This is a genomic window from Pseudoduganella buxea (assembly GCF_009720835.1).
Lineage (GTDB): Bacteria > Pseudomonadota > Gammaproteobacteria > Burkholderiales > Burkholderiaceae_D > Rugamonas > Rugamonas buxea.
In genome coordinates this window covers 1-47,272 of record NZ_WNKZ01000045.1, presented here as the reverse complement: position 1 = coordinate 47,272, position 47,272 = coordinate 1, and the positions used below count along the sequence as shown (strand labels likewise).

General features: G+C 65.3%; 26 protein-coding genes. 10 read left to right on the top strand and 16 right to left on the bottom strand.

Going from position 1 to position 47,272, the window contains the following annotated elements; translation table 11 throughout:
- The first annotated feature begins 314 nt into the window (after positions 1-314).
- A complete protein-coding gene (locus tag GM672_RS15860) occupies positions 315-1,211 on the top strand; it encodes a polysaccharide deacetylase family protein (RefSeq protein ID WP_155471508.1) in 897 nt (298 codons plus the stop codon).
- Positions 1,212-1,215: 4 nt separating this feature from the next.
- Here GM672_RS15860 and GM672_RS15855 read toward each other — a convergent pair whose 3' ends face one another.
- Positions 1,216-2,505: an aspartyl/asparaginyl beta-hydroxylase domain-containing protein gene (locus GM672_RS15855; protein ID WP_229417764.1), complete on the bottom strand. Its 1,290-nt coding sequence runs from the start codon at positions 2,503-2,505 to the stop codon at positions 1,216-1,218.
- A gap of 76 nt (positions 2,506-2,581) precedes the next feature.
- The gene (gene aroG, locus GM672_RS15850; protein WP_155471506.1) at positions 2,582-3,640 is read right to left on the bottom strand and encodes a 3-deoxy-7-phosphoheptulonate synthase AroG; all 1,059 of its coding nucleotides are present in this window, start codon (positions 3,638-3,640) and stop codon (positions 2,582-2,584) included.
- A gap of 366 nt (positions 3,641-4,006) precedes the next feature.
- Here aroG and GM672_RS15845 point away from each other — a divergent pair, with 366 nt between their 5' ends.
- Both GM672_RS15845 and GM672_RS15840 read left to right on the top strand, forming a co-directional pair.
- Entirely contained in the window at positions 4,007-6,892 is a 2,886-nt protein-coding gene (locus GM672_RS15845; protein WP_229417763.1) for a TonB-dependent receptor, read from the top strand.
- A gap of 170 nt (positions 6,893-7,062) precedes the next feature.
- Complete coding sequence (locus GM672_RS15840) at positions 7,063-9,744, top strand: TonB-dependent receptor plug domain-containing protein (RefSeq protein ID WP_229417762.1); 2,682 nt, start codon at positions 7,063-7,065, stop codon at positions 9,742-9,744.
- A 128-nt stretch (positions 9,745-9,872) separates the two neighbouring features.
- On the opposite strand, the gene tldD is transcribed toward GM672_RS15840, so the two are convergent.
- The 3 genes from tldD to GM672_RS15825 form a co-directional block, all read right to left on the bottom strand.
- The gene (gene tldD, locus GM672_RS15835) at positions 9,873-11,333 is read right to left on the bottom strand and encodes a metalloprotease TldD (protein WP_155471504.1); all 1,461 of its coding nucleotides are present in this window, start codon (positions 11,331-11,333) and stop codon (positions 9,873-9,875) included.
- 72 nt (positions 11,334-11,405) lie between these two features.
- A complete protein-coding gene (locus GM672_RS15830) occupies positions 11,406-12,203 on the bottom strand; it encodes a carbon-nitrogen hydrolase family protein (protein WP_229417761.1) in 798 nt (265 codons plus the stop codon).
- A 10-nt stretch (positions 12,204-12,213) separates the two neighbouring features.
- Positions 12,214-16,434 carry a YhdP family protein gene (locus GM672_RS15825; RefSeq protein ID WP_229427786.1) on the bottom strand — a complete coding sequence of 1,407 codons (4,221 nt, stop codon included), beginning with the start codon at positions 16,432-16,434 and terminating at the stop codon, positions 12,214-12,216.
- Between the two features lie 206 nt (positions 16,435-16,640).
- On the opposite strand from GM672_RS15825, the gene glnE reads away from it, so the two are divergent.
- From glnE to GM672_RS15810, 3 genes are all read left to right on the top strand, one after another.
- The gene (gene glnE / locus GM672_RS15820) at positions 16,641-19,409 is read left to right on the top strand and encodes a bifunctional [glutamate--ammonia ligase]-adenylyl-L-tyrosine phosphorylase/[glutamate--ammonia-ligase] adenylyltransferase (protein WP_155471503.1); all 2,769 of its coding nucleotides are present in this window, start codon (positions 16,641-16,643) and stop codon (positions 19,407-19,409) included.
- Between the two features lie 210 nt (positions 19,410-19,619).
- A complete protein-coding gene (locus GM672_RS15815; RefSeq protein ID WP_155471502.1) occupies positions 19,620-22,541 on the top strand; it encodes a TonB-dependent receptor domain-containing protein in 2,922 nt (973 codons plus the stop codon).
- A 263-nt stretch (positions 22,542-22,804) separates the two neighbouring features.
- On the top strand, positions 22,805-25,489 hold the full coding sequence (locus GM672_RS15810; protein WP_155471501.1) for a TonB-dependent receptor: 2,685 nt from the start codon (positions 22,805-22,807) through the stop codon (positions 25,487-25,489).
- Positions 25,490-25,646: 157 nt separating this feature from the next.
- Here GM672_RS15810 and GM672_RS15805 read toward each other — a convergent pair whose 3' ends face one another.
- From GM672_RS15805 to tkt, 3 genes are all read right to left on the bottom strand, one after another.
- Positions 25,647-26,432 (bottom strand): hypothetical protein, encoded by a 786-nt coding sequence (locus tag GM672_RS15805; protein ID WP_155471500.1) that lies wholly within the window; start codon positions 26,430-26,432, stop codon positions 25,647-25,649.
- Between the two features lie 100 nt (positions 26,433-26,532).
- Positions 26,533-27,543, bottom strand: a complete 1,011-nt coding sequence (gap, locus tag GM672_RS15800; protein WP_155471499.1) for a type I glyceraldehyde-3-phosphate dehydrogenase — start codon at positions 27,541-27,543, stop codon at positions 26,533-26,535.
- A 76-nt stretch (positions 27,544-27,619) separates the two neighbouring features.
- Positions 27,620-29,617, bottom strand: coding sequence for a transketolase (gene tkt / locus GM672_RS15795; RefSeq protein WP_155471498.1), 1,998 nt, complete (start codon positions 29,615-29,617; stop codon positions 27,620-27,622).
- A gap of 204 nt (positions 29,618-29,821) precedes the next feature.
- Between tkt and GM672_RS15790 the strand changes: the two genes are divergently transcribed.
- Positions 29,822-30,547 (top strand): 16S rRNA (uracil(1498)-N(3))-methyltransferase, encoded by a 726-nt coding sequence (locus GM672_RS15790; RefSeq protein WP_155471497.1) that lies wholly within the window; start codon positions 29,822-29,824, stop codon positions 30,545-30,547.
- Between the two features lie 93 nt (positions 30,548-30,640).
- Here the strand turns inward: GM672_RS15790 and GM672_RS15785 are convergent, their stop codons facing one another.
- Positions 30,641-33,481 carry a TonB-dependent receptor gene (locus tag GM672_RS15785; RefSeq protein WP_155471496.1) on the bottom strand — a complete coding sequence of 947 codons (2,841 nt, stop codon included), beginning with the start codon at positions 33,479-33,481 and terminating at the stop codon, positions 30,641-30,643.
- Between the two features lie 120 nt (positions 33,482-33,601).
- On the opposite strand from GM672_RS15785, the gene GM672_RS15780 reads away from it, so the two are divergent.
- Both GM672_RS15780 and GM672_RS15775 read left to right on the top strand, forming a co-directional pair.
- A complete protein-coding gene (locus GM672_RS15780; RefSeq protein WP_155471495.1) occupies positions 33,602-33,778 on the top strand; it encodes a hypothetical protein in 177 nt (58 codons plus the stop codon).
- 544 nt (positions 33,779-34,322) lie between these two features.
- Positions 34,323-35,945, top strand: a complete 1,623-nt coding sequence (locus tag GM672_RS15775) for an NAD(P)/FAD-dependent oxidoreductase (protein ID WP_155471494.1) — start codon at positions 34,323-34,325, stop codon at positions 35,943-35,945.
- An 18-nt stretch (positions 35,946-35,963) separates the two neighbouring features.
- Here GM672_RS15775 and corA read toward each other — a convergent pair whose 3' ends face one another.
- The 5 genes from corA to glnA form a co-directional block, all read right to left on the bottom strand.
- Complete coding sequence (corA, locus tag GM672_RS15770; RefSeq protein ID WP_155471493.1) at positions 35,964-36,929, bottom strand: magnesium/cobalt transporter CorA; 966 nt, start codon at positions 36,927-36,929, stop codon at positions 35,964-35,966.
- A gap of 265 nt (positions 36,930-37,194) precedes the next feature.
- Positions 37,195-38,673: a nitrogen regulation protein NR(I) gene (ntrC, locus tag GM672_RS15765; protein WP_155471492.1), complete on the bottom strand. Its 1,479-nt coding sequence runs from the start codon at positions 38,671-38,673 to the stop codon at positions 37,195-37,197.
- Positions 38,674-38,752: 79 nt separating this feature from the next.
- Entirely contained in the window at positions 38,753-39,874 is a 1,122-nt protein-coding gene (gene glnL / locus GM672_RS15760) for a nitrogen regulation protein NR(II) (protein WP_155471491.1), read from the bottom strand.
- Positions 39,871-40,380: a DUF4124 domain-containing protein gene (locus GM672_RS15755; RefSeq protein ID WP_155471490.1), complete on the bottom strand. Its 510-nt coding sequence runs from the start codon at positions 40,378-40,380 to the stop codon at positions 39,871-39,873. The genes glnL and GM672_RS15755 overlap by 4 nt, the downstream gene beginning before the upstream one ends.
- Before the next feature lie 94 nt (positions 40,381-40,474).
- Positions 40,475-41,890 (bottom strand): type I glutamate--ammonia ligase, encoded by a 1,416-nt coding sequence (gene glnA, locus GM672_RS15750; protein ID WP_155471489.1) that lies wholly within the window; start codon positions 41,888-41,890, stop codon positions 40,475-40,477.
- A gap of 360 nt (positions 41,891-42,250) precedes the next feature.
- Here glnA and GM672_RS15745 point away from each other — a divergent pair, with 360 nt between their 5' ends.
- Entirely contained in the window at positions 42,251-42,709 is a 459-nt protein-coding gene (locus GM672_RS15745) for a rhodanese-like domain-containing protein (protein WP_155471488.1), read from the top strand.
- A gap of 100 nt (positions 42,710-42,809) precedes the next feature.
- Here GM672_RS15745 and GM672_RS15740 read toward each other — a convergent pair whose 3' ends face one another.
- Together GM672_RS15740 and GM672_RS15735 are read right to left on the bottom strand one after the other, a co-directional pair.
- Positions 42,810-45,311: a TonB-dependent receptor plug domain-containing protein gene (locus tag GM672_RS15740; protein WP_155471487.1), complete on the bottom strand. Its 2,502-nt coding sequence runs from the start codon at positions 45,309-45,311 to the stop codon at positions 42,810-42,812.
- Between the two features lie 153 nt (positions 45,312-45,464).
- Positions 45,465-46,838, bottom strand: coding sequence for a TAXI family TRAP transporter solute-binding subunit (locus GM672_RS15735; protein ID WP_155471510.1), 1,374 nt, complete (start codon positions 46,836-46,838; stop codon positions 45,465-45,467).
- Between the last annotated feature and the right edge of the window lie 434 nt (positions 46,839-47,272).

Genomic DNA, 47,272 nt, shown 5'->3' with positions numbered 1-47,272 from the left:
TGCGCGCGCCCCGTTCCTCGATGATGGCCAGGCAGTCTGCCAGCGAGGCACATCCTTCGAACAGCCGTCGCAGGCCATCCCCTTGTTCGCCGGTCAGCCGGGTCAGCCACGCCAGGCACTGCGTCCGCACCGCCGCGTACTCGTCGATTTCCATGCCCACCTCCGTCTTGGTTCATGCCAACTTACGGTATGACAATGGTCGAGCCAACAAGTTCCTTGCGACCGGGGCACAGCGCCTTTTTTATTGTCCGCTTGTTTTCTTTCTGGCAGGATCGACTGCCCGCAGCCGTCGTGCTGCCCCACCAGGAGAATCCATGCAGCCTTACCGGATCGCCGCGGCAGCGTTGCTGTGCAGTGCCGCCGCCCACGCCGCCGAACCGTTCGATATCGCCATCACTGTCGACGACCTGCCCGCCCATGGCGCGCTGCCGCCCGGCGTCACGCGCACGGGCATCGTGGCCGCGCACGTGGCGGCGTTCAAGGCGCATGGGGTGCCGGAGGCCTTCGGCTTCGTCAATGCCGGCAAGCTGGCACGCGAAGCCGGCGCCGCCGCCGCGCTCGATGCGTGGCGCGCCGCCGGCCATCCGCTGGGCAATCACGGTTTCGAGCACGTGGGCTTGAGCAAGGCCGCGTCGCTGGCCGCATGGCAGGCCGACGTGACGACAGGCGAACCGGCCATCGCGGCGCGCATGGCGGGCCAGGACTGGCACTGGTTCCGCTACCCCTTCCTCGATGGCGGCAATACCCCGGCACTGCGCGGCGATGCGACGGCGTGGCTGGCGCAACGGGGCTATCGCATCGCCGCCGTCAGCGTGTCTTTCGATGACTGGGCCTACACGGAAGCGTATGCGCGTTGCGCCCGCCAGGGCAACGATGCCGCCATCGGCGCCATGCAGGCGCACTACCTGCGCTATGTGGACGAGGAGATCGCGCGCATGAAAAGCACGTCGCGCCAGGTCTACGGCCGCGTGATCCCGCAAGTGCTGCTGACGCACGCGGGCGCCTGGAGCGCCGCCACCCTGCCGGCCGTGCTGGCGCGGCTCGACGCGGCCGGCGCGCGCTACGTGACGTTGGCGCAGGCCCAGGCCGATCCGGCCTATGCCGGCGCGGCCGGGGGCATGGTGACGGAACGGGCCGCGGCGGCGCAAGGGATCGCGCTGCCGGCGGCCGTCGCGGACAGGTCGATCGACCTGGACGGGATTTGCCGCTGAAGGGCTACAGCTCGAAGCCGCCCGCCCCCGCCCCGAAAGCGTGAATGCCGTCGGCCAGCGCGCTGACCATGGCACGTTCGGCCTCGGACAGGTGCGGGTGCCACACGTCGAAGATCAGCACGACGCGCAGCCTGTCGCTGTCGTTCCACGCCTCGTGCTCGATGGTGTCGTCGAAGACCCAGGCCTTGCCCATCTCCCACGCGCGTACGTCATTGCCCACGCGCAGGTGGCAGTCGCCAGGCAGGATCAGCGGCAGGTGCCCCACCAGCCGCACATTGCTCACGCCCGTGTGGGCCGGAATGCGGGTGTGCGGCTTCAGCAGCGAAAACATGGCGCTGGGCGTGCGGTTCAGCTGGCGCGGCTGCGGCAGCCGGGCCAGCGCCGCCATCGTGGCCGGACAACGCGCCGCGTGTTCCGGCACCACCCGTCCCTGCTCGATCAGGTGATACGCGCTCCAGTCGGGCGAGTTGTTCAGCTGGGCGAACTGGAAGTGGGGCTGGTCCGGCGGATAGCTCAGGTAAGGCACGAAGCCCTGCTCGGCGTCGAGCGCGGCAAGGAATTCGGCGCGGATGGCATCCGTCTGCGCTTCCAGTTCGTCGATCCACGGGAACAGCGCGCGCTCGTCGAAGAAGGTAACGGGGGCCAGGCCGGGGTAGTAGAACAGGGCCGGCTGCGGGTCGTAGCGGCGCTTGCGGCCGAACATGATGTCGACGGCATCGCGGAAGCGCCCCAGCGGCTCGCTTTTCAGTTCGCCCAGCAGCGGCGCCAGGTGGGCGTCCAGGTAGGCGCCGTACTCGCGCTGGTAGCCGTCCTGGAACGCCAGCGCGCGTTCCAGCAGGGGCCGCAGCGACGGGTCCACCTGGTCGAGCGGCGGCGCCGCCATGGCAGCGGCGCCGAAAGCCCGTGCCGCCTCATGGCGCCGGCCCTGGCGTTCGAACAGGTCGCCGCGCAACAGCTGGGCCAGCATGTCGGTGGGGTCGACCGTCAACGCGCCCGTCAGGGCCGCCGCTTCGCCCTCGTCGTCGCGCAGGCCGCGGCAGACCACGGCCAGGTTGATCCACTGCTGCTGGTCGCGCCCGTCGGCGGTGACGAGGCGTTCCAGAAGGGCCCTGGCCCGCTGCAGGTCGCCGGCCCGGAAGGCGCGCTGGCTCAGCGCGAACAGCGCCTTCGGATTGCCAGGATCGATATCGAGCAGGCGCTGCCACAATTGGCCGGCCTCGTTGTCGCGGCCCGCCTGGATCGCGGCGCCGATCTGCCGCTGCAGCGCGGCGATGTCTGGTGATGGTGGTGCCAAGGTTCCGCCGTCTTCGTGTTCGTTACTCGTTGATTCGGCGGCAGGCGGCATGCGCCGCATGCCGTGTGAATGCCTGTCAGTCTTCGCGCAGGCGGCGCTGGCGCACGGCGGCGGCCAGGTTGTCCAGCACCTGCACGGTGGCGTCCCAGTCGATGCAGCCGTCGGTGACGGACTGGCCGTAGGTCAGCTCCTTGCCCGGCACCAGGTCCTGGCGACCGGCCACCAGGTGCGATTCCACCATGACGCCGACGATGCGGCTGTCGCCACCGGCCACCTGGGTGGCGATGTCGGCGCACACGGGCACCTGGTTTTCCGGCTTCTTCGAGCTGTTCGCGTGCGAGGCGTCGATCATCAGGCGCGCCGCCAGGCCGTGACCGGCGATGGCCTTGCAGGCCTCTTCGACGCTGGCCGCGTCGTAGTTCGGCGCCTTGCCGCCGCGCAGGATGATGTGGCAGTCCTCGTTGCCATTGGTCGACACGATGGCCGAGTGGCCGCCTTTCGTCACCGACAGGAAGTGGTGCGGCTGCGAGGCGGCCTTGATGGCTTCGACGGCGATCTTGATATTGCCGTCCGTGCCGTTCTTGAAGCCCACCGGGCAGGACAGGCCGGACGCCAGTTCGCGGTGCACCTGCGATTCCGTGGTGCGCGCACCGATGGCGCCCCAGGCGATCAGGTCGGCGATGTACTGGGGGCTGATGACGTCGAGGAACTCGGTGCCGGCCGGCAGGCCCAGCTCGTTGATGTCGCGCAGCAGCTCGCGCGCCATGCGCAGGCCGTCGTTGATGCGGAAGCTGTTGTCCATGTACGGGTCGTTGATCATGCCCTTCCAGCCCACCGTCGTGCGCGGCTTCTCGAAGTAGACGCGCATGACGATTTCCAGGTCGCCCTGCAGGCGCTCGCGCACCCCGATCAGGCGGCGGGCGTATTCCATCGCCGCCTTCGGGTCGTGGATCGAGCACGGGCCCACCACCACCATCAGGCGGTCGTCCTGGCCGTGCAGGATGCGGTGCAGCGCGATGCGCGCGGCCGATGCCGTCTGCGACGCCGCCTCGGTGCAGGGGAATTCCCGGATCAGGTGCGACGGGGGCGTCAGTTCCTTCATTTCGCGGATGCGCAGGTCGTCGGTGCGTTGCATGGAGCTCTCCTAAAATTGTTCGGATAAAAAAAAGACCGCCATCGGTGGCGGTCTTTTGGGTATTGGGTGGGAATCTCGCTGTGCTGCTTACGTGAACCGGCCTCTACTCAACCGCCTTGTGGGCAGGGAGCCAAAAATAAAAGAAGCCGGTAAAGAATACAAAGCGGTGCATGGAATGTCCTGTTGATTGCGAATCACTATAACAAGAGGTCCGGCCAGTTGGCAAGCAAATTGTCTCCTGGAATTGTGTGGCGCACAAAATACATCCGAGAGGCCATTCCATGCCAATTTGTTCACAAAGCCAGTTGTCGGGCGTATAAGAAAAGCTCTCGCGAAAAAAATCACAACTTATTTCAGGAGAACTGCATGAACACAGTCAAGATGCGCCCGCTCGCGGGCGTGGTACGCCGCCTGTTCCCCGTCACCACCGCCCCGCTGCTGCTGGGCCTGTTCACCGCGCCGGCCCTGGCGCAAACGCCTCCCCCCCCGTCCGGCGCCGCCGCCCAACCGATCGCCCGGGTCGAAATCACCGGTTCGAATATCCGCCGGGCCCAGGCGGAAACGGCCTCGGCGGTGCAAACCGTCAGCAAGGCCGACATCGAAAAATCCGGCAAGACGACGGTGGCTGAATTGCTGCAGACCCTGGCCGTCGATAACCAGGGCTCGGTGCCGACCACCTTCGGCACCGGCTTCGCCTCGGGCGCGTCGGGCATTTCGCTGCGGGGCCTGGGCGCCGCGTCCACCCTGGTGCTGGTGAACGGCCGGCGCGTCGCGCCCTATGGCCTGGCGGACGACGGCCAGAAGGTCTTTGCCGACCTGAACATCATTCCCGCCGAAGCGGTGGAACGGGTCGAGATCCTGAAGGACGGCGCGTCCGCCATCTACGGCTCCGACGCCATCGCCGGCGTCGTCAACGTCATCCTGCGCCGCGACTTCGTCGGCACCACCGTGCGCGCCAGCCAGGGCCTGTCGAACGAGAGCGACGGCGCCGACACGCGTCTGGCCGTGTCGCACGGCGTGGGCCGGCTCGACACGGACCGCTACAACTTCCTGTTCAGTGCCGAATACGGCAAGAAGAAACCCGTGTACAACCTGGACCGGGCCGGCCGCGGCCCCGTCGGCCGGGTCGACCTGCGCGACTTCGGTTTTTCCGCCGCCGAAGGCCTGGGCGGCACGGGCGCCATCGTCAGCAACAGCAATGCCGGCAACTCCATCATCGGCAACGTGCGCAATCCCATCACGAATATCTTCTACAGCCGCGACAGCCGCCTGGCCGCGGCCGGTTTCACGCGCCCGATGCCGGCCAACGCCTGTACCAGCCTGACCAACCACCCCCAGGGCGATCCCCGCGGCGGCTGCCTGATCGACGCGACCCAGCAGTACGGCCAGATCCAGCCGCGCCAGGAATCGCTGAACCTGTTCGGCCGTTTGACGGTGCAGCTCAATCCGGCGTGGCAGGCCTATGCCGAACTGCACGGCTACCACAGCGACAGCGAAGCGCAGACGACACCGTCGAACGTCTCAGGCAGCGTCGGCTATCCGGGCGGCCCCGTCAGCAATGCCGGCGTGTCGCTGGGCGCGGCCCACCCGGACAATCCCTACTTCGGCACGGCCGCGCGGGTGCGCTACCTGGCCTGGGACGTCGGTCCGCGGGTGAACAACGTGACGTCCAACTTCCTGCGCGCCGTGGCCGGCGTCAAGGGCACCGTGGGCGCCTGGGACATCGACAGCGCACTGCTGTTCTCGCAGAACAAGGTGGCCAACACGCGCGAAGGGGCGATCCAGCGCGACGTCGCCTTTGCCCTGCTCAATCCCACGCCCGAGAACGTGGCGGCCGCCCTGCGCAACCCCGCCTACGCCGCGCTGCCGGCCGGCACCTTGTGGCGCATCGGCGAAAACGCGGGCCTCAATTCCCAGGCCATGTACGACGCGCTGTCGCCGCTGATCGCCAACGACGCCACCACGCGCCTGGCGCAAGTGGACGTGAAGGCCTCGCGCGAGTTCGGCCAGCTGCCCGGCGGCGCGCTGGGCGTAGCCATGGGCGCCGAGTTCCGCCACGAATCCACCGAGCTGACGCCCACCGAAGGCACGGAGCGGGGCAATATCATCGGCCTGGGCTATTCGGCCTACGAAGGCCAGCGCAATTCGGCCGCCCTGTATGCCGAAGTGCTGGCCCCCGTGCTGAGCACCCTGGAACTGTCGGCCGCGCTGCGCTACGACCACTTCAACGACGTCGGCAACTCCTACACGCCGAAGGCCGGCTTCAAGTGGACGCCGTCGCGCGCCTTTGCGCTGCGCGGCACCTTCGCCCGGGGCTTCCGCGCCCCCAGCGCCGCCGAGAACGGCCGGGGCGGCCTGGCGGCCTTTGCCAACGCGGACGATCCGCTCCGTTGCAACCTGGGCATTCCGGGCACGTGCGCGCCCGTGTCGGTGGCCGTCATCACGTCGCCCAATCCGGCGCTGGAGCCGGAACGCTCGAAAAGCTACTCGCTGGGCATGATCTGGGACCCGCTACCGCGCACCAGCATTTCGCTGGACTTCTGGCAGATCAAGCGCAAGAACGAAATCAACCAGGAGCAACTGGACGCGGCCATCGCGGCCGGCCACGTGGCGCGCGATCCTTCCACGGCCGATCCGGCCACGCCGGGCGACCCCGGCCAGATCACGGCCGTGCTGGCGAACTACGTCAACTCGGCGTCGACGGAAGTGCGCGGCGTCGACCTGGACCTGCGCAAGACCTTCCAGCTGGGCGCCAACGGCGGCAACCTGACGGCGGACATCAAGTGGACCCACCTGTTCAAATGGCAGCGCACCGAACAGGACGGCTCGTCGCGCGACTTTGCCGGCACGCACGGCAACTGCGATACGACGAATTGCATCGGCACGCCGGACGACCGCGTCAACCTGGGCCTGACCTGGGACCGCGGTCCGCTGCGCCTGACGGCCGTGGCCAACTACCGGGGCAAGCTGGAGAACAAGCTGTTCAAGGACGACCCGGCCGGCTGCGCCTTCACTTTCGCCAACGGCAACGATGCGCCGAACGGCTGCAAGATCGGCTCCTTCACGACGGTGGACCTGACGGCCAAGTACCGCTTCACGCCGAAAGCCGAACTGTTCGCTTCGGTCCAGAACCTGTTCGACAAGGAACCGCCGCTCGATCCGCTGACCTACGGCGCGGCCGGCTTCAACCCGCTGGACTACAGCGGCGCCCTGGGCCGCTATTTCAACCTGGGCGTGCGCTATACGTTCTGATCGCCACCTTGCGTTGCGGTCTATACAACAGAAACGGGACTTCGGTCCCGTTTTTGCGGGCTTTCGTTTGCATTTAATCAATGACATGGCAAAGTGTGCTTGCGGGTCGGTGGAACGGATGTTTCCATCGCCTGCCAGTACGGCATAACGTTCAACTTCGGGAGAAGAGATTGGCTAAGAAAAAAGCAAGCAGCATCGGTCGCATCGGTCGCATCGGCAAGCTGGCGCGGCCGCTGTGCCTCGGCATCGCGGCATTACCGGCATTCGCACCCGCGTTCGCGCAGCAAGCCCCGGAAGGGCCGATGATGCGGGTGGAAATCACCGGTTCCTCGATCAAGCGCCTGGTCAATGAAACAGCCACGCCCCTGACCGTCTTCAAGGCCGAAGAATTCGTCAAGCAGGGCCTGACGACGGCCCAGGAAGTGCTGGACCGCATTCCCGCCAACCAGTCCAGCTTCGGTTCGGCCAATGCCGTCGGCGGCAACGCCAGCGGCCTGCCCACGGGCGGCCAGGCGTCGGCCGACTTGCGCGGCCTGGGTGGCGACAAGACCCTCGTGCTGCTGAACGGCCGCCGGCTGGCCAGCCACCCATACGACGGCGCCAGCGTCGACCTGAACCTGATTCCCGTGGCCGCCCTGGAGCGCGTCGAGGTGCTGCGCGACGGCGCCTCCGCGATCTACGGTACCGATGCCATCGGCGGCGTCATCAACTTCATCACGCGCCGTTCGGTGCAACAGGCAACGGTGACGCTGGAAACGGTGATCCCGGAAGAAACGGGCGGCCGCGAACGCCGCGGCAATATCACCCTGGGCGGCGGCGACCTGGCCAAGGAGGGCTGGGCCGTGCTGGCCGTGGCCGACTACCACAAGCAGGACGTGCTGACGTCGCAGCAGCGGCCCTTCTCGGCCACCGGCGTGATCCCGTCGCGGGGCCTGAACGAAACCTCCGGCACCACCTTCCCCGGCAACTACTTCGACCCCGTGACGGAAGTGCAGGGCAACCCGTACGCCCGCACCGGCTGCAACCAGCCCCTGTCGGTACCGCACCCCACCAATGGCACCTGCCGCCAGGACTACACGCGCCAGATCGACAGCCTGCCCGAGCAGGAACGGGCCACCCTGTTCGGCCGCGCCAGCTTCAAGCTGGGCGCCGACCACACGGCCTCGCTGGAAGTGCTGCACTCGGAAAACAAGGTCAACTCGCGCACGGCGCCGCCACCGCAGACGGGCCTGTCGCTGCCGTCGACCAGCCCCTACTACCCGGGCAATTCCGGTGGCGTTCCGGCCCAGGCCGGCCTGTCCGGCGCTCCCCTGTCCGTCAACTGGCGCCCCACGGAAGCAGGCCAGCGCGAGATCCTGTCGCGCGGTTCGGGCGACCGCTTCCTGGGCTCGCTGGAAGGCATCATCGCCGGCTGGGATTACCAGACGGGCCTGAGCCACTCGGTCAGCCGTTCGCAGGAAGAATTCACCAACGGCTATGTCGCCGACGCCCTGTTCGCGGCCGGTGTCGCCAACGGCGTGCTGAACCCGTTCGGCCTGCAGAACGATGCGGGCCGCGCCTACCTGGCCACGACCGCGCTGCGCGGCCGCGTGCAGGACGCCAAGAACGCCCAGACGGCATTCGACCTGAAGGCCAGCCGCGAGCTGATGGAAATGGGCGGCGGCAAGCTGGCCGTGGCCTTCGGCACCGAGCTGCGCCATGAGAAGGCGGAGTTCAACGTCAACCGCGACATCGCCAGCCAGGCCACCAGCTCGGGCCTGTCCGGCTCGCTGCCGAAGTCCGGCAGCCGCACCATCCAGGCCGTGTTCGGCGAAGTCAGCCTGCCGTTCACGAAGGAACTGGAAGCGTCGCTGGCGGCCCGTTACGACCACTACAGCGACGTTGGCAGCACCACCAACCCGAAGGCCTCGTTCCGCTACCAGCCGCTGCAGTCCTTCGTGCTGCGCGGTTCGGCCAGCACGGGCTTCCGCGCGCCGACCCTGTTCGAGAAGAACGCACCACAGTCGCGCAACGACACGAGCAACTCGTACAACGACCCGATCCTGTGCCCGAACGGCGTGCCGCAGCCGGGCGCCAACCCGCTGCGCGACTGCGACCTGCAGCAGTTCAAGCTGCAGGGCGGCAATCCGAACCTGCAACCGGAAAAATCGCGCACGTATGCCATCGGCGCCGTGTTCGAGCCGACCCAGGCCGTCACCCTGTCGCTGGACTACTTCAATATCCGCCTGCGCGAGAAGATCGGCGCCCTGCCGGAACAGACCATCTACGGCAACTACGCCCGCTATGCGGACCGTTTCCTGCGCTTCCCGGACGGCTCGCCGAACGCGATCCTGGACCTGAACGAGAACCTGGGCAAGGTGCGCACGGACGGCGTCGACGTCAGCCTGACGCTGCGCGCGCCGCGCACGGACTTCGGCGGCCTGACCTTCACCCTGGACGGCACGTGGATCCACAACTACGAGTACCAGAACGAGCGTGATGGCGACTTCATCCAGAACGTCGGCCGCTACGCGGACAACAACGTCGTGTTCCGCTGGCGCCATAACGCCTCGGTGACGTGGCGCACCGGTGCGTGGAGCGCCACCCTGGCCCACAACTTCAAGACGGGCTACGAAGACCAGAACCTGGTCGACGACCAGTACCGCAACCACGTGCCGTCGTACAGCCTGGTCAACCTGTCGGGCACGTACACGGGCTTCAAGAACGTGACGCTGACGGCCGGCGTGAAGAACATCGCCGACAAGTCACCGCCGTTCAGCAACCAGGGCACCGTGTTCCAGAAAGGCTACGACCCGCGCTACACCGACCCGATCGGCCGCGCGCTGTACCTGCGCGGTTCCTACTCGTTCTAAACTCTTGCCTGGAAAATGGGGACAGACCCCAATTTCCAGGCAATGTTTCTTCAAAAATGGGGTCTGTCCCCATTTTTGCAGCAATAAAAAAAGGCGCCGCGGCGCCTTTTTTGTTGGGTGGTGCGGCTTTACGCCGTGCCGCCCACGGTGACGCCGTCGATGCGCAACGTTGGCTGGCCGACACCGACCGGCACGCTCTGGCCTTCCTTGCCGCACACGCCCACGCCCGGGTCGAGACGCATGTCGTTGCCGATCATCGAGACGCGGTTCAGCACGTCCGGGCCGTTGCCGATCAGGGTGGCGCCCTTGACGGGATACGTCACCTTGCCGTCCTCGATCATGTAGGCCTCGCTGGCCGAGAAGACGAACTTGCCGTTCGTGATATCGACCTGGCCGCCGCCGAAGTTCACGGCGTACAGGCCGTTCTTGACGGAGGCGAGGATCTCGGCCGGGTCCTTGTCGCCCGCCAGCATGTAGGTGTTCGTCATGCGCGGCATCGGCAGGTGGGCGAACGATTCGCGGCGGGCGTTGCCCGTCACGGGCATCTTCATCAGGCGCGCGTTCATCGTGTCCTGGATGTAGCCGCGCAGGATGCCGTCCTCGATCAGGGTCGTGCACTGGGTCGGGTTGCCTTCGTCGTCGATATTGAGCGAGCCGCGGCGGTCGGCCAGCGTGCCGTCGTCGACCACGGTGACGCCCTTGGCGGCCACGCGCTCGCCGATGCGGCCGGCGAAGGTGGACGAGCCCTTGCGGTTGAAGTCGCCTTCCAGGCCGTGGCCGATGGCTTCATGCAGCAGAATGCCGGGCCAGCCCGGTCCCAGCACGACCGTCATCGGGCCGGCCGGGGCCGGACGGGAATCGAGGTTGACGAGGGCGCCCTTGACGGCGTCGTCGGCATACTGGGTCAGCAGCTCGTCGGTGAAATAGCTGTAGTCGTAGCGCCCGCCGCCGCCGGCCGAGCCCATCTCGCGGCGGCCGTCCTGTTCGACGATGACGGTGATCGACACGCGCACGAGCGGGCGGATGTCCGCCGCCAGCACGCCGTCGCTGCGCACCACCAGCACGACGTCGTATTCGCCGGCCAGGCCCGCCATCACCTGCACGACGCGGGGGTCCTTGGCGCGGGCGATCTTCTCGACGCGCTCGAGCAGCTTGACCTTGGCGGTGGCGTCCAGCGAATTGAGCGGGTCATGCGGCAGGTACAGCGAGCGGCCGCCCTGGGGCGTCATGCTGCCGGCCACCTTGATCTTGCCGGCGCCGGCCCGCGCGATGGTGCGCGTGGCGGCCGCCGCGTCCAGCAGGGCCGCTTCGGAAATCTCGTCGGAATACGAAAACGCGGTCTTCTCGCCGGACACGGCGCGCACGCCCACGCCCTGGTCGATCGAGAAACTGCCCGTCTTGACGATGCCCTCTTCCAGGCTCCAGCCCTCGTTCTTGGTGAACTGGAAGTACAGGTCGGCGTAGTCGACCTTGTGCGTGAACATCGTGCCCAGCGTCTTGATCAGCTTGCTCTCGTCCAGGCCGAACGGGGTCAGGAGCACGTCGCGCGCCAGCGCCAGGGAAGACAGGTTCGGTTCGAATGGTTTCATGATGGAACTTTCTACGTTTGCTTTGCTGTCATTGTAGTGGATTCGCGCCCCGGCCGCCGGGGGCGGACCGTCTTACATGGTGCGGTGCTTCAGTGCCGGCAGGCTCTCGCGCACACCGGCCAGGAAGGTCGCGTCGAGCTCGCCATGGACGACGCCCTCGCCTTCGGCCAGCACGGCCTTGACCTCGCCCCACGGGTCGACCAGCATGCTGTGGCCCCATGTGCGGCGCCCGTTCAAGTGGGTGCCGCCCTGGGCCGCCGCCAGCACGTAGCACTGGTTCTCGATGGCGCGGGCGCGCAGCAGGATTTCCCAGTGGGCCCGCCCGGTGGTGTACGTGAACGCGGCCGGCACGACGATCAGGTCGACGGCGCCCATGGCCCGGAACAGCTCCGGGAAGCGCAGGTCGTAGCAGACCGACATGCCGACCTTGCCGACGGCCGTTTCGACCGTCCCGACCGTGCTGCCCGGCACGATGGTGCGCGATTCGTTATACGATTCCGTGCCCTTGGTGAAGCCGAACAGGTGGATCTTGTCGTAGCGGCCCACGTGCCGGCCTTCGGGGTCGTAGACCAGGGTCGTGTTGATGACTTTCTCCGGGTCGCTGCTGGCCAGCGGCAGGGTGCCGCCCAGCAGCCAGATGCCGTGTTCGCGCGCCATCGATGCCATCGCATCCTGGATGGCGCCCTGCCCCAGCGGTTCGGCCTTGCCGACCTTGTCGCTGTCGCTCATGCCCATGATGGGCCAGTACTCGGGCAACAGCACCAATTTGGCGCCCGTGGCGGCGGCCTCGGCGACGAGGCGGCGTGCGGTGGCCAGGTTTTCCTCCACGACGGGCGTGGAGACCATTTGTACGGCGGCAACGATAGACATCGGCTCTCCTTTATTGGCTGCGGGGACTTTCCGTTCGCTCGGCATCGAGCTTCGTGATGACGGGCGCCTTCCACGGCCCCGTCACCTGCATCTGGTAGGTCAGCGCCTTCATCACGGGCGCCGACAGGAACAGCTGGGCCAGGTAGCTGCCCAGCCCGATCACGGGATTGACGGCCAGTGCATACACCAGCGGCGCCGTGCCCAGGTTCACCTGGGGAATCACGACCACGTGCAGGTTGGTCGATTCATTGGCGACGTCGGCCGTGCCGGACATCAGCACGGTGGCCTGCACGCCGTGCATCTTCAGGTTATCCGTCCTGACGATGCCCCGCTCGATGGCGGCCGTGGCGCTGATGCCGTCAAAAGCGAGACCTTGGGCGAATACGTCGTGGAAATCGAATTTCAGCAAGCGCGGCAAGGCCTGCAGGCTCAGCACGCCCAGCAGCTTGGCCGCGCCCGGGTCCTGCTTCAGGAACTGACCCTTCTCGACCTTCATGTCGAGCCTGCCGGACAGGGTCGGCTTGTCCAGCGCATACGGCAGGCCCTTCCACGCGATATCCCCGGACAGCTTGCCCTTGCCGTTCTTGACCGTGTCGGCGAAGCCGAAGCGGGTCAGCAGCTTGCCAGCGTCGAGGATGTCGAGGTTGAAGTTCAGCGACGTGTCGTGCTGGCCGTTGCGCGATACCCAGCGTCCCGTGCCGTGCAGCACGCCGTCCGGGTTCTCGAACGTCAGCTTCGACACGCGCCATTCGCGCGAGGACGTGATCAGGGCATTGTAGGCCTGCAGTTCCATCCGGCCCAGCTGGCGGTTGAACAGCTCGAAGCGGTCGGCCACGATGTCGAGCGCCGGAATGGCCGGCGCGCTGGCGGCGGCCGAGCTTTCCAGCAGGTCCTTGACGTCGCCGGCGGCCGATTCGGGAATGATCAGGCTCGACAGGCGGGCCGTCACCTTGCCCATGCCGCGCCCCGTGGGCGACTCGTTCCACGTCAGGTAGCCGTTGGCCTGGCGCGAATCGATGCTGGCCTGCCAGGTCCCGCCCCGGTGGGTGGCGCCCAGCACGACGTCGTCGACCTTGCGCCCGGCGATGGTCAGTTCCGTGGCGCGGGCGGCGATCAGGTCCGGCACGATGTATTGGGACAGGTTCGGCGCGGCGGCGCCCGGCGCATCGGCGGCCGGCGCATCGGCGGCCGGCGCGGCCGGCCTGGGCTCGGCGGGGCCGGCAATGTCCGACGCCAGTCCCGTCCAGTCGTCCACGTTCAGCGATTTCATGCTGACGTGGAAGGCCATGCCGCTGTCCGGCTGGGGGGCCGGGGCATTGACGCCCAGGCCGCCCCGGGTCAGCTGCCACGGGCCCTTGTCCTGGCGCTGGCGCTGGTAGCGTGCCTCGATGGCATTGCCCACGGTGATGCGGATCTCGTCGTGCGCCAGGCCGGTGCCGTCGGCGGCCCCGCCGTTGAGCACGAAATGCAGGGGCAGCGCGTCCTGTGCGGCCTTGGCCAGCGGCGCCGGCAGGTCCAGGCCGACCCCGGCCAGCGACGATTCGACGAACACCTGGTACTGGTGGTTGGCGGCCGTGACGACGCCGTTGTAACGGGCGCCGCCGGACAGGTGGGCCGCCAGGCGCTGCATGGCCGGGGCCGGATATGTCCTCTTCAGGCCATCGGCCGTGACGCTGCCGCCGATGCGCACCTGGATGGTGCCGTCGCGCTGGGTGCCGCCGGCCACCGTCAGCTGGCCGCCCAGCAGGGTGCCGTTCAGGCCGTTCAGGTTGACGCCGTGCTCGTTGAATTCGATCTTGCCCGTGGCCAGCAGCACGGGCGGCATGTCGTGCCACAGCACGACGTCGTTGCCCAGCAGTTGCAAGGTGCCGTTGACCTTGCTTTCGCGCAGCCGCGCCAGGGGCAGGTTCAGCTTCAGGGCCAGCTTGCCGTTGCCGGTGGCACTGGTCTGGTCCGTGAAATGGCCGATCCAGTCCAGCACGGGACTGTTGCCCACGTAACGGAGGAAATCCTGCATGGCGCCGGCAGCGTTGCCGTCGATTTCCAGCACGCTGTCGTGGTGGATCAGGTCGCCGATGACGGCTTTCACGTCCTTCAGCGCGACATTGCCCGTTTTTGCCGTGTCGGCCTTGATTTCCATGCGCGCGCCCTCGAACAGGAAGGTGCCGCGTATCTGCTCGGCCTGCGGCCACAGGGGTGACGTGCCGTCCTTGCCGAAATGGCCCGGCTCGTAGTTCAGCTTGCCGTCGACGATGCGGCCGCCGATGCGGAACTCGCCGTCGGCGCCCTTGTCGGCAAAGGGGAACCGGGCCAGGTCGCCGCGCAGGCGCAGCTTGACGTCCGTGGCGCTGCCCGCCTCCAGCGCCCCCGTCAGCCAGTGGGCCAGGTGTTCCGGCGTGGCCAGCGGCAGGTAGCGGCCGATGCGGTTGATGGTGAAGCCGTCGAAGCTCCCTGTGATATCGGCCACGCCGGGCCCCTTGTCGCCGATGGTGTGGCTGCCGGCGAGCTTGCCCGTCAGGCCGTCCTGGGCGAATTCGAAATTGTCCAGTTTCAGGGCCAGCATGTCGCCCCGGGTCCAGCCGGCGTCCAGCTTGAACTGCTGGAACGGCATGGCCGCTTCGGCGAACCAGGCCGGCATGGCCAGCACGAGACCGGGCGCGTCCAGGCTGAGCTTGCCGCCGGCCGTGCCGGCTTCGACCTTGCCGGACAGATGCTGGAAGCCCGGCAAGGCGGGCAGCGCCGGCTGGGCCGCAGCCCCGGCCTTGGCGGCCACGGCCGGACGCGCGGCCAGCGGGTTCATGCCCAGGTCCTGCAGGTCGGCCTGCAACTGCCAGTCACTCGGCGCGGCCACGGGGCCTTGCCAGTGGGCCGCCAGGTTCCGCACCCGGCCGCGCGGTGCCAGCTCGGCCAGCAGGCTGCGCTGCGCTGCCGGCAGCGGCAGGCGCGTGGCCAGTTCGGCCACCATGGCCAGGTCGAGCGAATGGGCCGTGACGTCGGTACGGGCCGGCTGGCGGCCGCGGGCGGGCAGGTAGCGTTCGGACAAGGTGGTCGGCGCCAGGGTGACGCCGTCGCGCGTGCGCAAGGTGAAGTCGGTGACGCTGGCGCGGTGGGCGCGGGCGCCGAACGGCAGCGCCGCATCGCCACGCGCGCCGCGTGCCGGCTTGTCTTCATGGAAGGCGATGCGGCCCTGCATGGCGGCCACGTCCAGCTTGGGCAGGTCCGGTCCCAGGGTGGCGCGCACGTCGCGCAGCGCCAGGTCGGCCGTCACGCCATACAGGCGCGAATGGTCGATTTCCAGCCACGCGCGCACGCTGCCGCGGCCGGACTGCAGCCGGGCCGGGCCCGTGTCCTGCGGGCTGTACGGCAACCAGGCGGCCAGGTCGGCACCGCGCACGTCCGCATACATCGTGCCCTTCCACTGGCGCACGTCGGACACGCGCTGGGAAAAAGCCGGGTGGGCAAAATCGGCGCGCAGGTCCAGCGAACCGGTGGCCCCGGCGGCTGGCGTGGCGTGCACGGCGAACTGGTGGCGGCGCCACTGGTTGCGCAGGATCAGATTGGTGTCCTTCAGCAGCAGGGGCGGCGTGCCCCGCTGTTCGTCGTGCCAGCGCAAGGTGCCTTCGCGGATGACGATCTCGCGCTGGGCCAGCACCCACTCGGAGCCGCGGCCGTCGTCCTTCTTGTTCAGGTCGACGAAGATGCCGGCCACGAACAGGCGTCCGTCCGCCGTGCGACGCACGTCCAGGTCGGGGCGGATGACTTCCAGCGAATCGAAGCGCACGTTCAGCGACGCCACGCTCCACCACGACAGCGTGGCGGCCACGCTGGGCAGGCGCAGTGCCTGCTTGCCTTGCTGGTCGCGCAGCACGACATCGCCCAGGAACAGCGTGGGCCGCAAGCCGGACCAGGAGGCATAGATGCGTTCGATCGTGACGGGATTGCCGACGGCGCGGCTGGCCAGCCGTTCGATATCGTCCTTGTAGCTGTCGATCTGCGGCAGCACCAGCCAGCGCAGCACGAGGAAGACGACGGCAAAGGCGAAGTACAGGAGCAGCGCCAGCTTCAGGGTGAAGCCCAGCACGTGGTGGGTGGCCAGGTTGCACAGGCGGTAGGCCGCCTGCAGGCGGTGCCAGCGCGCGACGACGGCGCCTTCGTGGGGCGGCTGCGCGGGCAAATCCGCGGGTAACTGCGCGTGCCCCACCTTGTCTTCCGCCGTTTTTTCCGTCAACACTTCATTACCCAGGCCCGGCCGGACACCCGGCGTAAAATAAATGGTTCGTTTCCACAGCCTGCCCTTGTCCAGCCTGCGGCCACATTCTACCGCAACACCCGGTTACACTAAGTTCCGAAACGCACTCTATTACACAACGTTACGATAGATTTACGTCAATACACGGACATTTTTCTCTCGCACCTTTCCCTCACCAAACGGCCACCATGCACGCACAGCCCCTGCCCTCCGCCACGCCACCGTCGATCCCCGTCGATGCCAGCACCTCCCGCTTCCACCAGCGCTGGCTGGGCGCCGAACCGGACCGGCAGGCCAAGATCGATGCCCTGAGCCGCTCGTCGCTGGCCGGTGCCGACCTGGCGACGCTGCTGGCGCAGGAACGCGCCAACGGCGACGGCCCTGTCCTGCCGCTGGCGCGCGGCATGCGCCGGCTGCGCAACCTGTTGATCGCCACCTTGATCCGGCGCGACCTGGAAGGCCTGGCCGACCTGGACGAAGTAGTGACGACGGTGACGCGCCTGGCCGACTTCGCCATCCAGGAACATCTGGCGGAACTGGATGGGGAAATGCGCGCCGCCCACGGCGTGCCGACCGGTCACGAATCGGGCCAGGAACAGCAGCTGATCGTGCTGGCCATGGGCAAGCAGGGCGGCTTCGAGCTGAACGTGTCGTCCGACATCGACCTGATCTTCGTCTACCCGGAAGACGGCGACACGGTGCCGGCCGCGCCCGGCCAGCGCAGCCTGTCGAACCACGAGTATTTCATTCGCCTGGGCAAGAAGCTGATCGCAGCCATTGCCGAGATCACAGAGGACGGCTTTACCTTCCGCGTCGACATGGCGCTGCGGCCGAACGGCGGCTCCGGGCCGCTGGCGGCCAGCCTGGGCATGGTCGAGCAATACCTGATCGTCCAGGGCCGCGAGTGGGAACGCTATGCCTGGGTCAAGGCGCGCGCCGTCACGGGCCGGCCCGAGGACATCGCCGCGCTGGAATCGATCGTGCGGCCGTTCTGCTTCCGCCGCTACCTGGACTTCGGCGTCATCGACGCCATCCGCAATATGCATGCCCAGATCCGCGCCGAGGTGAACCGGCAGGAACGGCTGCACCCGGACCGCAGCCACAACGTCAAGCTGGGCCGTGGCGGCATCCGCGAGATCGAATTCCTGGCCCAGGTGTTCCAGCTGATCCGGGGCGGGCGCGACGCCACCTTGCGCGACCGCTCCACCCGCGCCACCCTGCGCCAGCTGCCGGACAAGGGTCTGCTGGCACCGGAAGTGGTGGAACAACTGCTGGCCTCGTACACCTTCCTGCGCAACCTGGAGCACCGGCTGCAGTACCTGGACGACGCCCAGACCCACACCCTGCCGCCGAACGAGGACGACCGCACCGTCGTGGCGCGGATGATGGGCCTGCCCGACACGGCCGCGCTGCTGGCCCAGCTGGACGGCCACCGCCGCTTCGTTGCCGAGCAGTTTGACGCCATCTTTGCCGACAAGAGCGGCGGCGACGATATCGATCCCGATACGAGCAACGCCTGCGCCGACCCGGACAACCACGAAGCCATCGAGGCCCGCTTCACCAGCCTGGGCTACGACGACCCGGGCGCCGCCGCGCGCCGCCTGATCGCCACGTGGCAGGCGCCCCGCCTGCAGTCGATGCCGGAAGCGAGCCGCCAGCGCCTCGTCACCCTGATCAATGCGGCCCTGCCCCTGATCGCCCGCGCCGCCGAGCAGAACAGCGCCGGCAGCCAGATCGGCACCTTGGGCCGCCTGCTCGACTTCCTGGAAGCCATCGCCCGCCGCTCGGCCTACCTGTCGCTGCTGACGGAATACCCCCACACGCTGGAGCGGGTCATCAACATGATGCACGCCAGCGCCTGGGCCGCCACCTTCCTGACCCTGCACCCGATCCTGCTGGACGAGCTGCTGGACGACCGCATCCGCAACGCCGTGTTCGACCCGGCCGCGCTGGTGCTGGACCTGGACAATCAGTTGGCCGCCGCCGACGGCGACACGGAGCGCCAGCTGGACATCCTGCGCGAAGTGCACCATGCCCAGCTGTTCCACCTGCTGGCCCAGGACCTGGCCGGCGACCTGACGGTGGAGCGCCTGGCCGACCACTTATCGGCGCTGGCCGACGTCATCGTCGCCGCCGTCATCAAGGCGGCCTGGCAGACGGTGGCGAAGCGGCACCGCGACGTGCCCCGCTTCGCCGTCATCGCGTACGGCAAGCTGGGCGGCAAGGAACTGGGCTATGTGTCGGACCTGGACGTCATCTTCCTGTTCGACGACGACGACCAGGACGCCCCCGGCCTGTACGCCAAGCTGGCCCAGCGCTTCATCACGTGGATGACGTCGCACACGTCGGCCGGCATCCTGTTCGACATCGACACGGCCCTGCGTCCGGACGGGGCCAGCGGCATGCTGGTGTCGAGCGTGCAGGCCTTCGAGCGCTACCAGCACAATGCCGCCTGGGTGTGGGAACACCAGGCCCTGACGCGGGCCCGTTTCTGCGCCGGCGATGCCGACATCGGCCGCCGCTTCGAGGCAATCCGCTGCGACGTGCTGCGTGCACCGCCCGTCGCCGGCGACGAGTTGAAACGGCAGGTGCTGGCCATGCGCAACAAGATGCACGAGGCCTACCCCAGCCGCCCCGGCACCTTCGACCTGAAACAGGATGCCGGCGGCATGATCGACATCGAGTTCATTGTCCAGTATCTGGTGCTGCAACATGCCCGTAATTACCCGCAGTTGACGGGAAATGTCGGCAATATCGCGTTGCTGCGCCTCAGCGGCGAATTGGGCCTGATCGACCCGGCCTTGGCCGGCCAGGTGGCCGACGCCTACCGCGCCATGCGCAAGCTGCAACACCAGCTGCGTCTGCAGGGGGGTGAGCAGTCGCGTGTCGACCCGTTGCGCGTGGCCGTGTATGCCCACTGCGTGACGACCTTGTGGCGGGATATCTTCGGCCAATAATCAGTCCGCAGCAATTCATTCGGCAACACCACGAAGGCGCCTGGCAAGGCGCCTTTTTCGTTTCCTAGCAGATAGCAAGTGTTGTTATTTTTGTACATTCCATCAAATTAATGACGAATTGAATTTGTACTTCGGACACCCTTAACTAAGATTCATGGTTTGGCGGTCAGCCAAAGATCGCGACAGATTAATCACCAAGGGAGCATTTAAATGAGAGAAAAGATCATTTCGCACTCCGTGCGCCTGTTATGCCTGGGCGGTGCCGTCCTGAGCATGCAAGCCATGGCGCAGACGGCCGATGCGCCGATGCAGACTGTGCAAGTGACGGGTTCGCGTATTGCCTCGCCGGGCGCGGAATCGCCATCGCCACTGCAGGTCCTGACATCGGCCGACATCGCTGCATCGGGTGCGACGAATCTGCAGGAACTGCTGATGAAGAACCCGACCCTGGGTACGCCGACCGTCAGCCGGACCAACTCGAACTTCTCCACGTCCAGCGCCGGTGTGTCCACCGTCAACCTGCGCAATCTGGACACCTCCCGCACCCTGGTGCTGTTGAACGGCCGCCGCTTCGTTTCCGGCATTCCGGGCGACACGGCCGTCGACCTGAACGTCATCCCGACCGACTTCATCGAGCGTGTCGAACTGCTGACGGGCGGCGCCTCGGCCACCTATGGCTCGGACGCCGTGGCCGGTGTCGTCAACATCATCACGAAGCGCAATTTCACCGGCTTGATCCTGGATGCCCAGGGCGGCCAGAGCACCAAGCACGACGACACGAAGAAGAAATTCTCCGCCACCTGGGGCACCAGCAACGCCGATGCCACCAACAACATCATGGTGCACTTCGGCTACTCGAAGCAGGGCGCCGTGTACTCGAAGAACCGCGCCATCTCGGCCGTCGACCAGAACACCCAGAACGACCCGGAAGACTTCTTCAAGGTCAACCGTCCGTTCTATTCCAGCTATGCGCCGCAAGGCCGTTTCTTCGACGATAACGGCAGCTTCACGTACGATCGCAACGGCGCCGTGATTCCATGGAATACCAACGGCACCAACGGCCAGGCCGCTACCGGCTTCAACCGTTCCGAGTTCCGCTCCATCGCCGTGCCGACAGACCGCTACCTGCTGGCCACGACGGGCACGATGGCACTGAACGAGAACCACAATGTGTTCTTCGAAGGCAACTACGCATCGACCCGCGTGACGACGATGCTGGAACCGTTCGCGCTGGGCTCGGACGACATCTACAAGGGCGACACCTTCGGCCAGGTTCCCGCCGAGCTGCTGATCAACGGCACGCTGCGCCGCAACCCGCTGGTACCGGACCGCCTGTTCAACAACATCAGCGATACCAACGGCGACGGCCTGCGCGACTACTTCTTCACGCGCCGGATGGCCGAAGTGGGCAACCGCGGCAGCAAGGCCAACCGCGACACCTTCCGCCTGGCAACCGGCGTCAAGGGTTCGTTCAACCTGCTGAAAGAGTGGAACTACGAAACCTATGTGGCCTATGGCCAGACCAAGGAATCGCAGAGCGGCAATGGCCAGGTCAATGTGCTGAACTTCCGCCACGCGCTGGAAGCCATCACGGACATCGACGACCTGAACACCAACAACAACCGTACCGAAGCCATCTGCGCCGACTCGACCGCCCGTGCGCTGGGTTGCGTGCCGATCAATGTGTTCGGCTACAACAGCATTTCGCCGGAAGCGCTGAAATACGTGAACGCGCCGAGCAGCCTGGAAACGCGTGTCACGCAGAAACTGGCAGGCGGTTCGATCAACGGTGAAGTCTTCGACCTGCCGGCCGGTGCCGTCGGCGTGGCCGTCGGCTTCGAATGGCGCGGCGAGGAATCGTCCAGCGAAGCCGACGCGCTGACCCAGGCCGGCCTGAACGCGGGCAACGCCCTGCCGCCGACCTACGGCAAATTCAACGTCAAGGAACTGTTCGGCGAGGTACGCGTGCCGATCCTGAAGGACAAGCCGTTTGCCAAGGAACTGAACCTGTCCAGCGCCGTGCGCCGCGGCAAGTACTCGACCGTCGGCTACACCACCAGCTGGAACCTGGGCGGCGAATGGTCGCCGATCGCCGACGTGAAATTCCGCGCCACCCGCGCCCTGTCGACCCGTGCGCCGAACATCAACGAGCTGTTCCAGCCGGCCCAGCAGACCTTCCCGGCCGACATCGTCGACCCGTGCGACGGCATCGGCCCGACCGGCGGTGGCGCACGCGGCGACGCCTGCCGTGCCGCCCCGGGCGTGGCAGCGAACATCGCCGCCAACGGCGTGTTCACCCTGACCCAGTCGGACCTGCAGGGCATCAGCGGCTATGACCGCGGCAACCCGAACCTGCGCGCCGAGAAAGGCCGCTCCACCACCATCGGCGTGGTCTGGACTCCCCGTTCGATCGCCCCGCTGCGCAACTTCTCGTTCACGGCCGACTACTTCGACATCAAGATCGCCGATGCCCTGGTCTTCATGCCGCGCCAGTACGCGCTGGAAAACTGCTACGGCGGCGACGGCTCGCTGTGCAACGTCATCACGCGCCGCCCGAGCAAGATGGGTGCGAACAACTCCGGTTCGCTGGAATACATCGACTCGCTGGTCAGCAACACGGGCAGCAAGGCCACCGAAGGCGTCGACCTGACGGCATCGTGGGCCGGTGCCGCCGGCCCAGGCCGCCTGAGCGCCCGCGCCTCCTGGACGTGGCTGCATGAAGGCTACGACACCCCGACCCCGGGTGCCGAGAAGGACTACTGGGCCGGCGAAATCCAGCAAAGCCCGAAAAACAAGGCCTCGCTGAACCTGGCATACAAGCTGGGCGCCTGGGGCATCAGCGGCACCACGACGTATATCGGCAAGTCCTACCTGGACGACCAGTTCCTGGCCCAGTTCGACCTGCCGCGCAACGCCGTCGGCGTCGGCTCGCGCACCTACCAGGACATCCAGGTCACCTACGAGTTCCGCAAGAAGTGGGAGCTGTACCTGGGCCTGGACAACGCCTTCAACACGAAGGCGCCACCGATCGTCTCCGGCCTGCCGGGCAACACGACGGGCGCGGAAACGGAAGCCGGTGCTTACGACCCGATCGGTCGCCGTTACTACCTGGGCATGCGCGTTTCGCTGTAACGCGTTCTACCCTTCCAGAAAGCCTGCCGGGTTCGCGCCCGGCAGGCTTTTTTCATGTTCGCATCCCCCATCGCGAAATGTGCAGCGCTATACCATATATTTGTGAAGATGTTGTTGTATGTAACACACATGTAACAAACTGAAATATTTACACGATTGACCGCAAGGCAAGTTCCGTTGTCTGATGCTGGGTCGTTCTTTGATCGAGGCCACCCCGCCCTCCACACAGAACGCCCTTGTGACGACAACACTGGAGCAAACAAATGATGAAAGAAACCACGCTGGCCCAATCGGTTCGGCTGATCTGCTCGGCCGGCGCCCTCGGTGCCAGCCTGCTGGCCGCGCCGGCTTTCGCGCAAACGGCCGAAGCGCCGATGCAGCGCGTCGAAGTGACCGGTTCGGCAATCAAGCGGATCGACGCTGAAACGGCCGTACCCGTCACCGTCATGAAGATGGCGGACCTGAAGGCCGAAGGCATCAGCACCGTCGAGCAGGTCCTGGCGACGGTATCGTCGATGCAGGCCAGCCAGGGCACCAGCCAGGTCGTCGGCCTGTCCACCGGCGGCGCGTCGTTCGCCGACATGCGCGGCCTGGGTCAGAACAAGACCCTGGTACTGCTGAACGGCCGCCGCCTGGCCAACAATGCGTTCGACAGCTCGGCCCCCGACCTGAACATGATTCCCTTCGCCGCCATCGAGCGCGTCGAAGTGCTGCGCGACGGCGCCTCCTCGCTGTACGGCTCCGACGCCGTGGGCGGCGTGATCAACTTCATCACCAGGCGCGACTTCACCGGCGGCATCGTCACCGTCGGCGGCGATTCGCCCCAGCATCCGGGCGGCCAGTCCGTCAACAGCAGCATCGGCTATGGCTTCGGCGACGTCGACAAGGACGGCTTCAACTTCTACGCCATGGGCGACTTCCAGAAGCAGCGTTCGATCGGCGGCACGGAGCGTCCGTTCAACCGCCGCTATGCGGGCGGCCTGTCGAGCAGCACCTTCCCGGCCAACTACTACCAGGACGGCGACGCCGGCAACCCGGCCGCGCCGAACTGCACCAGCGCGCCAAACCTGGTGCCCGACGGAACCGGTTGCAAGATGACGACGTCGAGCTTCGTCGACTACGTGCCCCGCTCCGAGCGCGCCACCGGCCTGTTGAAGGGCACGCTGGCCCTGCCGAACGGCCATGAGCTGAGCCTGGAATACCTGCACAGCCGCAGCAAGGTGGAAAGCCAGATCGCTCCCGTGCCGTACGGCGGCCTGATCATGAACCGCACGCTGGCCAACGGCGCGGTGAATCCGTACTACCCGACCAATCCGAATATCCCGCTGGACCCGAACTTCGGCGCCGGCGACCTGCCCGAAGGCGCCCTGCCCGGCTACATCAACGTGATGTGGCGCGACCTGCCGAACGGCGTGCGCGCGGATGAGAACATCAACCGCCAGCAGCGCTTCGTGGCCCAGCTGTCCGGCAATATCGCCGGCTGGGATTACCGCACCGGCCTGACCTGGGGCGAGAACCGCGTCAAGGTCAACCTGCGCGGCTACAGCGATGGCGACATGATCACCAAGGGCGTGCTGGACGGCATCGTGAACCCCTTCGGCGACCAGAGCGCCGCGGGCATGGACCTGCTGATGGCCGCTGCGCTGGATGGCAACATCCAGAACGCCAAGGGCACCAGCAAGACGTGGGACATCAACGCCAGCCGCGAACTGGGCGACTGGGCCGGCGCCGGCCGCAATGCAGCCCTGGCCATCGGCGGCCAGGCCAGCCACGAGAAGTTCTACTCGGCGGCCAACACGGAATACGCGGAGAAAGTCGTCGCCAGCACCGGCATCGACCCGAACACGCTGAACCAGGGTTCGCGCACCGTGTACGCTGCCTTCGCCGAGCTGAACGTGCCCCTGCTGCAAACGCTGGATGTGACGGCCGCGATCCGCTACGACAAATACAGCGACTTCGGCAACTCGACCAATCCGAAGTTCAGCTTCCGCTGGCAGCCGGCCCAGTCCGTGATGGTGCGCGGCTCCTACTCGACCGGCTTCCGTGCCCCGTCGCTGTATGAAATCAATGCCGCCAATACCTACACGAACACGTCGACGCAGAGCGACCCGATCAACTGCCCAGGCGGTGTACCCGTTCCCGGCAAGGGCAGCGCGACCAACTGCAATGTGCAGTTCCAGAAACTGCTGGGCGGTAACAGCAGCCTGAATCCGGAAGAATCGAAGAACGCCACCTTGGGCATCGTCTTCGAAGGCGTCAAGAACCTGACGCTGTCGGCCGACGTCTGGGCCGTCGAACTGGATCACCAGATCGGCAACCTGGCCGAGGACGACGTCTTCGCCGACCCGGCCAAGTACGCGTCGCTGTACAACCGCAATGCCGGCGGCAACCTGTCGATCGACGGCTCGCAGTGCCCGAATCCGTCCACCTGCGGCTATGTCGACCTGCGTACCCGCAACCTGGGCAGCATCAAGACCAACGGTATCGACCTGGGCGCCCAGTATCGCCTGCGCACGGCCGGCTTCGGCACGTACAACTTCTCGATGAACAGCACGTGGGTACACAGCTACAAGTACCAGAACTCGGAAGGCGGCGAGTGGAACCAGAAGGTCAACAACTACTCCGGTACGGGCCCGATGTTCCGCTGGCAGAACACGGCCAACCTGCGCTGGAGCGACAAGCAGTTCGGCGCCGGCGTGACGGCCAAGTACAAGTCCGGCTACCTGGATTCGGACGGTACCAACGAAGTGGCCTCGTACACCACCTTCGACAGCTACGTGTCGTGGACGCAGCCAAAAGGCTTCGCCCTGACCTTCGGCGTGCGTAACATGTTCGACCGCACCCCGCCGCTGTCCTACCAGGACACCACGTTCCAGGCAGGCTACGATCCGCGCTTCACCGACACCATCGGCCGCACCTACTACGCCCGCGCTTCGTACAGCTTCTAAGCCGTACCGCGCATCGGCGCAAACAAGCAAGCCCCGCCGGCTCACGCCGGCGGGGCTTTTTTGTTGCTCCGAAACCGGTGTCAGACCGCCGCGGCGGACCGACCGGTTTCTCAATTCGGGGAGACAGGTGTCCGACACCGAATGCGCCGCGTGCGCATCACGGGCCCTGGTGGGCCGGCATCTGCGCCAGCACATTGGCGCGCAGGTCTTTCGATTGCAGCGAGGAGGTGGCGATCTGTTCGAAGCGCATCTGGCGTTGGTCGATCAGGTAGCCCACCAGCTGGCGGCTCACGAAATACTCGTATGCCGGCGACGGGTGGACCGCCCCGGCGGCCAGCAGGCGGCGTCCCTCCTCCTCAGGGAAACTGCTTTCGTGGGCGACATGGTCGCAATAGCCCTCGGCTACCCAGGACGGCAGCCGGATGCTGTCGACGAGGCCAATCCGGTCCGTGATCAGCACGTGGGTGATCTCGTGCGCGATGACGGCTGACAGTGCCCGCGTGTTGTACTCCGGATTGCGCGAGCGTGCCACGTCGGCGGTGAAATCGCCGAGGGCGATGAAAATGTTGTCGGTGACTGGTACCGTGACGGCAAACGACTTCCTGAACGGCGCGAATAGCGAGTAGGTCCATGGTACGTCGCCCACATACACGTCGAAGCGCCGGCCGGGCGTGGCCAGTTCGGACGAGGCCACCAGCGCGGCCGCCCTGGCCAGCACCACGTCCGTGGCCGGCGGCAGGGGCGCGCGCGAGTGCACGGTGATGCCGTGTGCCGTCAACTTGTGGTGGAACACAATGCCGGGAAACACGTGCAGCAGCACGAACAGGGCGAACACGGCGAAGAAGATCCAGTTCAACCAGTCGTTCAGCCATGGCAGCCAGTGCCGGTTCGAGGGCCACCGCAGCGGCGGCAGGCCCAGTATTTTCTTTAGTGTCGGTGTCATGGCTTTCTTGCCAGTCCGCGAGGCCGGCACAAAAAAAGCCGGCCCTGCAATGCAGGACCGGCCTATGCCGCCCGGCGGCCCGGGCGAGTTCGAAAAACGATTACTTGGCGTTCATCAGCGCCACGGTGGTGTCCAGCATGCGGTTGGAGAAGCCCCACTCGTTGTCATACCACGACGACACCTTGACCAGGCGGCCCGAGACTTTCGTCAGGGTTGCGTCGAAGTTCGACGAGGCCGGGTTGTGGTTGAAGTCGACGGAGACCAGCGGTTCGGTCTGGTACGTCAGGATGCCTTTCAGGGCGCCTTCGGCGGCCGTCTTCATCAGCTGGTTGACTTCCTCGACGGTGGTGTCGCGCTTGGCGATGAAGGACAGGTCGACCAGCGACACGTTGATGGTCGGCACGCGGATGGCGAAGCCGTCCAGCTTGCCGTTCAGTTCCGGCAGCACCAGGCCGACGGCGGCGGCAGCGCCCGTCTTGGTCGGGATCATCGACTGCGTGGCCGAACGGGCGCGGCGCAGGTCTTCGTGCATGACGTCGGTCAGCACCTGGTCGTTGGTGTAGGCGTGGACGGTCGTCATCAGGCCCGTTTCCAGGCCGATGGCGTCGTTCAGCGGCTTGACCAGCGGGGCCAGGCAGTTGGTGGTGCACGAAGCGTTCGAGATGACGGTGTCCGTGGCCTTCAGCACGTCATGGTTGACGCCGTAGACGATGGTGGCGTCGACATCCTTGCCGCCCGGGGCGGAGATGATGACTTTCTTGGCGCCGCCCTGCAGGTGGGCCGAGGCCTTTTCCTTGGTCGTGAAGAAGCCGGTGCATTCCAGCACGACGTCCACGCCCAGCTCGCCCCATGGGATTTCAGCCGGATTGCGCTGGGCGAACACGCGGATGCTGTCGCCGTTCACGATCATGTTGTCGCCTTCGACTTCGACGGTGCCGGGGAACTTGCCGTGGGCCGTGTCGTAGCGGGTCAGGTGCGCGTTCGACTGCGCGTTGCCCAGGTCGTTGATGGCCACGATCTGGATGTCCTGTTTCTTGCCGCCTTCGTAGAAAGCGCGCAGGACATTGCGGCCGATACGGCCATAACCGTTGATTGCTACCTTGATCGTCATTACATGTGCTCCTAGTTAAAAGAATCGGTTCTTTTTGTAAAAACCCCGGCCACGCGCCGGGGTTCCCATGTTCTTTTTATGCAGCAATAACAGACTTCACCTTCGCGACGACGTTCTCCACCGTGAAGCCGAAGTGCTTGAACAGCACGTTGGCCGGGGCGGATTCGCCGAACGTATCGATGCCGACGATGGCGCCTTCCAGGCCGACGTACTTGTACCAGAAATCGGAAACGCCTGCCTCTACCGCAACGCGCGGCAGGCCCTTGCCCAGTACGGCGGCCTTGTAGGCGGCGTCCTGGCGGTCGAACACGTCGGTCGACGGCATCGACACGACGCGCACGGCCACGCCTTCGCTCTTGAGTGCCGTGGCGGCGTTCATCGCCAGTTCCACTTCGGAACCGGTGGCGATGATGACGGCCTTCGCGTCAGCAGCGTCCAGCAGCACGTAGCCGCCTTTCGCGATGTCGGCGATGGCCTGCTCGGAACGCTCCTGGAACTGCAGGTTCTGGCGCGAGAAGATCAGCGTCGACGGGCCGTTCTTGCGCTTGACCGCTTCGCCCCAGGCCACCATCGATTCGACCGTGTCAGCCGGACGCCAGTTGTCCAGGTTCGGGATCAGGCGCAGCGACGAGACGTGCTCGACCGACTGGTGGGTCGGGCCGTCTTCGCCCAGGCCGATCGAATCGTGGGTGAACACGAAGATCGAACGCTGCTTCATCAGCGCGGCCATACGCAGCGCATTGCGCGAGTAATCCGAGAACGTCAGGAAGGTGGCGCCGAACGGGATGTAGCCGCCGTGCAGGGCGACACCGTTCATGATGGCGCTCATGCCGAACTCGCGCACGCCGTAGTTGATGTGGTTGCCAGGCTTGCCGGAACGCAGGTTGACGGACTCTTTCCAGTTCGTCAGGTTCGAACCGGTCAGGTCGGCCGAGCCGCCCAGGAATTCCGGCAGGATCGGGGCCAGGGCCTGGATCGCGTTCTGCGAGGCCTTGCGGGTGGCGATGGTTTCCTTCTTGTCCACGCAGGCGGCGATGGCGGCGGCCAGGGTGGCGTCGAAGTTGGCCGGCAGTTCGCCGTTCATGCGGCGCTTCAGTTCGGCGGCTTCCGTCGGGAAGGCGGCGGCGTAGGCGTCGAACTTGCTGTTCCATTCCGTCTCGAAGGCAGCGCCCTGGTCCTTGAAGTTCCAGGCCGTCGACACTTCTTCCGGCACGATGAAGGGCTCGTGACCCCAGCTGATGTACTCGCGCACGGCGGCGATTTCCTTGTCGCCCAGCGCGGCGCCGTGCACCTTGTCGCCGCCTTGCAGATTGGGCGAGCCCTTGCCGATGACGGTCTTGCAGCAGATCAGAGTCGGCTTGTCCGATTTCTTGGCCGCTTCGATGGCGGCGTGCACGGCAGCGACGTCATGGCCGTCGACGGCCGGGATGACGTTCCAGCCGTAGGCGGCGAAGCGGGCCGGCGTGTCGTCGGTGAACCAGCCTTCGACCTTGCCGTCGATGGAAATGCCGTTGTCGTCGTACAGGGCTATCAGTTTTTTCAGGCCCAGCGTGCCGGCCAGCGAGCACACTTCGTGCGAGATGCCTTCCATCAGGCAGCCGTCGCCGACGAAGGCGTAGGTGTAGTGGTCGACGACGTCATGGCCAGGCTTGTTGAACTCGGCTGCCAGCAGGTATTCCGCCAGCGCCATGCCGACGGCGTTGGCCAGGCCCTGGCCCAGCGGGCCCGTGGTGGTTTCCACGCCCGGCGTGATGTCCACTTCCGGGTGGCCCGGGGTCTTCGAATGCATCTGGCGGAAGTTCTGGATGTCTTCCATCGTCACGTCGTAGCCGGACAGGTGCAGCAGCGCGTAGTGCAGCATCGAGCCGTGGCCGTTGGACAGCAGGAAACGGTCGCGATTGACCCACTTCGGATTCACCGGGTTATGGCGGTGATGACCGCTCCACAGGGCAACGGCAATCTCGGCCATGCCCATCGGCATGCCGGGGTGGCCGGAGTTGGCTTTCTGGACAGCGTCCATCGCCAGCGCACGGATTGCGTTGGCCATCTGGGTGTGGGGAAGCGTAGGTTTCATCGTGGTCTATCGAGGGAGGTTTGGAATCTGAGCCGCCACTGCTGCATAGGGGGAAGCGGTTTCAAAATAGGCGGGCGGCATGGCTTGCGATCGACAGTTGTCGGCCCGACCATTTTGAAACGACTCCGGACTGCGTAGCCCGTTATTTTACCAGAGCACAAGGCGCCAGCTTAAAATTAGTGCATTTCATCTTCCAGGATTGCCATGCCCCGTTTCCATATTGACCAGCCGCTGGCCGTCGGCCAACTGGTCGAGCTGCCGCTTGACGTGGCCCACCACATCCACGTGATCCGCCTTGAAGCGGGCGCGCCCCTGACCTTGTTCAACGGCCAGGGCGGCGAATTTGCGGCCGTGCTGCAGGAAGTGGGCAAGCGGCGGGCCCTGGCCGAAGTGCGCGCCCACGATCCCCGCGAGGCCGAACTGCCCTTCGCCGTCACCCTGGCGCAGGCGCTGCCGGAAGGCACGAAGATGGACTGGATCATCGAGAAGGCGGTGGAATTGGGCGTGGCGGCCGTGCAGCCGCTGGCGGCGCGCCGCTGCGTCGTGCGCCTGTCGCGGGAGCGGGCCGAAAAGAAGCTGGAGCATTGGCAGGGCGTCATCGTGGCGGCTTCCGAACAAAGCGGGCGCAACCGGCTGGCCGCGCTGGCCGAGCCGCTCGAGCTGAAAGACTGGCTGGCCCGGCCGCCGGCCGGCCAGCGCATCCTGCTCAGCCCGCGCGCGGCGACGTCGCTGGCCGACTGGACGCGGACGCAGCCAGCGCAGCCGGTGACGTTGCTGGTGGGCCCGGAAGGCGGCTTCACGGACGAGGAAGAAGCGCTGGCCGTGCAGCACGGCGCGCTGGCCCTGTCGGCCGGGCCCCGCATCCTGCGCACGGAAACGGCGGCGCTGGCCGTGCTGGCCGTGCTGGGCGCGGCCTGGGGCGGGATCTAATCCTCAATATAAGCGGGCAATAAAAAGGGACACCCGAAGGTGTCCCGTGCATTGCGTCGGCCGGAGGCAGCTTGCGCCGCCTCCGGCATGCCATCAGAACGCGTAGCTGGCGCCGACCGAGAAGAAGCGGCCGACCGCGCCGGCCTGGTGCAGCGTGGCGTTGTAGCTGGTCAGGTTGCCCGCGTTGCCGTACGTGGCGACGTCGATCGGTGGCGCGCGGTCGAACGCGTTCAGGATCGACGCACGCAGCGTCAGGTTCTTCGTCAGCTTGTACGTAGCGTTCAGGTCCGTGGACAGGAACGAACGAATGGTGCAGTAGTTGTCAGGCGTGATGTTGTCGTTGTTGGCGAAGTAGGTACGGCCGCCCACACCGATGGCCGCATCCGCGCAGTTGTTGGCGCCGATGGACGGATCCAGCGCGCTGTACGAGCTCACCCAGTTCAGCGTGGTGGTGAAGTTCAGCGGACCTTTTTCGTAGCCCAAGGTCAGCTGCGCACGGTTTTTCGGGTTGCCGGTGTTGCCGGAAACAACCGAAGGACCGTGGGTGCCGGCCAGCTCATATTCTTCGCCCAGCTGGGTCAGCTTGTAGCTGATCATGTGGTTGAAGGTCAGCTGGGCGCGGAAGTTGCCGATGTCGCCAGCGCGGAAGCGGTAAGCCAGGTCCAGCTCGACACCGCGGCTCTGGGTGGAACCCGAGTTCACATACGACGAGGTGGCGTAGGCGATCGAACCCACGGAAGGCGTCGCGGTGATCAGCGTGCCGTTCGGGCCGGCGACGTCGGTCGGTACGGCCGGGTTACGCACATAGCTCGGCACGTAGTCTGGCAGGCCCGATTCCGTGTTGATCTGGTTGTTGACCTTGATGTTGTAGTAGTCGATCGTGGCCGTCAGGTTCTTCACCGGCTCCAGGATCAGGCCCAGCGTGAACGACTTCGACTTTTCCGGTTCCAGGTCAGGATTGGTGATCTGGACGAAGGCCGGCGTGAAGCCGCAGGCGGCCGGCACATTGCCCGGCGTGGTACGGACACCGTCGGCGCACAGGATCGGGTCGTTGATCGCGTGGAACGAGAAGGTCGACGACGCCGTGCCCACTTCGGCCGCGTTCGGTGCGCGGAAGCCGCGTGCGAAGGTACCGCGCAGCGTGGCCATCGGGTGCGCTTGCCACTTGAACTTGGCGCCTGGCGTGAACGAATTGCCGTAGGTGTCGTAGTGGTCGTAACGGGCCGAGGCACTCACTTCCAGGTTCTTGATCGGCATTGCGCTCAACTCGGCAAATGCTGCCGTGTTGGTTTCTTCGCCGAACACGTAAGCCGAACCGTTACCGGCGATACCTTGCGACAGCAGGTCAGGCGGTGGTGCGTTCAGTTCCTTCTTGTACCAGCTGACGCCGGCCGCCAGGGCCAGCGGGCCGCCCGGCAGCTGCATCAGTTCGCGGGAACCGTGCAGGTCGGCGTAGGTCAGCTTCGACTCGGCCTGGTTGTTGAAGGTCGGCGCGATGGCGGCCATGTCGGCCGCCGAGTTGCCGCCCAGCGGGTTGAACGGGTTGGTCGGGCGGTTCAGGGCGTTGTACAGGGCGACGCGGTTGACGTAGCCGTTGTATTCCGTTTCCGTCTTCACTTTCGCGAAGCCGGCGGCGGCGGCGATGTCCCAGCCCATCCAGGAACCGTTCAGGTCGGCGGCGAAGCGGGTTGCGGTCGAGCTGTTGTCCTGTTGTGACGTGTTCGGCACGCCTGGGATATAGCCGTACAGGCGCGCCGGTGCGCCCAGCTGGTTCAGGGGATTGTTCGCGGCCAGCAAGGTGCTTGGCACGCGATTGACGATGGCCGGCGTCTGCCCGGGCACCAGTGCCGTGTAGCCGGCGAAGGTAATCGGCGAGAACGAGTTGCCGGCCAGCAGGCCGCGCCCGTTCGTGCTCTGGCGCTTGAACATCGACGCTTTCAGCGCCAGGGTCCAGTCTTCGCCCAGCTTCTTCGTGAAGCCGCCGATGACGTTGAACTTGTCCGATTCGGGCTGCAGGTTCGACACGACGTCGCGCACCGTGCACTGGCCGGCGCGGTATTTGACGAAGTTGCAGTTCGGGTCCAGGAATTGGTAGCTCGAAGCGTTGTTGACGCCGCCGGCCGGGTTATACAGGAAGGGGCTGCTGCCTGCCGTCAGGAAGCTGTTGCCGGCGTTCGGCACACCGCGCGTCAGGTTCAGGCCGCCGCGGCGGGTCCAGTCGCCGCTGGCCCAGTCGTTGCTGTCGCGCTGCGACAGCTTGATGGCGTCGGCGTGGCGGTATTCCGCGCTGATGAAGGCGTTGTAGCCGTCGTTTTCCAGGTCGCCGATACCGCCCGTTGCAGCGACCTTGTAGTTCTTGCCGCCGCCGTGCTGCGAATTGCCCACGTCGGTGTTGATGTTGAAGCCGTTGAATTTCTTCTTCAGGATGATGTTGACCACGCCGGCGACGGCATCGGAGCCGTACATCGCCGAGGCGCCGTCCTTCAGCACTTCGATGCGCTCGACGGCATCGAAGGGAATCGACGAGACGTCGACGAACTGGCGCTGTGCGTCGTCCGACAGCGGATACGGGGCCATGCGGTGGCCGTCGATCAGCACCAGGGTCAGGCCGACGGACAGGCCGCGCAGCGAGACGCCGGAGGCGCCTGCAGCAAACGCGCCCGAGAAGCCGGTGCCCAGGGCGCCCTGGCCGTTGGCGGACAGGTTGCTCAGCACTTCAGCGATCGAGGTATAGCCGGTCTTGGCGATGTCTTCCGCCGACAGCACCTGCACTGGGCTCGGGGTTTCCTTGTCGGCGCGGCTGATCAGCGAGCCCGTCACGACAACCTTCTGCACCGCCGGCTCGGCGGGCGCCTGCTGGGCCATGGCCGGCAGCGCCGCGGCGACACCGAACGCCATCGACAGCGATCGAACAAGAATAGTTTTTCTCAACATTTTGGTTCCTAAAGTAAGCATGCGTTGGTAGTAAGCTTGGGTAAAGTTACTCACGCCTCTACTGCATTAATTTAATTCGTCCCAACCAGATCAGAAACTCCAATCGCTTTTTGAGCGACCATGGAATTCATTGAAAAACAGAATTCAGCTTGCGATCAGACCATAGCCGGCGCAACGCTGTCAATAAAACACGGGTTTATTTTGAGCAAAAAACAACAGCATTTCCTCAAAGCACAAATTTGGTGCACGGGCGCACCCGGAAGGAGCAAGATCGCGCCAAGTCAGGGCATCCCCTAGGGAACAACACCGAACCTTTGGGAACTCCACCGCCCGTGGAACGTACTAAATTTGTGCAAACGAGGCGAAAAGAGCGCCAGAATGCGCACGGCGACAAATGCCGCTAACACCGGAAAAACACGGCTTGGTTATAAGACCATTCCCCACACGGGGTATTGAGTTTATCGGATCAAGAAAAGGAATGCGGCCACCAATGCGCAGTGTGCGATAAAGCAGCAGGGAATAAACGAAGGCAGGAGCGGAATAAGGAAGGGAATATGACAGGCAGCGGATGCGACAGCCGATGGCAATCGCATTAATAAGGCAGGCCAATCCGGCGCGACAGCTCTGCCGCGCAAAAATTGACTGGCAAAATCATGCGCCAATTGGCTGGGAATGTACAGTCCAGCATGATTGTTGTTTTGCTTTGTCGCGTAAACGCCGCACTTTGCTCCCCCTTTGGTCCACCTGTGATGCCAGCCGTTGCGTTTAAACCACTTCCGTAAACAGGTAGAATGGCGGTTTGGGCCCGTTGCGCGCCCCACCCTGCTTTCGAAAGACGACCATGCTGCGACTGACTGAACTGAAACTTCCCCTCAACCACACGGAACCGGAGCTGACCGAAGCCATCCTGGAACGGCTCGCCATCGAGCCGTCCGTCATGCGGGGCTTTACCATTCACAAGCGCAGCTACGACGCCCGCAAGAAGAGCAACATCATCCTGATCTATGCGGTAGACGTCGATACGACGGACGACGCCGGCATCCTGGCGCGCCGCAAGCACGATGTGCACCTGTCGCCGTCGCCGGATATGGAATACCGGGTCGTGGCGCATGGCGTCAACAGCGACGGCCGCCAGAGCCGCCCCGTCGTCATCGGCATGGGGCCGTGCGGCCTGTTTGCCGCGCTGATCCTGGCCCAGATGGGCCTGAAACCCATCATCCTGGAACGGGGCAAGACCGTGCGCGAGCGCACCAAGGACACCTTCGGCTTCTGGCGCAAACGCGAGCTGAACCCGGAATCGAACGTGCAGTTCGGTGAAGGCGGCGCCGGCACCTTCTCGGACGGCAAGCTGTACAGCCAGATCAAGGACCCGAAGCACTACGGCCGCAAGGTGCTGACGGAATTCGTCAAGGCGGGCGCGCCGGAGGAAATCCTGTACGTCAGCAAACCCCACATCGGCACCTTCCGCCTCGTCAAGATGGTCGAGGCGATGCGCCAGGAAATCGTCGCGCTGGGCGGCGAGATCCGTTTCGAGCAGCGCGTGACGGATTTCCTGATCGACGAAGCGGACGGCGCGCGCCAGCTGCGCGGCCTGACCCTGGCCACGGGCGAGCACATCGCCACCGAGCACGTGGTGCTGGCCATCGGCCACAGCGCGCGCGACACGTTTGAAAAGCTGTACGAACGGGGCGTGTACATCGAGGCGAAACCGTTCTCGATCGGTTTCCGCGTCGAACACCCGCAATCGCTGATCGACACGTGCCGCTTCGGCCCGAACGCCGGCCACCCGATCCTGGGCGCGGCAGACTACAAGCTGGTGCACCACGCGAAAAACGGCCGCGCCGTCTACAGCTTCTGCATGTGCCCGGGCGGCACCGTGGTGGCGGCCGCGTCCGAACCGGGCCGCGTCGTGACGAACGGCATGAGCCAGTATTCGCGCGCGGAACGCAATGCCAACAGCGCCATCGTCGTGTCGATCAGCCCGGAAGATTATCCGGGCCACCCGCTGGCGGGCATCGAGTTCCAGCGCCGGCTGGAGGAAAAGGCGTTCGAACTGGGCGGCGGCAACTACAGCGCGCCGGGCCAGCTGATGGGCGACTTCGTGGCCGGCAAGGCATCGACCGAATTCGGCGCCGTGGTGCCGTCGTACAAGCCGGCCGTGCACCTGACGGACCTGGCGACGATCCTGCCGGAGTACGCGGTGGAAGCCTTGCGCGAAGCCTTCCCGGCCTTCGACAAGCAGGTGCGCGGCTACTTCAAGCACGATGCCGTGCTGACGGGCCTGGAAACGCGTACTTCGTCGCCGATCCGCATCAAGCGCCGCGACGACGATCTGCAGAGCCTGAACACGCGGGGCCTGTTCCCGGCCGGCGAAGGCGCCGGCTACGCCGGCGGCATCCTGTCGGCCGGCGTGGACGGCATCAAGGTGGCCGAAGCCGTCGCCCTGTCGATGGCCGTCAAGTAAGCCCTTGCCGGACCGGGCCTACAGCCAGCCGGCCCGGCGAAAGCGGCGGTACAGCAGCAGGCAGGTGGTGGCCATGATGGCCAGCGCCACCGGATAGCCCCAGCGCCACTTCAGCTCCGGCATCATCTCGAAGTTCATGCCCCAGATGCCGGCAAACGCCGTCAGGACGGCGAAGATGGCGGCCCAGGCCGCCAGTCGCTTGTTGACCTCGCCTTCATCCAGCGCCACCATCGACAGGTTGACCTGGATGGCCGTGCCGATGGTGTCGCGGATCGTGTCGAGCGTGCCGTTGATGCGGGCCAGGTGGTCGTGCACGTCGCGGAAATAATCCTGGCTGCTGATGCACATCGACGGCACCCTTCCCCCATACAGCTTGCCGACGGCATCGAGCAGCGGCGCCACCGCGTGGCGCAGGGTCATCACCTTGCGTTTCAGCTCATACAGCCGTTCGATATTGGCGCGCTGGGCTTCCTGCATGAAGATGCGTTCCTCGATCTGCTCCAGCTCTTCCTCGAAGGCATCGACGATGGGGAAGTAACGGTCGACGGCCGCATCCATCAGCGCATACAGCACGAAGCCGGAGCCGTGCTGCAGCAGGTGGGGCTCCCGTTCGGCGCGGGCGCGCACGCCCATGAAGCTCTGTGCACTGTTTTGGCGCGACGACAGCACATAATTATTGCCGACGAAGATATCGATCTCGCCCAGCACCAGCTCATCCTTTTCGAGTTCGACCGTCTTGACGACGACGAACAGCGAATCGCCATACTCCTCGACCTTGGGCCGCTGGTGGCCGCGCAGTGCATCCTCGACGGCCAGCTCGTGCAGGCCGAACTCCGCCTGCATCTCCGCCAGCTCGTCGGCCTGCGCATCCTTCAGCGCCACCCAGACAAAGGTATCCTTCTCGGCAATATGGTCGCTGATATCGGCCACGGGAATATCGGCAAGCTTGTGGCCGTGTTGATAGGCGACGCAGTTAATCAGCATACGAAATCCAAATAAAAAAAGCCCTGGGCATGAAGGCCAGAGCTTACCGCAAAACCGGCTACTGTCGAGCTTGTGTCCACCGTGGGGTCAGACCCCGACATGGACACGAGCTCGACTGCATTATTGCTGGGTCCGTGTCCACCGTGGGGTCAGACCCCGACATGGACACGAGCTCGACTGCGTACTATGGCTGTGTTCGTGTCTTTGTCGGGGTCTGACCCCAAGGTGGACACGGCCTGTGCCGTTGGGTTGACGCTGTCCCGCGTCAGTCCTCCTTCGCGCCGTCGATGCCCAGCTCGGCGATTTTGCGGGTGATGGTGTTGCGGCCGATGCCCAGGCGGACGGCGGCGTCGTTCTTGCGGCCGTGGGTGTATTTCAGGGCCGTGCGGATCAGGGCCGATTCGAACTGGCGGCCCAGCACGTCCATCACGTCCTGCTGGCCGTCCGACAGCATCGTCGCGGCCTGCAGCTCCAACAGGCTCAGCCAGCCGTCCGGACCCGGTGCGGCCGGGGCGATGGCGGCGGCCACGTGCACGTGGTGGGCATGGGGCGGCACCGCCAGCAGCTCGGGCGCGGCCTGCATGGCGCTCTGCCCTTCGGACAGTTCCAGTGGCAGGTCTTTCACTTCCACCGTCTGGCCCGGGGCCATCACGGTGATCCAGTTGCACAGGTTTTCCAGCTGGCGCACATTGCCAGGCAGGTCCAGGCTGGACAGGAAGGCCACGGTGGCGTCGCTCATGCGCTTGGCTTCCACGCCCAGCTGCTTGGCGCTTTGCAGCAGGAAGTGGCGTACCAGTAAAGGGATGTCCTCGCGCCGCTCGCGCAGGCTGGGCAGGCGCAGCCGGATGACGTTCAGGCGGTGGTACAAGTCCTCGCGGAACAGCCCGTCGCGCACGCGCTGCTCCAGGTTCTGGTGCGTCGCGGTAATGACGCGCACATTCGCCTTCAGCGGCTGGTGGCCGCCGACGCGGTAGAAGTGCCCGTCCGACAGCACGCGCAGCAGGCGCGTCTGCAGGTCGAACGGCATGTCGCCGATTTCATCGAGAAACAGCGTGCCGTTCTCGGCCTGCTCGAAGCGGCCCCGGCGCGTCGTCTGGGCGCCCGTGAAGGCGCCCCGCTCGTGGCCGAACAGTTCCGATTCCAGCAGGTCCTTCGGGATCGCCGCCGTGTTCAGCGCGATGAAGGGCTGGGTGGCGCGGGGGCTGTGCTTGTGCAGGGCACGCGCCACCAGCTCCTTGCCGGTGCCCGATTCGCCCGTGATCAGCACCGTCACGTTCGACTGCGACAGGCGGCCGATGGCACGGAACACTTCCTGCATGGCCGGCGCCTGGCCGAGGATTTCCGGGGTTTCGGCCGGGCCCGATTCGACGCTCGCTTCGCGCAGGCTCTCGTCCAGTGCGCGGCGGATCAGTTCGACGGCCTTGTCGATGTCGAACGGCTTGGCCAGGTACTCGAAAGCGCCGCCCTGGAAGGCAGCGACGGCCGAATCGAGGTCGGAAAAAGCCGTGATGATAATGACGGGCAGCCCCGGAAAGCGGGACTTGACCAGTTGCAGCAGGTCCAGGCCGGAGTCGCCCGGCATGCGGATGTCCGACACGAGGACCTGCGGTGTTTCAAATTCCAGCGCGGCGATGGCATCGCGCGCGTTGGCAAAACTTCTCGTTGCGAGATTTTCCCTCGCCAATGCTTTTTCCAGTACCCAGCGGATCGATTCGTCGTCGTCGACTATCCAGATTGGCTTCATGTGTGTTGTACGCTTCCCGCAATGTGGATGGAGGTTCCCGTGGGCGCCCCTGCTATTTCGGGACCCTGCCGCCGGACGCTTATGGCAGCGGCAGTAGAATCCTGAAGTCCGTGTATCCGGGCCGGCTCTCGCACTCGATGACGCCCATGTGCTGATGCACGAAGGTCTGCGCCAGGGTCAGTCCGAGGCCGCTGCCTCCCTCCCTGCCGGATACCAGGGGGTAGAAGATGCGGTCGCGGATCTGGGGCGCGATGCCGGGCCCGTTGTCGATGATATGCAAGTCTAATGCCAGGTTATAACGGACCTTCGCCAGGGTGACCTGGCGGGCCACGCGGGTCTTGAAGACGATCTGCGCATCGCCCTGCTCGATGCGCTCGGCCAGGGCCTGGGCGGCATTGTGGGCGATGTTCAGTACGGTCTGGATCAGCTGTTCCTTGTCGCCCCGGAATTCGGGCAAGGAGGCGTCGTAATCGCGCACGATGGCCAGGCCGGACGGGAATTCGGCCATCATCAGGCTGCGCACCCGTTCCAGCACTTCGTGGATATTCACGTCGCCGACGATATGGGGGCGGCGGTGCGGCGCCAGCAGGCGGTCGACCAGGGTCTGCAGCCGGTCCGCTTCCTTGATGATGACCTGGGTGTACTCGCGCAGCTGCTGCAGGTGCAGCGGCGGCAGTTCCATCTCCAGCAGCTGGGCCGCGCCGCGGATGCCGCCCAGCGGATTCTTGATTTCATGGGCCAGGTTGCGGATCAGCTCCTTGTTGACCTGGCTCTGGTCCAGCAGGCGCTCCTCCCGGTCCAGCTTCATCTGCTGCACCGTCTCGCGCAGCTCCAGCAGCACGTTGTCCGTCGGGTCGTCCAGCGCGCTGGCGATGGTGTGCACGTGCAGGGGCTCGCGGCCGCTGCGCTCCAGGTTCAGTTCCTGGCGCAGGTCGGAAAACTTGTGGGCCCGGGCCTGGGCGATGACGTTTTCCAGTTCGCCAGGATTGGAAAACAGCGCGCACAGCTTCTGGCGCGACAGCGCCTTCAGCGAGCTTTCCAGCAGGTTTTCCGCAGCCGCGTTGGCGTACACGATATGGCCTTCGCCGTCGACGATGACGACCGCCGAGGCCAGCAGGTCGAGTCCGGCCACGGAGGATGGACGTGGAAAGGCCGCCGCCGCGGCTGCTGCCGCGCGCGCGATATTGGTCACAATTTTCATCGTATGTTGGCGATTTCCCGCTTCAGCGCTTCAACGTTCTGTTCCGAGCGGGCGATCGACCCTTTCAGGTTGGCCACCCGTTCCTGGTACTTGGCGTAATTGCGCTCGTCGCCGCGCCGTTCCGGCTCGCCGTTGTTGTACTCGCGGCGCAGCTCGCCAAGCTTCTGCATTTCGGCGTTCAGTTCGTCGGTGAGGATCTGGCGGCGGTCCGCATCGCGTGCCTTCTGCTCGGCGCTGTCGACCCGTGGAAACGCCGACGGCGCCGTGGCCGCCGTCGTGGCCGGGCTCGCTGGTGCACGGGGCCGTGGCGCCGCTTCGCGCTTGGGCGGCGCGGCGATCACGGGGTCCGGCAGGTCCAGCGCCACGCAGTGGCTGCCCTTCTTGCGGTCCGTGTATTCCTTGTGGCCCGCCGCATCGACGCAGCGGTAGATCTGAGCCTGCACAAGGCCTGAACAAAACAGCAACGGCAACACGGCCAGCGGTACGGGAAAGCGGCGGATTTTCATGCCCCGACTATACAACATCCGAAAAAAAACGCGAGGTGGACAAGCGCCCGCCTCGCGTCTTCGTTACCGGTGTTTCAAGACCGGCATGTCGCTGTTACAGCGAGTAGTACATGTCGAATTCGAGCGGGTGCGTCGTCATGCGCATGCGCGTGACTTCCGTCATCTTCAGCTCGATGTAGGCATCGATCATGGTGTCGCTGAACACGCCGCCGCGGGTCAGGAACTCGCGGTCCTTGTTCAGTGCGTCCAGGGCTTCTTCCAGCGAGGCGCAGACCGTCGGGATCAGCGCGTCTTCTTCCGGCGGCAGGTGGTACAGGTCTTTCGACGCTGCTTCGCCCGGGTGGATCTTGTTCTGCACGCCGTCCAGGCCGGCCATCATCAGCGCGGCGAAGCACAGGTACGGGTTCGCCAGCGGGTCGGGGAAGCGCGTCTCGATGCGGCGGCCTTTCGGGTTCGCCACGTGCGGGATGCGGATCGATGCCGAGCGGTTGCGGGCCGAGTAGGCCAGCTTGACCGGGGCTTCGTAGCCTGGCACCAGGCGCTTGTACGAGTTCGTGCCAGGGTTGGTGATGGCGTTCAGCGCCTTGGCGTGCTTGATGATGCCGCCGATGTAGTACAGCGCGAAGTCGGACAGGCCGGCATAGCCGTCGCCGGCGAACAGGTTCTTGCCGTCTTTCCAGATCGACTGGTGCACGTGCATGCCCGAGCCGTTGTCGCCGACGATCGGCTTCGGCATGAAGGTGGCGGTCTTGCCGTAGCTGTGGGCCACGTTCCAGATCACGTACTTCATGTTCTGGGTCCAGTCGGCGCGCTCGACCAGGGTCGAGAACTTGGTACCGATTTCGTTCTGGCCGGCGCCGGCCACTTCGTGGTGGTGCACTTCGACAGGGATGCCCATCGATTCGAGGATCAGGCACATTTCCGAACGCATGTCCTGGAACGAATCGACCGGTGGCACGGGGAAGTAGCCGCCCTTGACGGTGGGACGGTGGCCGCTGTTGCCGCCTTCGATGTCCTTGTCGGTCGACCACGACGCTTCGTCGGAGTCGATCTTGACGGAGGCGCCCGACATGTCGATCTTCCACTTGACGGAGTCGAAGATGAAGAATTCAGGTTCCGGACCGAAGTAGGCGGTGTCGCCCAGGCCGGAGGACTTCAGGTAGGCTTCGGCGCGCTTGGCGATCGAGCGCGGGTCGCGGTCGTAGCCCTTGCCGTCCGATGGTTCGATGACGTCGCACTGCATGAACAGCGTGGTCTCTTCCATGAACGGGTCGATGTTCGCGGTTGCCGGGTCCGGCAGCAGGATCATGTCGGATGCTTCAATACCTTTCCAGCCGGCGATGGAAGAACCGTCGAAGGCATGACCGCTTTCGAACTTGTCGATATCGAAGTGCGAAACGGGCACGGTCACGTGCTGTTCCTTGCCACGGGTATCGGCAAAACGGAAATCAACGAATTTGACTTCGTTGTCTTTTACCATCTGCAAAACTTCTTCGGCGGTCATTGCCATGCGTATCTCCTAAGTGAAAAGGGCTGCCAGCACAGTGTGCGGCGGAAACTCCAACAACATAAAGCAGGATGCGTGCCAGCAGCAAGGCAATACGCTTGTTATAAGCTTAGGGCAATTGCTTCATTGATCTTGCTGCCATCGGAAACTAAAATCGTTCGGGGCCTGCCCTGCACCCCTTTTGCACCACCTTGGCGCAATCCCCGTGTCGCACAGATTTGGTGCAGTTTGCGCATTTTGCACCGCTTTTGGGCGTGACGCCCCAAAATGTGCAGAAAATGGTGCAAGGCGGGCTGCGAACACTTTCCGGTGCCGTGCGCGCGCCGGCAATGATAAACGACGATCCCAAGGAATTACCGCGAAATGAGCTCCGACTCCGACATTCTCGAACGCGCCCGCCAGCGCGGCGCCGGCCTGCCCTATGCTGGAGCGGTGACGCCCCAGGAAGCGTATCAATTGCTACAGGAAAATCGGAACGTGCGCCTGATCGATGTGCGCACCAATGCCGAGCGTGACTGGGTGGGCCGCGTGGCGATTCCCGAAGCCCGACATGGTGCCGTCCAGTGGAGCACCTATCCGGGGGGCGTGCCGAACCCAGACTTCGTCGCGCAGCTGGCCAGCCAGGCCACCCCGGACGATGTTCTGCTGTTCCTGTGCCGCTCCGGCGTGCGCTCGCGCCATGCCGCCAGGCTGGCCACGGAGCACGGCTACGCCAACAGCTTCGATATCCTGGAAGGCTTCGAGGGCGACAAGGATGTCGAAGGCCATCGGAAGACCGTGGGCGGGTGGTGTAAGGCGGGCTTGCCTTGGGTGGGGGCATAGGTCGAAGGTATTTCTCAAAAAACGGGGTCTGTCCCCATTTTCTGAGCAATATTGCCGGAAAAATGGGGACAGACCCCATTTTCCCGGCAACTGTTGCAGCTTATAAGGTGTAGCTCAGGCGTGCGTAGACGTAGCGGCCGGAGCGGCCGAACGGCGAGTAGTTCGTGAACGGGGCGTTGCCGGTCGAATTCAGTACGGCCGGGTACGGGTCCGGATACTGGTCGAACAGGTTTTCCGCGCCCAGCGCGAAGGTGATGCCCTTCGTGATGGCGAAGCGCCCTTCCAGGTCGACCAGCGTCTTGGCCGACATCGTGTGGTCCGGGAATGGTGCCGAGCTCGGCGTCAGCACCTTGCCGTAGCGGGTGGCGCGCAGGGTGGCGCCCCACTGACCAAGGCTCCACGTGCCGCTGGCCGTGAACTTGGTCTTCGGCGTACCTTCCTCGAACGTCAGTACATTCACCCGGTCGAACAGCACCGGGGCCGGCGACAGGGCCGCCAGCTGCGCCGTGGCCGGCACTTTCGTCACTTCCGTGTCCGTGTAGTTGCCTGCCAGGGTCAGGTCGAGCCGGCCGGCCGCGCCCAGCGCCAGCGGGTAGTTGGCGACCACGTCGACGCCCTTGGTGGTGGTATCGACGCCGTTGATGAAGAAGCGCCCGCCGCCCACGCCGGGGAAGCCGTTGGCCGCCAGGAAGTTGCGCACGTTCGCCTGCGTCAGATTCTCGGACAGCACGATGCGGTTGCGGATCTTGATGTGGAAGCCGTCCACCGTGATGCTGCCCTTGCCGACCTTGGCAACCAGGCCCAGCGAGAAGTTGGTGGATTTTTCCGCGTCCAGCGGTTTCGCGCCCAGCGCCACGGCGGCCGCGTCGGTCGGCTTGAAGGTGGTGATGTCGAACGGGATGCCATTGATGAAGTTGGTCGACGTCGACGTGAAGAACTGCTGCTGCATCGACGGCGCGCGGAAGCCGTTCTGCACCGAGCCGCGCAGGGCGAAGCTGGGGGTAAAGTTGTAGCGCCCGGCCAGCTTGCCGGACCAGTTGTTGCCGAAGTCCGAATAATGCTCGCCGCGCACGGCGAACGAGGCCAGCAGGCTTTGCGTCAGGTTCGCCTCGACGTCGGCGAAGACGCTGAAGGCATTGCGGTGGCTGTCCGACTCGTCGCTGGGGCGGAAGCCCGGGAATACCTGCGAGCCCGATGCCGTCGGCAGGCCCGAAGGCAGCAGGATGCCGCCGTTGCGGTAAGAATCCGGTTCGCCCGCTTCGAGCTTGTAGCCTTCGCGGCGCGCCTCGGCGCCCAGCGCCAGGTTGACGGGCGAGTTCATGCCCCAATCGAACTGGCGCACGGCCGAGATGTTGTAGGTCAGCTGGTCGTAGGAATAACCGCCGGCGTCGAACGAGGTCTTGCTGGCCGCGCCCAGCGACCGGTTCAGGGTGTTCTCGATGGTGTAGTCCATCTTGTTCTTGCCGTAGCTGAGCGAGCTGTCCATGTCCCAGCCGTCCAGGGTCCACGTGACGCCGCCGGCCAGACTGAAGTCGTCCACATCTGGCGCGATAATGGGCAGGAAGCCGTTCGGGTAGATCGCCAGCGTGTTGTTGTCCTGCAGGGGGCGGCGGAAAAAGCCGGCCGATTTCGCTTCGCGCTTCTGGTAGCTGCTCCAGCCGTACAGCTTGACGCTGCCGCCCAGGTCCATGCCGGCATTGGCGAAGACGGTGGACTGCTTCATTTCCGGCTCGCCATACCAGGCATTGAAACGGTTGATGGTGTTTTCGCGCGGGTCGAACTGGCCGTTGACAAGGGGGTATTGCTGGCGCATGTCGTAGCCGCTGCGCTCGGTGTGATCCTGATCCTTGTATTCGGCCGCGATGGTGACGAAGCCCGTCTCGCCGAAGGACAGGCCCTTCCACAGGCTGACGGTGGCGACGCCGCCGTCGCGCCGCTCGCGCCCGGTCTCGCTGGTCCAGGTGGCGCCGGCGGGCCCCGCCACTGGCGCGAAACTGTAGTCCGTAATGCGCTTGCCGTAGCTGACGACGGCCTCGCCGCCGCTCTTGTCGTTGCGCAGCCGGATATTGACGACGCCGGCAATCGCATCCGAGCCGTACTGCGCCGAGGCGCCGTCACGCAGCACTTCGATATTCTTGACGATGCCCGTGGGGATCGTGTTCATGTCGACGGCGGCCGAGCCGCGCCCGATGGTGCCGTTCAGGTTCACCAGCGACGAGGTGTGGCGCCGCTTCGAATTGACCAGTACCAGGGTCTGGTCCGGCGCCAGGCCGCGCAAGGTGGCCGGGCGGATCGTGTCGGTGCCGTCGGCCAGGCCGGGGCGGGGGAAGTTCAGCGACGGCAGCGCCACCGACAGGGCCTGGGTGATCTCCGGCACGCCCGTGTTCTTGATGGTGTCGGCCGAGATGATATCGACGGGCGACGAGGTATCGAGCACGGTGCGGTTCGACACGCGCGTGCCGGTAACGACGACGGTGGACTGGCTGTCGACGGCGGGCGCGTCCTGCGCCGCGGCTGCCTGCTGCGCCTGCGCGGCGCCGCCGAACAGCGCGGCGATGGCGGCCGAGAGTATCAATCGGGTGGGTGCGGTGGTCCGGAGCATCTTGTTCCCTTGTCGTGATTGGATGAGGCGTGGCAGGCTGGCTGCCGGCCGCTTTATCTTCCCGGCGGGGACGCCTTGCTGTCAATGCAATCAATGGTCAGTCAGGCAAGGTGTGGTGAAGGTGTGGCGCAGGTGTGGCGAAAATCGCACGGTTTATTCGGCGATCACCGTACTTTCATGCTGCAGTTCGGGGCTTTGGCCGAGAATACGTTGGCGTACGAACTGGATATGGCTGCGCAGGCCATACAGGTCGTCCGCGAACGACAGCGGCACGGAGATCTGGTTGACGCAGTCCTCGATGTCGTTCAGGCGCGCCAGCTGCACCTTGCCGACATCGCGCCGATGCTCCGGCGGCGCATCCTTCGGCACCTCCTCCAGCGCCTGCTCCACCGAGCGCAACTGGCCGTACCAGCGGTAGATGCGCGAACGGATGCGCCATACGTACAGGGGCGGCACCACTTTCGACAGGGGCAGGATCAGCGCGCCCAGCGCCACCACCAGCACCCACATGCGGTCGAGGAAATTGGCCAGCCAGAAGCTCATGTAGCGCTGCAGGAAGGGTGGGCCGTCCTTGTAGAACTTGGCCGCTTCCTCGGCCACGGGAATCTCCGTGTATTTCGCCGACGGGAATTGGCCCTGCTGCGAGAACCACCCTGCCCCGCCGTGGATCTTCGCCGCCGCCTGCACATACAGCTCGATCAGGGCCGGGTGCAGGTCCTCGCGCGCGACCAGGGTGGCCGTCGGCGCGATCAGGTGATAGTCGCGCGCGGGGATATCGCGTCCCAGGTCGACGATCCCGCGCGGCAGGGTCACGTGCGTCAGGAACGGCAGCCGGCGCGTGTACGCCTCGGCCTGGGTGAAGTCGAACAGGTAGATGCCCGGCGTTTGCAGCAGCATCTGGATCAGGGGATCGTCCGGCGCGGCGGCGAAGACCATGCCGTCGACCCGGCCTTCCAGCAGTTCCACGGTGGCCGGCGTGTTGTCCAGCTGGCTGACCTGTAAATCCGTCGCCGCGACGCCGTTGACGTCGAGGATCTGGCGGAACAGCCGCGGCGCCCCGCTGCCCTTGGCGCCGATATTGATCTTCATTCCGCGCAACTGCGTGAGCTGGGTCAGCGGCGCCTTGCCGGGCGCCTCGCGCAGGAACAGCCACACGGGTTCGATGAACAGGCTGCCCAGCGACACCAGTCCCTCGCGCTCGACGGCTGCCTCGTCGGTGGTACCGCTTTGCATGAAGGCGATATCGACCTTGCCTTCCTTCAGCAGCCGCAAATTTTCGCGCGAGCCATGCGAAGGCTGCAAGGTGACGGCAATCTTCTCGCCCTTCAGCGCGGCCGCATACTTCTTGCCGAAGACATCGTAGGCACTGTTGTCCTGCCCCGTCCCCAGCACCACCTTGCGCGGCGGCGCCGGATCGACGATCAGGTAGGCAGCCACGCAAATGGCGGCAATGGCAAGGACGGTGGGGCCGGCGGAAGCGAGCAGGTCACGCACGGAAAAGTTCGTGAACTTGCGGATGCGATTCATCGTGGAGCGGAGGACAGGTTTCATGGCTGGGTACGATGCCAACATTTTGCCGGGGGCGCAAGGGTGGAGGTGCTTTTTAACTCCACGAAACCGCGAGCTATTCAATTGAGCATTTTCGACCGACGTCAAACTTCAGCGAAAAATTGCTGGCTCCGTCAGGGGCTTTGTTAAAATAGCATATTGACAATTCCTTGCAACATGCCAGCCGCCTCTACGTGCTTGCGCGGCTGTGTATCGATCCCATGTCTCATATCTCCGATATTTTTGCTGGGTTGGCGAACTTTGCCTCAGAAACCCGGCTGTACGAACTGAATCGCCACGACTATCGTAGACACTCCTGAGCCATAATGTCGGGCACAAGGAGAAGATATGAGCGGTAAGCGGTACACAGAGGAATTCAAGATTGCAGCGATCAAGCAGGTGGCGCAGGGCGG

Excerpts from the sequence above, each read along its gene's own strand:
- GM672_RS15860 (WP_155471508.1), top strand. The coding sequence starts at position 315 with ATGCAGCCTTACCGGATCGCCGCGGCAGCGTTGCTGTGCAGTGCCGCC.
- aroG (WP_155471506.1), bottom strand. The coding sequence starts at position 3,640 with ATGCAACGCACCGACGACCTGCGCATCCGCGAAATGAAGGAACTGACG.
- GM672_RS15845 (WP_229417763.1), top strand. The coding sequence starts at position 4,007 with ATGAACACAGTCAAGATGCGCCCGCTCGCGGGCGTGGTACGCCGCCTG.
- tldD (WP_155471504.1), bottom strand. The coding sequence starts at position 11,333 with ATGAAACCATTCGAACCGAACCTGTCTTCCCTGGCGCTGGCGCGCGAC.
- GM672_RS15830 (WP_229417761.1), bottom strand. The coding sequence starts at position 12,203 with ATGTCTATCGTTGCCGCCGTACAAATGGTCTCCACGCCCGTCGTGGAG.
- glnE (WP_155471503.1), top strand. The coding sequence starts at position 16,641 with ATGCACGCACAGCCCCTGCCCTCCGCCACGCCACCGTCGATCCCCGTC.
- GM672_RS15815 (WP_155471502.1), top strand. The coding sequence starts at position 19,620 with ATGAGAGAAAAGATCATTTCGCACTCCGTGCGCCTGTTATGCCTGGGC.
- GM672_RS15810 (WP_155471501.1), top strand. The coding sequence starts at position 22,805 with ATGATGAAAGAAACCACGCTGGCCCAATCGGTTCGGCTGATCTGCTCG.
- GM672_RS15805 (WP_155471500.1), bottom strand. The coding sequence starts at position 26,432 with ATGACACCGACACTAAAGAAAATACTGGGCCTGCCGCCGCTGCGGTGG.
- gap (WP_155471499.1), bottom strand. The coding sequence starts at position 27,543 with ATGACGATCAAGGTAGCAATCAACGGTTATGGCCGTATCGGCCGCAAT.
- tkt (WP_155471498.1), bottom strand. The coding sequence starts at position 29,617 with ATGAAACCTACGCTTCCCCACACCCAGATGGCCAACGCAATCCGTGCG.
- GM672_RS15790 (WP_155471497.1), top strand. The coding sequence starts at position 29,822 with ATGCCCCGTTTCCATATTGACCAGCCGCTGGCCGTCGGCCAACTGGTC.
- GM672_RS15785 (WP_155471496.1), bottom strand. The coding sequence starts at position 33,481 with ATGTTGAGAAAAACTATTCTTGTTCGATCGCTGTCGATGGCGTTCGGT.
- GM672_RS15780 (WP_155471495.1), top strand. The coding sequence starts at position 33,602 with ATGGAATTCATTGAAAAACAGAATTCAGCTTGCGATCAGACCATAGCC.
- GM672_RS15775 (WP_155471494.1), top strand. The coding sequence starts at position 34,323 with ATGCTGCGACTGACTGAACTGAAACTTCCCCTCAACCACACGGAACCG.
- corA (WP_155471493.1), bottom strand. The coding sequence starts at position 36,929 with ATGCTGATTAACTGCGTCGCCTATCAACACGGCCACAAGCTTGCCGAT.
- ntrC (WP_155471492.1), bottom strand. The coding sequence starts at position 38,673 with ATGAAGCCAATCTGGATAGTCGACGACGACGAATCGATCCGCTGGGTA.
- glnL (WP_155471491.1), bottom strand. The coding sequence starts at position 39,874 with ATGAAAATTGTGACCAATATCGCGCGCGCGGCAGCAGCCGCGGCGGCG.
- GM672_RS15755 (WP_155471490.1), bottom strand. The coding sequence starts at position 40,380 with ATGAAAATCCGCCGCTTTCCCGTACCGCTGGCCGTGTTGCCGTTGCTG.
- glnA (WP_155471489.1), bottom strand. The coding sequence starts at position 41,890 with ATGGCAATGACCGCCGAAGAAGTTTTGCAGATGGTAAAAGACAACGAA.
- GM672_RS15745 (WP_155471488.1), top strand. The coding sequence starts at position 42,251 with ATGAGCTCCGACTCCGACATTCTCGAACGCGCCCGCCAGCGCGGCGCC.
- GM672_RS15740 (WP_155471487.1), bottom strand. The coding sequence starts at position 45,311 with ATGCTCCGGACCACCGCACCCACCCGATTGATACTCTCGGCCGCCATC.
- GM672_RS15735 (WP_155471510.1), bottom strand. The coding sequence starts at position 46,838 with ATGAATCGCATCCGCAAGTTCACGAACTTTTCCGTGCGTGACCTGCTC.